We start from the raw sequence: 57,511 nt of genomic DNA, 5'->3' as shown, positions 1-57,511 counted from the left end.
TGAAGGTCGAAGTCAACACCCGATAATACTTGGTTGGCACCAAATGCTTTATATATGTCGTTCATTTGAATGTGCAAAACGATCACCTCTTTTAGAAGATTACACCTGCTTGCAGGATACAGTTGGCATACGGCGTGACTTCACCAGTTCGAATGACCACTTTTGCCTGCTTTGATAATTGTTTAAACGCTTCATGAGAAACGAATTTTTGTTCTGATTCAGGAAACGTCTCGTTCATAAACGTTAAAGTCTTTTCGTTTTTCTCTTTAATTTCGCTCGCAAGTATTACTTGTTCCACGACCATATCATTTGATACAGCGGAAACAACATCTGTAAAGCTCGGTACTCCGAGCGTGAGTGCGAGATCGATCCGCGGAACATCGCTTGGAATCGGAAGACCCGCATCCGCGATCACGATAAGATCGGTGTGGCCGAGGTCACTTAAAACTTTTGAGATATGACTGTTTAAGATGCCATGTCGTTTCATAGAGATGCCTCCACTTCTGTTCGATTCGGCATGCCGCCTTGAGCACCGAACTTCGTAACAGATAGGGAAGCGGCTCGATTGGCGAACTGCAAACTTTCATTGATGCTTTTTCCTTCAGCTAAAGCAACGGCTAGTGCTGCATTGAATGTATCTCCCGCACCGGTCGTATCTATCGCTTCTACTGTGTAGGAAGGAACGGTGATCTCTTTTTCACCATCAAAATAACGAGCGCCTGCTTTTCCTTCTGTAATAAACACTTTGTTCGAATACTGTTTCAGTGCTGACTCTGTTGACAGGTTATCGAAAAGAACGGCAGCTTCATGTTCGTTCGGTGTAATATAGCTTACCGAGTCGATCACTTTTTTAGAGAGTGGGCGAGCTGGAGCTGGGTTCAATAACAATGGAACATCTAGCTCCTGACAAAGCTCACTTACATATTCAACAGTTTCTTCAGGGATTTCTTGTTGAATGAGTACCATATTCGCTTGTTTGATGAGCAATTCTGATTTTTTTACATAATGGGGAGTCACATGATCATTCGCGCCTTTAACGACGACGATGCTGTTATCACCTTCAGCTAAAATGATATGAGCTGTACCACTCTCTGTATGTGTAACCGGTTCCACATTCGTTGCATCAACAGCGTTTTGTTTAAAGTTCTCTAGAATCGCTGCTCCATAATGGTCGTCGCCCACACATCCGATCATGTAAACCTCTGCACCAAGACGAGCAGCTGCGACCGCTTGGTTCGCTCCTTTTCCTCCAGGCACGGTTTTAAACGAACGTCCCAAAACAGTTTCTCCTGCTCCTGGCCGTTGATCAGATGTAACGACTAAATCCATCGACGAGCTTCCGATGACTACAATTTTAACCATTCGTATCAACCTTTCTTGTTGTGTTTCGATCTATAAATGTAACAGGCAGTTGAACTTGCTGTTGTTGAATTTTTTCTTGATTGATGATTTTTACAAGCAGCTGTGCCGCTTCTTTTCCCATCTCATAAGCCGGCTGGCGGATGGTAGAAAGGGAAGGGAACAACAAACTGCTCTGTGGTACGTCATCAAACCCGATGATCTGCAGTTCTTTCGGAATCGATTTTCCGAGACGAAGTGCTTCATGTAGGACGGCTGTTGCCACAATATCGTTGCTCGCTAACACACCATCTGTATCAGGATACGTTGCAAAAAGTTCTTTCGCCCATTTCTCTGCATCTTCAAAGGCAAAAGAAGTCGTCGACATCACATGAAAATCAATGTTTGATTGACTTAGCACTTCTAACGCGCCTTGAAAACGATCTTGAGCCGGTTGGATATGTGCGGGACCTTTTAAAATCGTGATCCGTTTGCTGCCCCTCTCCACTATCTCTTGGGCAGCTATTCTTCCGCCTTCTTTTCCATCCGCATAGACCGATGGATAATCACTTGATGTTCTGTCTAGAAATACTACGGGAATGGACAGGTTTTTATAGTTGTTCTTTGCTTTATTGTTCGTGGCTGAAATGATGCCGACTACATTGTTCTGAATAAAAGTGTTTAAATAATCCAGCTCTTTCTCGGCATTCTCATCACTGTTTCCAAAAAGAATACGATAACCGCCTTTTTGCATCTCATCTTCTACACCTCTTGCTAACTGTGGAAAAAATGGGTTGGTGATGTCTGGCAGCAACAAGCCGACCAGTTTTGATTTCTTTTTATAGAGGGAACGGGCGACTTCATTTGGGCTATACTTCAGTTCAGCAACGGCAGCCATCACTTTTTTGCGCGTATCTTCATGAACGTATCCATTTGCATTCAATACGCGAGATACCGTCGCAACCGATACACCTGATTTTTTTGCCACATCACGAATCGTAACCAAATCTTCGCCTCCTCTTAAACCGATATGTAACCGTTTACACATTTAAGTTAACAGAAATAGAAGCAGCTTGCAAGTTGGTAAATTTTTCTCTTGTCTAGTTAAATTCAAATAAATTACCTTCAAATTTTTTGTTTATTCCCCTTTAGCCAGTTGATTGGAGTGAAAGGTGCGAGACTCCTGTGGGACAGGTGGGCAGGTGAGACACTTATACGGAACGTACGAATGTGGCTCACCGCCTGCCCCACGGAAAGCGAGCATCTGTAACGGAAATCAACCACTTTCAAAAACACCAATGCAAAACGAATGTCGAATCAGACAGAACGAAATTTACTAGATTACTAGTATGAAAAAATCCCACCGTGTCCAAACTGTGGTTAGATACGACGGGGGAGGAAAAAACAATGAAAAAACGCAATCATTTCTTTATTCTAGTTCTTATCTCTTTAGCGGTGATGTTCTTGTTTTTTGAAACACAAACCAAGGTGGCGAACGCAACAATGAACGCCTCTGTTAAAATACCTGAAGAATCGATCAGACTTCGGATTCTAGCAAACAGCAATACGGATGCTGACCAAAAGCTGAAGCGTGAGATCCGTGACGAAGTAAACGCCCAGATTACAACTTGGGTGGGTGAGTTATCTTCCATTTCTAAAGCGCGTGAAATCATTCGTAAACAGCTGCCAACGATTGAAAGAATCGTTCAAGGTAAGCTGGATGAAGCAGGCCTTGAGAAGACGTTTTCTGTAGAGTTAAACAAAGTGGCTTTTCCTACTAAAATGTATGGCGATTTCATCTATCCGGCAGGACAATATGAAGCAGTGCTGATCACACTTGGCGAAGGTGAAGGGAAGAACTGGTGGTGTGTGCTCTTCCCGCCATTATGCTTTCTAGACTTTGAAAATGGCGATGCAGTAAAAGAAAACAAAGATGGTAAAGGTGATGTAGTAGATACAGCAGCTGATGCAGGAGCGGATCAAGCAGATGAAGCTGATGAAATCGAGACGAAATTCTTTGTGGTAGAACTGTTTGATAGCCTATTCAGCTTTGTTGGGTCCTTATTCTCGTAAAATGTGCATATTTTCCTCCCTATTTTCATAGATTATAGAAAATGAAGAAGGTAACCAAATGGTGGTTAGCCTTCTTTTTTTAAAAATTTTCGGATGAAATGGTGAAAAACAGCCGAACGAAGGCTGAAATTATATAGGAATAGGGGAGTTATTGATGACGATAATTTTAAGGCAGGCTATGCAGCATGAAGCCAAAGATCTGTTACAGCTCGTCGGAAAAGCTGGACTTCAGTCAGAAGGAATCAAAGACAGCATCGAAAATTATTTAGTCGTGGTAAACGACCAAGGTGAGACGATCGGTACAGTAGGTTTAGAGAGAATCGGAAACGATGGCTTGCTCCGGTCTTTCGTACTCAAGCAGAAATATTCTTCAGAGACGCTTCTTCTTAAACTCATTGATAAAATTTTGGTATACTCAAAAGATAAAGGAGTCAAAACCCTTTATTTACTTACGAAAGCTGTGCATATGTTCGAACAACTTTCTTTTAAAACAATTCCTAAAGATAAAGTGCCTCCACATATCGAGAGCGCTGATCATATAAAAAATAATGCAACATCAGGAGCAGAACTTTTAGCTTATGCATTGGATTAATCAGAGATTGTCAACAAGTTGTCCACAATTTATGACAAATTGTGTATAACTCTGTGGATATAAAAGTTTTGTAATCGACCTTTCTATAGAAGGTTGACCTGAGTAATAGAAAGGATTTATCACATGAACTCCTTCCAAACGGAACGCTGGCCTGTGGATAAAACAGAAAAAATGTTAGAAAATCATCCACATATTATTCAAGCTTCCTTGTGGATAAATAAGAATGAAGTAATAGCCATTCCGACTGAAACGGTTTATGGATTGGCGGGTAATGCGAGAAGTGATGATGCGATCAAACGCATTTTTGAAGCAAAGGGAAGACCGAGTGATAATCCTCTAATCGTTCATATTTCAGATCTCTCACAATTAGAGGGACTTGTTTCTTCTGTTTCAGATACCGCACAAAAATTGATGACCGCGTTCTGGCCAGGTCCATTGACGATTGTGCTGCCAAAAGGTGAAAACGTAAGTGGAAGAGTGACCGCTGGGTTACCCACAGTTGCTGTCAGGATGCCAGACCACGAGATCGCACTCGCTGTAATCGCAGCTTCAGATGTTCCGCTTGCAGCACCAAGCGCGAACCTTTCTGGAAAACCAAGCCCCACTTCAGCTCAGCATGTATATGAAGATCTGAAGGGCAGGATTCCGGGAATTGTAGATGGCGGTTCAACAGGTGTTGGGGTTGAATCTACTGTTGTGGAATGTACTGGTGACCTTGTCACGATTTTACGACCTGGCGGAATCACTTTAGAAGAGCTTGAAAAAGTAGTGGGTGCAGGGCGAGTCGTGGTTGATCCGGGATTGGAGAACGAGAAGCATGCACCTAAATCGCCAGGGATGAAATATACACACTATGCACCTGACGCACCTTTCGTTCTTGTGGATGGAAGCGTGGAATTTTTGCAGAGACTTGTGGATAAAGAACGAGAAGCAGGAAAACGGATTGGAATTCTGACGACAGAAGAGAGAGCTGGCGTTTATAAAGCGGATTGTGTGATTCCAGCAGGAAATCGTTCCAATCCTGAAACGGTGGCTCAGCATCTATACGAAGCGTTACGAGCATTTAACGAAGCGGGTGTCGATCAAATTTTCGGAGAGGTTTTTCCGAAAACAGGTGTTGGCGTTGCGATTATGAACAGACTTGAAAAATCGGCCGGCGGGAATATCATAAAAGAATAGAATTATGGCTCTGATTCAATGTTTGTTGATTGGATCAGGGCTTTTTATTTTTAAAGAGGGCTGAAATGGGCTGTTTGATCTAGTATGCATTGAAAATTTTGTTAATGGAAATCGTAAAGTTAAATAATTTCACGGTAATCTATTTTATTTTCACGGTAATTCATTTTATTTTCACGGATAGAGTCAATAATTTCACGAATAAAATTATTTAAACGATTTTCGACAAAGAGCGGCTACACTACAACAATGATCCACACCTCAAAAAAACAAACCTGCGTCTACTCAAGACACAGGTTTATTTTTATCGATCGGAAGCAGGATCGAGAAGGTCGTTCCTTCATCAATCTTGCTGTTGATCAAGATTTTACCGTGGTGGTTCTCTACGATCTTGTAACAGATCATGAGGCCGAGGCCGGTACCTTTTTCTTTTGTGGTATAAAACGGTTCACCAAGGGTTGGCAGGCGTTCTTCTGAAATCCCGCAGCCATGGTCGATGAAAGAAGCGATAACGTATCCGCCTTCTCTCTTTAAATTTATAATGACTGAACCACCTGTTGGCATTGCTTCGATCGCGTTTTTAAGCATGTTCACAAACACTTGCTTGATCTGATTGTCCACACACCAAATTTCTGGCAGATCTGGTTCACTTTCAAAATAGATCTGGACATTCGTTAATATCGCCTGTGTATCAAGAATCGATATTACGTGTCGCAACAATTGGCGAAGGTCGGTTTGTGTAAAATTCATCGCTTGCGGCTTAGCGAGCAGCATAAACTCTCCAACGATGCTGTTGATTCGATCGATCTCTGAGAGCATGATCTCGTAGTAGTCCTCATTCTCTGACGCCCTTGATTGTAAGAGCTGCAGAAAGCCGCGGATCGAGGTGAGCGGGTTCCGAATCTCATGCGCAACACCAGCGGCAAGCTGACCGAGAACAGACAGCTTGTCAGATTTTCTTAGCATCTCTTCTGTCTTTTTTCGTTCGGTCAAGTCACGTGCTACGACAACGAACGAGTCAGGCTGATCTGAATCGTTTGCGATAGGGGTAGCGTTCGCTTCAAGGGTCACCCAATGTCCGTGTGCGTGCTTGCATCGGACTTCAAACTTTACAGGCTTTTGAGTTTGAACCATCTCATTCATAGCGATTCTTACCTTTGGACGGTCGTCTGAATGGAAGAACGCTTGAATCTTTTTTCCATCATAAAGCGACGGATCAAACCCGAGAAGAAGCCGGTTGGAAGGAGATACGTATTTGACGTTTCCTTCTAGGTCAACGACACCAACTAGATCAGTTGTGTTCTCTGCAATGATCCGATACTTTTCTTCGCTTTCTTTTAACGCTTTTTCTTTTAGTTTTTTATCTGTGATATCTCTTGAGATCGCGGATAGTGCGACGACTTCACCGTTTTCGCCATAGATTGGACTTAAGGAAAGGCTTACATTTAGCCGCTTACCAGACTTCGTTAACCGGATAGTCTCGACACCTTTTACATATCCGCCATGTTTGACGATCGTCATCAGCCTATCGGATTCAGCTACCTTATCTTCTGGAACAACGGGCAAAATGTGTGAAGTCATATTGGCGAGCTCGTCTTCGGACCATCCGTATATGAATTCAAACGCCGGGTTCACTTTTACAGAGAAGTCTGTTAGGTGGACGACTGAGATCGCATCACTAGAATGATAGATAACAGATTCCAGCAGATCCTTTGTTTCCCGGAGTTCTTTTTCCGCTTCTCTTTTTGCGGTTACGTCTTTTGCGATTCCGAAAACACCGAGCACTTTATTGAGAACGATGATCGGAGTAAGGGTGAACATGATCTGGCGAGTTTCGCCGTTCTTCTGCTTGATCCGAGTCTCGTACATTTTGGAATTACCTTTTAATGCGTCCTTGAACTGATCAATTGCAACAGCTCTTCTGTCTGGCAGCATGAACGGATTGAACGTCATGTTCAAAAGTTCTGTCTCGCTATAACCGCTCAACGTTGCACACGCTTTATTGACAGTCGTAAATTTGCCTTCAAGATCGAGCGAAAACAAGGCATCGATGTTATGGTCCATCAATGACCGGAAGCGCTGTTCACTCTCGGCAAGCTGAGTTTCAACGGATACTCTTTCAGTGAGATCAACACAAAATCCATACACCTCAGAAACGGTCCCATCTTTATCATAAATGGGACCGATCGCAGCTAAAAAAGGAATGCCGTTCAGTTCAGATTCGTACGTAAGACTTTCTCCGTTCAGCGCTCTTTCGTACATTTCTTTTTTAAAGTCTGCAATTTCTTTAGGAAAGATGTCTTCTATTCTCTTTTGAAGCACGTTTTCCCGTTTAAGGCCAAACAAGTCAAACAGTTCACCTTCGCTCTCGGACATAATAAGGCTTTCATTATGCTTCATACATCGAAAAGTCATGCTTTTTTGGCGTGATAGACCAGTCGGAAATGGCGACGATCGCCACATGTCTTTTCCATTTTCCGTTATGGCCGATGCGTTATGGACCATGCTTGTTCCTCTCCTTTACGTACAGATTCACTTCCTTTTATATACGATAAAAATCACATTATCCCTTCCTAAAGCGGTAAAGAGTTCCATTTTTTCATCTTCTCAACAGCTTGTATGGTTTTTAGTCTTTTTAAAAGTAGACATGCATAGTCTGAAAGTATGATGGTTAAGGGAGTGGGAAGTATTTGGCAACCATGGGAGAATGGATGACACTGTTATTTATGTCAGTTGCGCTAGGTATGGACGCTTTTTCGATCGGCCTAGGAATGGGGATGTTATCGCTTCGCATAAGACAAATTATGAAAATAGGAATGACGATAGGAATCTTTCATATGCTCATGCCTCTTGCAGGAATGACGCTCGGCAAACAGATCTCTGTTCATTTTGGTGGTATAGCAGCTATCATCGGTGGAATTCTGCTTGTCATACTGGGTGTTACGATGATTAGGTCCTCTTTCTCAAATGACGATGAACCTTTCGTACAGCCGATCGGCATCGGGCTCTTCGTCTTTGCGCTCAGCGCTTCTTTAGATAGTTTTTCAGTGGGATTATCTTTAGGGATCTATGGAGCGAAAACCTGGCTAACGATTACGATGTTCGGACTCATGAGCATGGTCTTAACATGGGCTGGCTTGATCATGGGAAAAAAAGTACAGAAGTGGCTCGGTTCCTATGGTGAAGCGTTCGGCGGCTGTATCCTTCTTGCTTTTGGGGTGAAGATTCTTTTGCCGATTTAAATGCTATTTAACATTACTGTTATTCTTTAGGGTGTATCTCCCATTGGCAGGTTGATAGAAGTGGAAGGTGTGAGACTCCTGCGGGACGAGTGGGACAGGTGAGACCCTTAAAGGCGCAAAGCGGCAAGGGGCTCACCGCCCGCCCCGCGGAAAGCGAAGCACCTGGAACGGAGAGCAACTACTTACAAAACTACTTCGAATACGTAAAACAGGCATTTTTTTATTCACTGATCCGATGATATACTTACTAATAAGAGCGTTAACCTATATAAAAATAGGGAAAGATAGAATATGAGGTGAATTCACCATGAATGTTTTATTTATTTGTACAGGCAATACTTGTCGCAGTCCGATGGCTGAGGCCATTCTACGCAAAAAAGGAAAAGGTAAGTTCAACGTTAAATCAGCTGGTGTATTTGCTGGAAACGGTGCCGTGATGAGTTCGAATGCGACACAAGCTCTTTCGGAAAGAAGTATTAAAGAAAGTCATCAGTCACAAGGCGTGTCCGATTATTTGATCGAGTGGGCAGATCTTATCTTAACGATGACCGAGAGCCATAAACATGCGCTCGTCGGACGATGGCCAGATGCGGTGAATAAGACGTATACATTAAAAGAGTATGTTCTCGACGACGATGAGCAGAAGAAGATTGAAGAGATCTATGAGCTCTACACAGAGATCGAGATGCTGAAGCTTCAATATATGTCTAAGGATTCTGCGGATGAAGAAGTGAGACAAGCGTTTGAAAGGGAAGTAAGACCGCTCGTTGAAAGAAGGATGAAGTTAGAAAATGAAGTACCTTCCCTAGACATTACAGATCCTTTCGGTGGACCGCTTAATCTTTATCAAGAAACAAGAGATGAGATTGAAGTCCTTATTGAAAAATTAATGAAAAAAGACGATAGCAAGAAGTAGTAGGACATAATGAGGTAAGGCTGTTCTATATTGCCTAGCAGTGACATTGAACGGGTAATCGGAAGAGCATATAATGAAAAAAAGTATGAGAGAGCAGGTGCACACAACATGAAAGTAGCAATTGGATCAGATCACGCCGGAGTTGAATTAAGAAAAGAAATCATCAGCATGATTGAAGAGCTGGGTATGCAAGTGGAGGATGTCGGCTGTGAATGCGACACGTCTGTAGACTATCCAGACTATGCGATTCCTGTAGCAGAAAAAGTAGCCAACGGTGAAGCTGATCGCGGAATTCTAATCTGCGGTACGGGCATTGGAATGAGCATTGCAGCGAACAAAGTTAAAGGAATCCGCTGTGCGCTTGTTCATGATCTATTCAGCGCAAAAGCTACAAGACAGCATAATGACAGCAATGTACTTGCAATGGGTGAACGTGTCATCGGGCCGGGTCTCGCACTCGAAATCGCAAAAGTATGGCTGACGACAGAATATGAAGGCGGACGTCACGGTCGCCGTGTAGATAAAATCTCTCAATATGAAGGCCAATAGCACTAAAGCTATAAACCTATAAAATGAAGGGAAGACCATCTCATGAGCGATGAGCTCCAACAAATTCAAGACCAAGTCCTGAATGTTTTGCAAGATCTGCAAAAGCATGCACAATTGAGACCGTCACAATTATTAGTAGTAGGCGCAAGCACGAGCGAAGTAATTGGTGAACGAATTGGCACATCAGGCACGATGGATACTGCGGGTGCACTTTACCGAGGTATCGTAGCGTTTCAAGAAGAAACTGGCGTAGCACTTGCCGTGCAATGCTGTGAACACTTGAACCGTGCGCTTGTCATCGAGCGCGAAGAAGCTGAACGACGAGGCTATGAAGAAGTTCGGGTTGTTCCAGCACGATCAGCTGGAGGTGCGTTGGCAACACACGCCTATCACCATATGAATGAACCCGTGATCGTTGAATATATAAAAGCCGACGCAGGCATCGACATCGGTGACACCTTTATCGGTATGCACTTGAGACATGTTGCTGTACCTGTTCGCAGTGAAGTGAAAAAGGTCGGCGCCGCACACGTGACGTTGGCGAAGACACGTCCGAAGTTAATCGGCGGCGAACGCGCGGTGTATCCGAGTAAAGAAGACATACGTTGTTTTTAATTAGTGGAAAGCCCTCTTGGTGAGGGCTTTTTCTGTTGTGAGTGTGCCTTGCAACCATGACGGGTTGTCGTAACGTGTCGAGGATTGTAGACTCGTGGATAAATTGCCAAAACTTTTGGATTCAGAGGTAAAACTCGTGGATAAAACACCCAAACTTGTGGATTCCAAGCTGAAACTCGTGAATTCAGCCCCATTTTGTGTAGGATTACGGTTAACAAGCCTCCGTTCGGCTGCTTCTAAGCCTCGCATAGCTTCCTACTCAATGTTCAATCTCGTAATGAATCCACTCTGAATTGATGTTTTTTCCGCCCATCTTCTTATAAAGAGCTTGAGCAGACGTGTTATCAATCGCCGTTTGCCAAGTCATGTAGGCATAGCCTTCCTTTTTCGTGTATTCTAGCACATGCAGAAACATCTTCTCTCCTAAACCAGCTCCACGGAAATCCGCATCTACAAAAAGATCGTTCAATATGGCGATTTTCTGCAGCCGGGTCGTACTGAGCGAGAAGTAAAGGGTTGCGAATCCTGCTAATCTGCCATCTTCTGTCTCAGCAACAAACTGCGTTCCTGCTTCATCTGAAGATAGCAGATGCTTGATATGATCATCGAGCTTTGATCCCTCTGGAGTTTTCCCTTTGTAAAAATCAACAATGTAACGATGCATCAATTCCTTCAGCTGACCTAGATCCTCTAAAACGACAGGACGAATTCTAAAACTAGTCACCGGTATCCATCTCCTCTAATCTGGTTTCCTTAACAAAAGGATACTTCATTTTACATCTATATTAAGTGATTCTTTCTGGTCTGAATAGTATGATAAAAAAGGCGATGTAGAATCATGTGTTGTTAAGGAAGGGCATACTAGAGCTGCTTCCTTTTTTTATGTGAAAGGAGAAAGTGATTTTGAGGAATTATGCGATCGGAATAGATATTGGTACAACGAGTACGAAAGTTGTTCTTTTTGATGAAAAAGGAGCGGCTGTTGCTCATCATTCAAAAAATTACCCGTTGCTGTCGGAAGCGCCAGGAGCGGCCGAACAAAAGCCGGATGAAATTTTTGAAGCAGTAAATGAATCGTTAAGAGAAACGGTGCGAAAAAGTGGAGATCTAGCAGATAGAATCAGTTTCATTTCTTTTAGCACAGCTATGCACTCATTGATTGCAGTGGACTCAGAAGGAACACCACTCACGAACAGCATCACTTGGGCAGATATCCGAAGTGAACCATATGTGGCACCTTTTAAATCAGATTTCAGTGAAACTGCGCTTGAACTGTATAAACGGACCGGTGTCCCTTTGCATCCGATGACACCACTTTTTAAATTGCAGTGGTTAAAAAACGAACATCCCGATATTTTTCAAAGGGCAGAAAAGTTTGTTGGCATTAAAGATTACATACTGTTTCGCTGGTTTGGTGAGTGGCATACGGATCAAGCATCCGCGGCAGCAACAGGTCTTTGGAACATGCACACTAAAAAGTGGGATGAAGAAGCGCTGAAACTTGCAGATGTCACACCAGAAAAACTCCCGAGCCTGCAGCCGACCACCTATTATTGGGGAGAGCTGTCTGAGGTTTTGGCGAAGAAATCAGGGATGAATTCCTCTGTAAAAGTGGTGATTGGTGCAACGGACGGCCCGTTGTCTAACCTTGGTGTCGGCGCGATCTCACCTGGAGATATTGCAGTAACGATTGGTACGAGCGGTGCGATCCGAACCACTTCAGCGACACCGATACTTGATACAGATGGCCGCACGTTCTGTTACCCGCTTACTGAAAATCATTGGGTGTCAGGTGGACCGGTCAACAATGGAGGTATCTCGTTTCAATGGATTCATGATACTTTGCAAAAAGAGGACGATAGTGCGGCTTATGAAAAGCTGTCTAGAGATGCTGAACAGATTCAGCCTGGTGCAGAGGGCTTAATCTTTCTGCCTTATCTAACTGGAGAACGAGCACCATTGTGGGATGCGCAGGCAAAAGCATCGTTCATTGGTCTAACACTTCGCCATAATCACAATCATATGGTGCGCGCGGTGCTCGAAGGATGTATTCTTAACCTGTTTAGTGTTTACTCTCTTATCAAGAGCCATGTGGGGAACAGGGAAGTGAAGATTTTTGCAACTGGGGGCTTTACGAACTCGCTTCTTTGGAAACAGATCTTAGCAGATGTATTTCAGACGAATGTGAGTATTCCTGAACATACGGAAAGTTCGTGCTTAGGAGCGGTTTTGCTCGGCCGATACGCGATCGGTGAAACAGATACGCTAGAAGAAGCGCCTGTTGAGACGAAGCAGTACGAAGAAATCACGCCTAATCCTGATCACCAGGCAATCTACGAAGAGCTGTTTCACCTTTATCAGTCTCTATCTGACACGATGCAAACGCAATACAAGTCCATTCATGATTTTCAAAACAAGCATAAAAAAGAGAGCGGGAAATGATCCCGCTCTTTGTTTCTTATTCAATATATGTCGCGTTGATCAGCGGAAGGCCAGTCTTGGCATCCTTACCTGTCTTAACGTTACCGAATACTGTGACCTCAGAACCTTCTTTAAGACCGCTGCCCATCGTAAAGTTCATCACTTTAAATTTTGTTTCTCCAACTTGGAACTCAAAGCTTCCGCCCATTCCTTTTTCGTTATCTGTTAGGACTTGTCCAGTCGCCTTAATGATTTTTTCTTCATACGCTTTTGGATCTGCTTCAAGCGCTTTTGGATCTAACTGAACGGCTTTTTCTTCCATGTTCTTAATGATCTCAGCTTGTTGACCAGCCAGATCATCCGTTGTGCTTTGGTCTTCGTTATCACGTGTTTCTACTTTTTCCTTTGCTTCAGGCTTTGCCTTGTCTTCGCTGCAGCCAGCCAAAGCTAGTACAAGAATAAGGAGACTCGCTCCAAACCACTTTTTCATCATGTTGATAACACCCCTTATAAATAGCTCTCTCTCTATTATGTATCATCATACCATGTTCATCCCTATCAAATAAAATGAATTTTCACACTTGTGCATTTCCTCTTACAACTTAAAGCTTTAACGTGTAAGATAGAGGGGTATGTTACAATCATAATCATTTTTTCACATAAGGTAAGGGGGAAGCGAAATTGAACCATTTGAAAACAGCTGATCAAGAAGTCTACCAATCCATCATGGATGAATTGCACCGCCAGCGTACGAAAATCGAATTGATTGCTTCTGAAAACTTTGTAAGTCAAGCCGTTATGGAAGCACAAGGCTCTGTACTTACGAATAAATATGCAGAAGGCTACCCATCCAAACGCTATTATGGCGGATGTGAACACGTGGATGTAGTTGAAAATCTAGCAAGAGACCGCGCGAAGGAAATCTTCGGTGCTGAACATGCTAACGTTCAACCTCACTCAGGTGCACAAGCAAACATGGCTGTATACTTTACGATCCTCGAGCAAGGCGACACCGTTCTTGGTATGAACCTTTCTCATGGCGGCCACTTAACACACGGAAGTGCCGTTAACTTTTCTGGCATTCAATATAACTTTGTGGAATATGGCGTAGATGCAGAGAAGAATGTTATCGATTATGAAGATGTTCGTCAAAAAGCACTAGAGCACCGTCCGAAGCTGATCGTAGCTGGAGCGAGCGCGTATCCGCGTGCGATTGATTTTGCAAAGTTCCGCGAGATCGCTGATGAAGTTGAAGCTTACCTAATGGTGGATATGGCCCACATCGCAGGACTTGTTGCAGCAGGCATTCACCAAAATCCAGTTCCTTATGCAGATTTTGTAACAACGACTACACATAAAACACTTCGCGGCCCTCGTGGCGGTATGATTCTTTGTAAAGAAGAGTTCGCGAAAAAAATTGATAAATCAATCTTCCCTGGTATCCAAGGCGGTCCTTTGATGCACGTTATCGCAGCAAAAGCGGTATCCTTTGGGGAAGTATTAACAGATGAGTTCAAAAGCTACGCAGAGCAGATCGTGAAGAACGCAAAGCGATTGGCAGAGTCTTTGAAAAAAGAAGGCATTACTATTGTTTCTGATGGTACAGACAATCACTTGATTCTGATCAATGTGAGTGAGCTTGCGCTAACAGGAAAAGTGGCTGAAAAAGCATTAGATGATATTGGAATCACAGTAAACAAGAACACGATTCCGTTTGATAAAGAAAGTCCGTTCGTAACGAGCGGTATCCGTATCGGAACAGCTGCGGTCACATCACGTGGTTTTGTTGAAGAAGATATGGACGAGATCGCTTCGATCATGGCGTCTGTATTGAAAAACATCGAAGACGAATCGGTGTTGAAAGATGCTGAGACACGCGTTGAGAAGCTTGCAGGTAAATATAAATTGTACGAATAAGATAGCTATAAAAAAACCAGTTTCTTAAGCAGAAACTGGTTTTTTTTGTATAGAAGTTTTGTTTTTGTTTCGTTTAGTTGGTACAGGGATGATAAATTGATGCTTTGGTACTTGCTGTATGATTTTTACAAAGATGATAGTAGTTATTAAAACTGCAAAGAACATAATAGGCATAAATCTTGTTTGCCAAACTTCCTGTGGTAATGTTTTTGTAAACAATATTAAAGTAAATGGGTGTATCAAGTAGATGCCCATAGACAACTTTCCTATTACCTGTAATGAAACTTTCATCCAGTTTAATTTGACTAAATAAAAATATAATCCAATCGTTGCAAAACTTAAAATTGGTATGTTAATTAAATTTGTCTCTCTTCTAGATGAAACGCTCCCGACTATTTTGTACTCCAAATATGCTCCAACATAAACAATAACTACACCTAAAGCAAGAAGAGCGGAGTGTTTTTTTACCCAAGCGGAAATTGGCTTCCAATAATGAGCTAGAAATCCACCGAATACAAAATAAAAGATCCAATGCATCACGAACACTTTATCAATTAAAACTTTTTCAATGATTCCTGAAGCAAATGGGACATCTATCAGATTTGTAAAATAAAGACTTATTGCTGCAGATACAATTAATCCGATCCACCAACCAATACCACTTCTAATGAACTGTAGGATTGGGAATATAATGTAAAACTGAACAACGATCGCCATAAAATATAAGTGGTAGAATGATTCTCCCATTGTAAAGTTGTATAGAAGCACTTTTGGATCTGTTGGAAGGGTGCCTCCAAGAAAATATACAGTTACAAATTGATAGAACAAACTCCAAATAACAAAAGGCATAATAATTTTAGTCGTGCGAGAAGTTATAAAAGGTTTGAACGAGAATCCTTTTTTATTTACCCCGTTAAAAAGTAAAAAACCACTAATAACAGCAAACGTTGGCGTTCCAAATCGGCCTAACTGATTAAAGAAATAAGTAAACCAATTCCATACTCCATCAGCTTCATTAAAATAGGTAGCCGATACATGAACCAATAAAACACCAATACAAGCGAAAGCTCTCAAAAAGTGAATTTCATTGAAGTACTCTTTGTTGTTAAGCTTAGTATCCACTTTTTACATCCTCTCCATAAACATATCTCTTCTTTAAACGTTAAATGTTAAACATAAATTATTTCACAATAATAAACTTCGATACCTTTTAATTATTAACAAGGGTTAAAGGACTTGTAATAAATGGGAGAGGAAAAAAGAGGTATATTTCTTATTTTTTCGAATAATACATTTACGTACTAAAGTAATGAAAAGAGGGAGTGATGTGCATGGAGAACGTCATTATCGTTCAATCCTTAAACAAATCCTACGGAACGAAAAAAGCAGTTAACAATCTTTCTTTTTCTGTTAAAAAGGGTGAGATATTCGGCATCATCGGACCAAATGGAGCTGGTAAAACGACCACAATCGAGATCATGGAAGGTCTTCGGAAAAAGGATAGCGGCGAGGTCTCTATTTTAGGCATGAACCCAGAAAAAGATCGGAAAGTGTTGAACCACCGAATTGGTGTTCAGTTTCAGGCCACTTCTATCCAAAAGAAAATGAAAGTAAAAGAAGCACTGAAATTGTTTGCGGCGATCTACAATAAAAGTAATACGGGCGATGAGATGCTGAAACTGCTCGGTTTAGAGGAGAAGATGGATACATACTTTGATGACCTTTCCGGTGGACAAAAGCAGAGATTAACTTTAGCACTTGCCACTTTACATGAGCCCGAGATCATCTTTTTAGACGAGCCGAGCATGGGGCTCGATCCGCATGCAAGGCGAGAGATGTGGAACATTATCCGCTCGCTGCGAGATAATGGTACTACGATTGTTGTAACCACACATTACATGGAAGAAGCAGAAAAGCTATGTGACAGAGTCGCGATGATCTATAACGGAGAACTTCGTGCATTAGACGAACCGAGCCGATTGGTAGAAGATATCTCTGCTCACTTCATCAGCTTCCGAAGTCCCGATTTTCCTCTAGCTCAACTTCATCAAATGGCCGGTGTAATAAAGGTGGAACATGATGAGGAGCTAGATGCGTTCAAGCTTTATACTGAGGATCTTCAATCTTGTTCTTATCTCCTATTTAAGATTGCACAAGAAGAAAATTACCATATCTCCGATTACAAATTCGAACGAGGTACGCTCGATGACTTGTTTGTTCATTACCTACAAGGAGGGGAATCCGCATGACAGCTCTATGGCAACTAACATTACTTGAAACGAAGATGTTTTTTCGAGATAAGCTGCAGGTTTTCTGGACATTTCTGTTCCCCGTACTTATGATTTGGTTGTTCGGTTCGATGTTTGAGAACCAAGCTCCTGAAGGGTTTTCCTTTGCGAGTCTCTACATTCCCTCATGGATTGGGGTAAATATCGTGACGACCGCTTTTTTCACACTAGGAACGGTCCTTACCGGATATCGGGAAACGGGAGTTCTTCGCCGATATCAATCGACACCGCTCGCTCCGTGGAAGATTCTCTTTGCCCACACGATTCAAGGTACGGTGATCTTTTGCTTCTCAGCGGTCGTTCTTGTGGTGTTCGGAACGCTCATGTTTGACCTTCATGCCCCTGTCTATTTAGGAAGTACGCTAGTCGCGCTGTTGCTTAGCATCCTTGCCTTCTTTCCGTTCGCACTCTTTCTAACATCCCTAGCAAAAAACGTAGGAACAGCGGCAGCAATCAGCTCACTTTTTCTAAACCTTATGCTATTTTTATCAGGAGCCACATTCCCGTTAGAGATGATGCCTGACGTGCTGCAATATATCGCTAAGATCTTACCTCTTTATTATGTGATCGAACTGCTGCGTGCTACATGGAACACATCACCTTTATGGGAGAACTGGACGCCTGTTCTCGTACTAAGTTGTATCGCGCTCGTTTCGATCATGTTGTCGTCTGTGTTCTTTAAATGGAGCGGAAAAGCGGAATAGTAGTGTTTGAATTTATGAAAAAGTATTGGATGACACTTAGGAGATGCCAATACTTTCTATCCAAAAAACATCCATACTTGTGGGTGTTTTTTTTTTGCGGAAAGCTAATTGGACAATATTTAAACCGAACTGGACAGTAAAATGTAAATAGTGGACAGTAAAAAGTGAAAAGCAGACAGTATGATTGTCGAACTGAACAGAAAATTCTTCTCTGGGTTCCACCATGCCAGGATGCACGTCGAAAGTTTTAAGGATTTCACCACTTAAATCAGGGAATAGTAGTAGAAGAATTTATATGTAAAAATTGGGTGCAGAAAACAATCAATTCTGTGCTGATTTTCCTTGAAGTGAAGGTTTTTTTTCTGTACAATGCTAGAGATGCTTTTTGAACGAAAATAAATGTTACATAAGGAGAGGTGCTTAAAACATGAGTGAGGTATATGTCCTTGATCATCCGTTAATTCAGCATAAATTAACATACATCCGTGACGAACGTACGGGTACGAAAGAATTTCGTGAGCTTGTTGATGAAGTAGCGGGGCTTATGGCTTTTGAAATTACACGTGATCTTCCATTGCAAGAGGTAACGGTGAAAACGCCGGTTGCTGAAGCAACTATGAAAACGATCGCTGGGAAAAAACTAGGGCTAGTACCGATCCTTCGTGCAGGGCTTGGAATGGTAGACGGAATCCTTAAACTTATTCCAGCAGCAAAAGTTGGACATGTTGGGCTGTACCGTGATCCTGAAACATTAACACCGATCGAATACTATGTGAAGCTTCCTTCAGATGTAGAAGAGCGTGATTTTATCGTGATCGATCCGATGCTTGCTACAGGTGGGTCTGCAGCGGCAGCGATTGAATCGATCAAAAAACGCGGCGCAAAAAACATTAAGCTTATGTGTTTAGTAGCAGCTCCAGAAGGTATTAAAGTGATTCAAGACGAGCACCCAGACGTTGATATTTTCTTAGCGGCACTTGATGAAAAATTAAACGACCATGGCTATATCGTTCCAGGTCTAGGCGACGCTGGAGACCGTTTATTCGGAACTAAATAAGATGAAAAAGATAAAGCTGACTCTTGCAGAGGTGACATTGCCTAAGCAGGGTCAGTTTTTTTTGAAGGAAGTGTTTATCGGTGATAGAGAGCGGTTTTCAGGTGGTAGAATTACTGTTACAGGTGGAAACGGGCTAACTTCAGGTGGTCAGAGATCGTGTACAGGTGGAAACTCGATGTTTATCGGTGAACGTGTAAGGAATATAAAAACACGTACCGTAAAAGCAGCAAAAAAGCTGACAAATTCACGTCGTCAGCCTTAACGCGCTTATAAATTAATGTTCATAACTCTTCCTGTTCCACTAAACTCAACTAAAATCAATTCAACTCTTCAAACTTCATATCCACTAGCTTTTCATCCGTATGCATCACGCCGACTTTCACTATTCGTTTCTTCCCGTCTTCGTTGGCCGTAAAATCGAAGAAATCAGAGATGGTACCGTCTTGGCTCACGCGGCGTGTGTCGTATTGATAGTCACTCACATCACTGTTCGGATACTTCTTTTTTGTCTCAGCTAGTGCCATCTTTCCCCATTTGCTATAATCGACTGTTGTGCGATCAGTAGGGGTCTGGTCGTTATACTGAACATTCAGCGGCTTCATACGTTTGTCTTCCACATTATTTCTCATATCTGTAGATTCTTCTGTAGGCTTTTTGTCATTGTTCATGCAGCCGCCAGCTACCAAAATAGTGGTCAACGCAAAGAAAAGAAATAATTTTTGTTTCATGTCGAACAAGCTCCTTCCATATATTTAATGTAAGTATTTATCAAATAGGGTGATTTATTCAGGAATATGGAAAGTGCAGGCAGAAGTAGTAAACAAAGTGAATAATAAACCATTGAAACAAGCCACAAAATTTCCACAATTTATTTAATAAACCGTCCCGTAAGTCGTTGACATAGAAATGGCACTATTGTATTCTTACAAAGGGAATATGGTAAGGTTTACATTCTTGTGTTTACAAGGGTTTTTTAAGAAAATGATTACCAGATTTCCAGAAGGAAGGAGTCCATACGATATGAGCAACGGGAAACGCCCTTATAAAGCGATGGCTTTAATGTCTGGCATTCTTTCTCAGCTTGTTGGATGTATCTTAGTTGGACTTTTTGGAGGGAAATGGCTGGACGAGAAAGTCGGCAATGAATTTCCAATCTTCCTTATCATCGGGTTGTTTCTAGGTCTTGGAACAGGTGTTTACGGGATGATCCGCTTAATATCGAAGTTTTCAGGGGACGGGCAATGATGAATGAGTACAAATCGGTGTTTTTCAAATACATAAAGTACACATTATATCTTCTCTCTCTTTTTTTCGTCGGTTATGCTGTCACTCCTTACAAAGCTATCTTTTTAGGACTAGCTCTTGGAACTGTGTTTAGTCTCTATAATCTTTGGAGCATGTATTCAAAGATCGACCGCATGGGACAAGCAGTGATTCAGCAGAAAAGAGTGAAAACACTCGGTTCACTTTCAAGGCTCCTCTTTGCAGGGTTAGCGGTGCTCATCGCAATGAAATACCCGGAACATTTTCATTTATTAAGTGTGGTAGTGGGATTGATGTCAGTCTACATTATCATGTTAATAGATTCACTAACTCAAGTTACACGTACTCCAAAGGAAAAGAGGTGAACATAGGTGGAACATGGTGCAGTTACAGCTGATTTTCTAGGTTTGACGTTTAATCTGTCAAACGTACTAATGATCACAGTTTCATCCGTTATTGTTTTCCTTATTGCGGTACTCGCTACTCGAACCCTGTCAATGCGACCAGGAGGAATGCAAAACTTCCTTGAATGGGTAGTCGATTTCGTAAAAGGAATCATCAACAGCACAATGGATTGGCATACGGGCGGACGCTTTTTAGCTTTAGGACTTACATTAATCATGTATATTTTCGTTGCCAACATGCTGGGATTACCTTTTGCAGTAGTAGTCGACCATAATCTATGGTGGAAATCCCCTACTGCAGACCCAACTATTACTTTGACTCTAGCAGTTATGGTAGTGGCGCTATCACACTATTACGGTGTGAGAATGAAAGGGGTCAAGGAATATGGAGCTGAATTCTTCAAGCCGATGAAGTTCTTGTTCCCACTAAAGATTATTGAAGAGTTTGCGAACACTTTAACGCTTGGTCTTCGTCTTTACGGTAACATCTTCGCAGGTGAGATGCTTTTAGGTCTATTGGTAGGTTTGACTAAGATGGGTATTTTTGCTGGCGCACTTGGAATCTTCCCACTAATCGTGTGGCAAGGCTTCTCAGTATTCGTTGGTGCCATCCAAGCATTTATCTTCACGATGCTAACAATGGTTTACTTGGCACATAAAGTAAGTCACGATCACTAATCTTTAGGAAATATCAAGCTTCTATAATAAGAAGCCCATTTTCATAAAAACTTTAAGGGAATTCAGAAGGGAGAAATTTTATCATGAATCTTATTGCAGCTGCAATCGCGGTAGGTCTAGCGGCACTTGGTGCTGGTATTGGTAACGGTTTAATCGTAGGACGTACAGTTGAGGGGATCGCTCGTCAACCAGAACTACGTGGTACTCTTCAAACAACAATGTTCATCGGGGTTGCATTAGTTGAGGCACTTCCAATCATCGGTGTAGTTATCGCGTTCATCGCACTTGGCGCTGAGTAATCATAACAACCACTGTTTATTACGATTTCTATAATGGCGAAGCAAGTTTCCGTAAAGGAACTACCCTTCGCCATTCCTTATGTATGATTGATTGAAGGGAGGAAATGGTGTGCAAAACTTAATTCTAGGTGCTGCTGCTGGTGGAGGCCTGAACACAGGTGATATTCTTTACCAATTAGCTGCATTTTTAATCCTACTAGTATTATTGCGTAAATTCGCATGGGGCCCGTTAATGGGAATCATGAAGGAGCGCCAATCACATATCAACAGCGAAATTGATGCGGCTGAAAAATCCCGTCAAGAAGCTAAGAGCTATCTTGAGTCTCAAGTTGCTGAGTTAAAGAAAGCGAAAGAAGAAGCAAAGTCTATTATCGACAATGCTAAAAAGCAAGGCGAAGCACAAGGTGAAGCAATCATTAAAGCATCTCGTGATGAAGCTGAGCGTGTAAAAGAAGCTGCATTAGCTGAGATCGCTTCTGAAAAAGAAAAAGCAGTTGCTACACTTCGTCAAGAAGTTGCTGCTCTATCCGTTAAGATCGCTTCTAAAGTTATTGCAAAAGAACTTGATGAGAGCTCTCAGGAGAAGCTTATTAACGAATACCTTCAAGAGGTAGGCGAGTCTCGATGAGCAAAGATCAAGCAATCGTAGCAAAACGTTATGCATTAGCACTATTTGAAGTAGTTGGTGTTACGAAACTTGAAGATACAGTTTCAGAATTGCGTCTTGTGAAGAGCGTACTGGAGCTCAACAAAGAGCTTCAAAAAGTTCTATCACATCCAAAAGTATCAAAAGATCAAAAGAAAGCTTTGATCAAAGAGAGCGTTGGAGCTGAACTTTCTACTGCTGTAATGAACACGATCTATCTGATGGTAGACCGTAACCGTTACACATACATCACAGAGATGGCAGCACAGTTCATTGAATTAGCAAATGAAGCACAAGGCATTGCCGACGCAAATGTATATTCTGTACGTCCTTTATCAGAATCAGAGATACAGAAGTTGGAGCAAACGTTTGCTGCCCGAGTCGGCAAAAAAGCGTTGCGCATTAATAATATTGTAGATTCTTCTCTTGTTGGAGGAATCAAGATCCGCATTGGCAACCGTATTTTTGACGGAAGCATCAGCGGAAAGTTGAATCGAATGGAACGTCAATTAGCTTCTAACGGAAGCTGAGAGGATAGGGGTGAAATTCATGAGCATTAAAGCTGAAGAAATCAGTGCTTTAATTAAAAAACAGATTGAAAACTATCAATCTGAGATCGAAGTTAATGATGTGGGTACAGTTATCCAGGTCGGTGACGGTATTGCCCGTGCCCATGGATTAGATAACGTAATGGCTGGTGAACTAGTTGAATTTTCTAACGGTGTGATGGGTATGGCTCAAAACCTTGAAGAAAACAACGTAGGTATCATCATTCTTGGGCCATACCAAGAAATTCGTGAAGGTGACGAAGTAAAACGTACAGGACGCATCATGGAAGTTCCTGTAGGGGAAGAGCTTCTTGGCCGTGTAGTTAACCCTCTTGGACAGCCTATCGATGGCAAAGGTCCAATTGCTACTACAAAAACACGTCCTATCGAGCAAAAAGCTCCAGGCGTAATGGCTCGTAAATCAGTGCATGAGCCGCTTCAAACAGGTATTAAAGCGATTGACGCACTTGTGCCAATCGGACGCGGACAACGTGAGCTTATCATCGGTGACCGTCAAACAGGTAAAACAGCTGTAGCGATCGACACGATTCTTAACCAAAAAGATCAAGATATGATCTGTATCTATGTAGCGATCGGTCAAAAAGAATCAACAGTTGCGGGCGTTGTTGAAACACTTCGTACACACGGAGCGCTTGATTACACAATCGTTGTATCAGCATCTGCTTCTCAACCTGCACCAATGTTGTTCCTAGCTCCTTATGCTGGGGTATCTATGGCTGAAGAATTCATGTGGGCTGGCAAGCACGTATTGATCATCTATGATGATCTTTCTAAGCAAGCTGCTGCATACCGTGAGCTTTCCTTGCTACTTCGTCGTCCTCCAGGCCGCGAAGCTTATCCAGGGGACGTATTCTACCTTCACTCTCGCTTGTTAGAGCGTGCAGCGAAGTTGAATGACGATCTAGGTGGCGGATCGATCACAGCGCTTCCGTTCATTGAAACGCAAGCATCTGACGTATCTGCTTATATTCCAACAAACGTTATCTCTATCACAGACGGACAGATCTTCTTACAATCTGACTTGTTCTTCTCCGGGGTTCGTCCGGCGATCAACGCAGGTATCTCCGTTTCTCGTGTAGGGGGAGCAGCTCAGATTAAAGCGATGAGCAAAGTATCTGGTACACTTCGTCTAGATCTTGCTTCATATCGTGAACTAGAAGCATTCGCTCAGTTCGGATCTGACCTTGATAAAGCGACTCAAGCAAAACTAAACCGTGGTGCACGTACAGTTGAAGTACTTAAGCAAGGACTTCACAAGCCACTAAAAGTTGAGCACCAAGTTGCCATCCTTTATGCATTGACTCGTGGTTACATCGATGATGTAGCTGTTGAAGATGTAACCCGCTTTGAAGAAGCGCTTTACGCTCACATGGAAGCAAACTCTAAAGACGTTCTTGATGCAATCAAAACGACTGGTAAACTTCCTGAAGGTGACAGCCTAGACGAAGCGATCAAAGCATTCAAAAAGACATTCGCGTAAGAAGTTTTATAGATAAAAGACCCAAAAGCAGTGGTGCGGAAACGTTTCGCACCCTGCAACCAGCTTACTAAAAAGGTTTGTTTAAAATGAGGATTAACAGGGCGGAGGAGTTCGAGGCGACGCAGTTTCGAGGATCGGAGTTTAGTTAGCTAAATGAGAACCGGAGAAACAAGTCAACGAAGAAATCCGACAGGAATGTTAACCGGAATTTTAAACCTCCGCTATAAAGGTGGTGGAAATGAATGGCATTGAAAGATATAAAAGCTAGAATAGATTCTACTAAGAAGACGATGCAGATCACAAAAGCGATGGAGATGGTTTCAGCTGCAAAGCTAAACCGCGCTGAGCAAAATGCGAAATCTTTCGGCCCTTACGTGGACAAGATCCAAGAAGTGGTGGGAAGCATCGCATCTGGAAGCAACGCGAAACACTCTATGCTTTTAACACGACCAGTGAAGAAGACGGGTTACTTCGTCGTTACAGCTGACCGTGGATTAGCAGGAGCTTATAACTCGAATATTTTGCGCCACGTTTACCGTACGATTCAAGAGCGTCACAAATCAGCAGATGAGTATGCATTGATCGTGATCGGTAAAGTCGGGGTGAACTTTTTCAAGAGCCGTAAGATGTCTATCTTGGACAGCATCACAGGCGTGGCAGACCAGCCATCCTTTGCTGAAATCAAGGCGATCGCATCAAAGGCAGTCGGTCTTTATGCGGACGGAACATTTGATGAGCTTTACATGTATTACAACCATTTTGTAAGTGCCATTCAGAGCGATCTGACGGAGAAGAAGCTTCTTCCGTTAACAGATATCGCTGCAACAAAATCAAAATCTTCCTATGAGTATGAACCATCAGAGGACGAGATCCTTGAAGTGCTTCTTCCTCAATATGCGGAAAGCTTGATTTATGGTGCTTTACTTGATGCGAAAGCAGCCGAGCATGCTTCTCGTATGACTGCGATGAGAAATGCAACGGATAACGCTAATGAACTGATCGGCCAATTGAACCTCTCGTACAACCGTGAGCGTCAAGCAGCCATCACTCAGGAAATTACGGAAATCGTCGGCGGTGTAGCAGCTCTAGAATAGACTTTTTTTTACAAAAGTGATTTTAGCAGCTAATGTGCAAAGTAAGATAGGAGGGAAACCGATGAATAAAGGCTATATTACTCAAATTCTTGGACCGGTCGTTGACGTTAAGTTCGAAGGCCAGCTTCCAGAATTGCTTAACGCTTTAACTGTTAGCGCTGAGGGTGTTGACTTAACACTAGAAGTAGCACTTCACCTTGGTGATAACATGGTTCGTACAATCGCAATGGATTCAACGGATGGTCTTGTTCGTGGGATGGAAATCGCTGACTCAGGTAAGCCGATCTCTGTACCAGTAGGTGAAGCAACACTTGGACGCGTATTTAACGTAACAGGTGATCACATTGACCTTGGTGAGGCAGTACCGGCAGATGTTCGCCGTGATCCGATCCACCGTTCAGCACCTTCTTTTGATGAATTAACTACAAAAACTGAGATTCTTGAAACAGGAATCAAGGTAGTTGACCTTATCGCTCCATACGTAAAAGGTGGAAAAATCGGTCTTTTCGGTGGTGCGGGTGTAGGTAAAACAGTTCTTATCCAGGAGCTTATCAACAACATCGCACAAGAACACGGTGGTATCTCCGTATTCGCAGGTGTTGGTGAGCGTACTCGTGAAGGAAATGACCTTTTCCACGAGATGAGCGACTCTGGTGTTATCAAGAAAACGGCAATGGTATTCGGACAAATGAACGAGCCGCCTGGAGCACGTGCACGTATCGCTCTTTCTGGTTTGACAATGGCTGAATTCTTCCGTGACGAACAAGGACAAGATGTTCTTTTCTTCGTAGATAACATCTTCCGTTTCACGCAAGCAGGTTCTGAAGTATCTGCCCTTCTTGGCCGTATGCCATCAGCGGTAGGTTATCAGCCAACTCTTGCAACGGAGATGGGTCAATTACAAGAGCGTATCACATCAACGAAAAAAGGTTCTGTAACATCTATCCAAGCGATCTATGTACCTGCCGATGACTATACGGATCCGGCTCCAGCTACAGCGTTCGCCCACTTAGATGCAACAACAAACCTTGAGCGTAAACTTACAGCTATGGGTATCTATCCAGCGGTAGATCCACTAGCTTCAACTTCACGTGCACTTTCTCCTGAGATCGTTGGAGAAGAGCATTACGAAGTAGCTCGTAAAGTACAGGCGACTTTACAGCGTTATAAAGAGCTTCAAGATATTATCGCAATCCTTGGTATGGACGAGCTTTCTGAAGACGACAAGCTAGTTGTACACCGTGCGCGTCGTATCCAGTTCTTCTTATCTCAAAACTTCCACGTTGCAGAACAATTTACAGGGCAAAAAGGTTCATACGTTCCTGTTAAAGAAACAGTTCGTGGATTCAAAGAAATCCTTGAAGGAAAATACGATGATCTTCCGGAATCAGCGTTCCATCTCGTAGGCTCTATTGAGGATGCTATTGAAAAAGCAAAAACTTTGGCCTAATGCCTGAAAGGGGTAAGATTGGATGAAAACCATTCAAGTCAGCGTAGTAACCCCTGATGGTCCTGTGTTTGAAGGAAATGCGAAAATGGTCAGCGCGAAAGCAAAAAGTGGGGAGCTTGGAATTCTTCCAGGCCATATCCCTCTTGTAGCTCCTTTAACGATCAGCGCCGTGCGTGTTCACGACGTTGATGGGAAAACACAATATGTGGCCGTTAGCGGTGGATTTATTGAAGTGCGACCTGAAAAAGTCACGATCCTAGCAGAAGCTGCTGAGATCGCTGGCGACATCGAAGTAGATCGTGCACGCGCAGCAAAAGAGCGTGCCGAACAACGTCTTGCAAGCAACAAACAAGACAGCCTAGATGCAGCTCGTGCGGAGTTTGCGCTTAAACGCGCAATGAACCGTATCGACATAGCAACAAAGCGTTAATTCTAAAGCCTTTCAGCTCTTTTTATAGAGAGTTGGAGGGCTTTTTTTGTGTTTCTGTGGGGTATGTGAGGGGTAAAGTGAGTGCGAGCGATGTCGAGGATTGTAAACTCGTGGATAAAGTGGCAAAACTTTTGGATTGAGGACTGAAATTCGTGGATAAACAGGCAAAACTTCTGGATAAAAAGCCCAAACTTTTGGATAGCATTAATTTAATACCCCGTGCGGTATCTGAATTGGTCAGTTTCGGGAACCGAAACTGTACCTTTATTCTTTTTCAGAACTCAAAAACCCCTCTGACTTCTCCAAAAACAAAGTCAAAGGGGCTTTATTCGAATACATCACGTTCAGTTTGAGAAGGTTGAACACTAATAGGATTCGTTTTTATTTAGTTTCTTCCAAAAATCGGCGGAGCACATGAGACCCTACGTAACCACAGTTGGTCGCCATTTTCATCGGACATCGCGTTCGTTTCTGTGACCTCTTCCATTTGAACCACTTCATCACCAAAAGGGTTTTGAAAGTCGCCAACAGGAGAAATCACAGGTTTTTTTCTCTTTTTAATCATGCTTTTCACCTCCTCAAGCAAAGGAAGTGCTTAAAATATAGCTTCACTTAAAAGCTATACACTATTAAATGCTCGTCCGTCTGTAGTTGTATGTGTTATTATCACTTAATATGAAAAAAAGGCGGTTTGCCGGGGTTTGCAATAAAATGTGGAAACTGGTGAATGATAAGAACGTAAGGGGTGTGCAAGATGAGCTTCCATGGACAAAAAGTTTTGCCGGCAGCGAGAAAGATGAAGGATTTTGAAAAGCTCTTAAACAGTAAATACACATATATCGTATGTTTGGATACGCATATCAGTCAGCTGAAATTTATGATCGCTATGGCCAACGAAAGAAAAAAGAAGGTATTGGTTCATCTTGATCTGATCAATGGATTGAAAGCAAACGAGTATGCAGTCGACTTTTTAGCACAGGAAATGAAGCCAGCGGGAATCATTTCTACGCGTTCTAACTGCATCATTCGTGCAAAAAAGAAGAAAATGATCGCTGTTCAGCGCTTGTTTTTATTAGATTCTTTAGCTCTTGAAACGAGTTATAAAGTGATCGAACGTGCACAACCAGACTATTTAGAGGTTTTGCCAGGCATCATGCCGGAAATAATAAGAGAAGTGAGTGAGCAAGCGGGTATACCGGTAATTGCTGGTGGATTGATTCGTACAAAAGTGAATGTGATGGAAGCACTTGAAGCAGGTGCGGAGGCTGTTACGACTTCAAACCCTGAATTGTGGATCTAATGTTCATGTGAAATAACGTTTGACAACGTTTTCATCCTTGTTATAATAGAGACAAGTTCATAAACGTGACGGAGAACATGGAGATCCACAAGGGTTACTTATAGCGAAAACTATAGGTATCTTTTGATGGGTCTTTTTTTGATGAAATCCGTACACACACTTGCACTTGTTAGCGATTGCACAAAAGGAGGAAAATATACATGTCAACATTTATGGCAGAACTGATAGGAACAATAATTCTAATCATATTTGGCGGGGGCGTTGTTGCAAACGTTTCCTTGAATAAATCAAAAGCCCAAGGAGGCGGATGGATCGTTGTCGCACTTGCTTGGGGGCTAGCCGTTGCAATGGCGGTATATGCAGTTGGAAGCTTTAGTGGTGCACATCTTAACCCGGCAGTTACGCTTGGTCTCGCTTCAATCGGTGAATTTGCATGGGCAGATGTACCAGCGTATATACTTGCACAGATGATCGGCGGTATTTTAGGAGGAATGGTCGTTTACTTCCACTTCCTTCAACACTGGAAAGCAACAGATGATCCAGCGGTAAAATTAGGAGTTTTCTCAACGGACCCTGCAATTCCACATACGTTTTCGAATCTTTTATCAGAATTCATTGGAACTGCGGTTTTACTAGTAGGATTATTGTCAATCGGAGCGAATAAATTTTCAGACGGGTTAAATCCACTGATCGTCGGATTTTTAATCGTAGCCATCGGGTTGTCACTTGGTGGACCAACCGGATATGCAATCAACCCGGCACGTGACCTCGGTCCAAGAATCGCGCATTTCATCTTACCGATTCCAGGCAAAGGCGGATCCAACTGGACATACTCATGGATTCCAGTGGTAGGGCCAGTGCTCGGCGGAGTTTTCGGAGCATTGTTCTATCAAGCTGTTTTCACAGGAAAAGTGACAACGTTATTCTGGATTTGGACAGTTGTATCACTAGCAATCTTCGCTATAACGTTCTTCTTAGGAAGTAAAGGAACACATGCACTGCCTCATGGAGATGAAATAGAAAACTAAAACAATAACAAACCAATTTGGGAGGGTTTACGTATGGAAAAGAAATATATCATTGCACTCGATCAAGGAACGACAAGCTCACGAGCGATCCTTTTTAACAAAGCTGGAGAAGTCGTTGAGATCTCACAAAAGGAATTCAAGCAGCACTTCCCGAAGCCAGGCTGGGTAGAACATGATGCACAAGAAATCTGGGGAACGATTTTAGCTGTTGTGGCTGAAGTATTATCAAAAACAGATACTGATCCAGGCGAGATCGCTTCGATCGGAATCACGAACCAGCGTGAAACAACGGTTGTTTGGGACAAGAACACGGGAAAACCGGTTCACAATGCGGTCGTTTGGCAGTCTCGTCAGACCGCTGAAATCTGTGATGAGCTGAAATCTCAAGGCTTAAACGATAAGTTCCGTGATAAAACAGGATTGTTGATCGACGCTTACTTCTCAGGAACAAAAGTAAAATGGATCCTTGATAACGTTGATGGTGCTCGTGAAAAAGCAGAAAACGGTGACCTGTTATTCGGAACCATTGATACATGGCTAGTTTGGAAGCTAACAGGCGGAAGAGCGCATGTAACGGACTATTCAAACGCTTCCCGTACACTTATGTACAATATTTACGATCTGAAATGGGATGACGAGCTTCTTGAGATCTTGGGCGTACCGAAATCTATGCTGCCAGAAGTAAAATCATCTTCAGAAGTATACGGTGAAACGATCGACTATCACTTCTTCGGTAAAAATATTCCGATCGCAGGTATCGCGGGTGATCAGCAAGCGGCACTTTTCGGACAAGCTTGTTTTGAAAAAGGAATGGCGAAGAACACGTATGGTACAGGCTGTTTCATGCTTATGAACACTGGAGAAAAAGCAGTTAAGTCAGAGCATGGCCTATTAACGACCATCGCTTGGGGTGTGGACGGGAAAGTCGAGTACGCACTTGAAGGAAGTATCTTTGTTGCAGGATCAGCGATTCAATGGCTGCGCGACGGACTTCGTATGTTAAAAGATGCAGCTGACAGTGAAGATTATGCAGAGCGCGTTGCATCAACAGATGGCGTGTATGTTGTGCCAGCATTCGTAGGACTCGGAACACCTTACTGGGATTCAGAAGCACGCGGTGCGATCTTCGGACTGACACGTGGTACAGAAAAAGAACACTTTATTCGTGCGACACTAGAGTCACTCGCTTATCAAACAGCGGATGTATTAACAGCGATGGAAGCAGACTCAGGTATCGAGTTGAAGAAACTTCGTGTAGATGGCGGAGCGGTTAAGAACAATTTCTTGATGCAGTTCCAAAGTGATATCTTAAACGTTCCTGTTGAGCGTCCAGAGATTAACGAAACGACTGCGCTTGGTGCTGCATATCTAGCAGGTCTTGCTGTAGGTTTCTGGGGCGACCGTCAAGAAATCGCAGATAAGTGGAAAGTGGACAAAGACTTCGACGTAAACATGAAAGAAGAAGAGCGCAAAGAGCTTTATGATGGCTGGAAAAAGGCTGTTGAAGCAACGATCGCATACAAACCTAAAGCATAACCCTTTTAAAATCTTGAAAACTGCGTTATACTAAACCCAAGTTGATATTGAACCGGTTGGAGATCAGGAGAGACCACAAAACCTCGTACAAACGTTGCGGGGTTCTTGTGGTCTTTTTTGCGTGCATATGCGCCAATACACAGAAATATTGAAAAATGTGTGTTGGGTTCGCTGATTCCGGGAAAACTACCCGTATTATATATGTCCAACGGTTCTGTACAGAAGGAGTGAAGAGAAAATGACAGCATCATTTTCAACATATAAAAGAGAAGAAATCATTACAGGTATGAAACAAGAGAAGCTTGATCTTCTTGTAATCGGAGGAGGCGTAACGGGAGCGGGTATTCTACTAGATGCACAGACTCGCGGGATGAAGGTCGGTCTTGTAGAGATGCAGGACTTTGCTGCTGGAACATCCAGCCGTTCTACAAAACTTGTTCACGGCGGACTTCGTTATTTAAAACAGTTCGAAGTGAAACTCGTTGCAGAGGTTGGTAAAGAACGTGCGATCGTGTACGAGAACGCTCCACACGTAACGACACCAGAATGGATGCTGCTTCCGTTTTATAAAGGCGGTACATTCGGTAAGTTCTCCACATCCATCGGGTTAAAAGTGTACGATTTCTTAGCAGGAGTAAAACGAAAAGAACGCAGAAAGATGTTTTCTGCAGAAGAAACATTACGCCGTGAACCACTTTTGAAAAAAGATAACTTGCTTGGCGGCGGATATTACGTAGAATATAAAACAGATGACGCGCGTCTGACGCTTGAGATCATGAAAGAAGCGGTCTCACGCGGAGCATCAGCTGTTAACTACGCGAAAGTTACAAGCTTTATCTATAATGGAAAAAAAGCGGTCGGTGTAAAAGTAGAAGACCAGCTGACTGGTGAAGTGCATGAGATCTATGCGAAAAAAATCGTGAATGCGACAGGTCCATGGGTAGATGAGCTTCGCGAAGAAGATCGTTCAAAAACAGGAAAAGAGATCCACCACACAAAAGGAATCCACCTTGTCATTGATGGCTCGAAGTTCCCACTGAAGCAAGCGGTCTATTATGACACAGAAGATGGCCGTATGGTGTTCGCGATTCCTCGTGCGGGTAAAACATATATTGGTACGACAGATACAGATTATAAGGGAGACCTTGCGAACCCTGGCATGACAGAAGAAGATCTTCAATATGTATTGAACACGATCCATTTCATGTTCCCAGACGTGAAGATTACGCGCGACGATGTTGAATCTTCATGGTCAGGACTACGCCCGTTGATTCATGAACCGAAAAAAGGACCTTCAGAAATTTCTCGTAAAGATGAAGTGTTCCACTCTCCATCAGGTTTACTAACAATCGCGGGTGGTAAGCTGACAGGTTACCGTAAAATGGCTGAAAAAGTCGTAGATATCGTTCGTGATCAGCTAGGTGAAGAAGAGGGGGCAAAATTCCCTGGATGCCGTACGCAGCACCTGGAATTATCAGGCGGTAAGATGGGCGGAAGCCAAAACTTCGCAGATTTCCTTCGTACAAAAGTGCAAGAAGGGTTAGCATTAGGTCTGGATGAAGCGAAAGCTCGCGAACTCGTTCAACGCTATGGTACAAACATCGATATCGTTTATGGCTATATGAAAGAACGCGGTGAAGAAGCGAAGAGCTACAACTTGCCAGTAAGTTTGTACGCATCACTACTTTACGCATTAGAGTATGAGATGACATCAACACCATCTGACTTCTTGATCCGCCGTACGTCTGCTCTATACTTTGACATCGATACGGTATATGAGTGGAAAGAAAATGTGATCAACTGCATGGCAGATAAATTGGGCTGGGATGCAGAACAAAAACGCGAGCATGCAGAAGATTTCGAAGACCAATTGCGATTGTCAGTTGAGGCGATCTAATAGAAAGTTTATATGTACAGCAGAGAGGCATTCCGCTTTAGTTAGAGCGGGGTGTCTTTTTGGTGTCTCTTGGAGCGGGTGGGGGGTATATGAGTGATAATAGAAGTCGAAATATGTAGACTCGCCGATATATGTTAAAAACTCGCCGGATTATAGTGAAATCTCGCGGGAATAATTCAAATTCTCGCTGTATTATTAGCCATATTTCTTGAACTGAATGTAATAATACCTAGTGGGGTATGTGCACAAAACAGTTTCGTCTACCGAAACTGCACCTATTTTAGGCAAAACAAAAGGATGGTCCCACTACACAATGGGACCATCCTCAATTTTGAATAAATGTTGAACGTGATAAGTAATCTGAAGGGTATTTTTGAAGCAAATATTGCAAAAAAAGATCAATTTCATACGGTATTTCATCATAGTACTCTTCATCTGACTCTCTCAACGTGTTCAGCAGCGAAAAGAAGTGCTCTTTGTCCAATTCTTCAGCTGATTTTTTAAAATAACCCCAAACATGTTCTAACGTGTTGCATAAAGCACGTCGCTCATAAGGTTTTTCCTTCAGCACACCAATCAACAACCTAACTTTTTTATAATCAGAGTCAGATTGAGCGTCTCTAATCAAACCTTGAACCTCTTTGTAAAAGTTGTACCCCTTAGCCATCACGGTGTATTTTTCACTAGCCCACAGCTGTTCGGTCTCTTTTTTCAAAGTAGATCACATCCTTTAATAACGACATTCTATTAAAGATAGATATAGAGAGCAAGTGCGATGATCGAAACGAGGATCACCACTGCATAGATGAGAGTGAGGCGCACGAGGTTCTGACGAGTTGAACTTCCGTATTTTTCGTCCTGTGTTTTAGAAATCATGATCGTACCGACTAATCCAGCGATCGAGATTACGACGATCAAGAAGTAAGCAATCCACCATATATCCATTACGAATCTCCCCTTTATATCTATCATACTGCTAACAGTCTATCGTCACATCCAAAAAATTTACAGGATTATGAACATTTCTATAGAAAAATAAGGGAGTGACCTTAATATAGTAGAAGTACCATATGTGAAGAAGCACATCGACACAAAATATGGAATTTGCTATAATTAAAGCGGTTACAGAATTTATAAAATTCTGAAGATTAGGAGGTAGTCAGAATGGATTTTTATCATCTGTATCAAAACAATTACCTCATTGTGGCTGTATTTTTATTTTTAGGGGTCCTTCTACCGGTAGTCGCACTGACTGCAGGCCGTTTGTTGCGCCCTTATAAACCATCAGCAGAAAAATACACCACCTACGAAAGCGGAATCGAACCTTTTCATCAAAGTTGGGTTCAATACAATGTCCGCTATTATTTGTTTGCGCTCATGTTTGTTATTTTTGATGTTGAAACCGTATTTTTATACCCCTGGGCCGTGGCCTATGAAGAGTTAGGCGTGTTCGCTCTGATCGAGATGGGGATTTTTGTTGTTCTTTTAACGTTAGGTCTTGTATACGCTTGGAAAAAGAAGGTGCTGAAATGGACATAAAGTGGGAGCTTACGGCTGAGGAACGCGCCGAACTAGACCGCAACGTATTCATGGTAACACTTGAACAAGTGAAAGCCTGGGCCAGAAGTAATTCACTATGGCCGTTAACCTTTGGACTCGCCTGCTGTGCGATTGAAATGATGGGTACAGGATCGTCGCATTACGACTTAGACCGTTTTGGAAGCATATTTCGTACATCACCTCGTCAATCTGACGTAATGATCGTTTCAGGAACTGTAACGAAAAAAATGGCGCCCGTATTAAAACGATTATACGAACAGATGCCAGAACCTAAATGGGTCATCGCGATGGGATCATGCGCCACAGCCGGAGGTCCTTACATTAAATCGTATGCCGTCGTAAAAGGCGTAGATCAAATCGTACCCGTGGATGTATACATACCAGGATGTCCACCTAACCCTGCTGCACTCATTTATGGCATCAACAAGCTTCAAGAAAAAATCCGTTATGAAGCGAAGACAGGCAAGAAGGTGATGAGCGAATGACAGATAAGCAAAATGATTCCAATGAAGGATTATCGATAGAAGAACAAAAAAAGAAAGCCGCCGCAGAAGCGAAGGCAAAAGCGCTTGAGCTCGCAAAACAGCGTCAGGCTGAAAAAGAGAAGGCTGCAGATGTGTCGGAGCCGATCGCTGAAGAACGAGAGCTAACAAAAGAAGAGCTGAAAAAGAAAGCCGCAGCAGAAGCGAAGGCAAAAGCGCTTGAACTCGCAAAACAGCGCCAGGCTGAAAAAGCGAAAGCTGCAGAAGGATCGGAGCCGACCGCCACTGAACCAGAGCTAACAAAAGAAGAGCTGAAAAAGAAAGCGGCCGCAGAGGCGAAAGCAAAAGCACTCGAGCTCGCAAAACAGCGCCAAGCTGAAAAATCAGAAACGACAAAAGCTCCACAAAGTGATGAGCCAGCAGATGATCTTGCAAAACAAAAAGCACTAGCCGCGGCAAAAGCGAAAGCAGCCGCAGCAGCAAAGGCGAAGGCAGCAGCTGCTGCTAAAGCAAAACTCGCAAGAGTGGGTGGAGGCGACACATCCACCGAACCCGCTTCAGACGATGAAAAAGCGAAAGCTGCTGCAAAAGCAAAGGCCGTCGCAGCAGCAAAAGCAAAAGCTGCCGCTGCTGCTAAAGCAAAAGCCTCTCGTGAAGCAGGGACAGATTCTACAACTGAGTCAGCAGGTGACGACGAAAAAGCGAAAGCGATCGCCGCTGCAAAGGCGAAAGCAGCTGCAGCCGCAAAAGCACGAGCAGCCGCCAACGCTAAAGGTGCAGGAACAGAACCTGTTGCTGAAGAAAAACCATCACCAAACCAACCTATCCTCGATACCTACAGAAAAGTCATCAAAGAACATCTAGGAGAAGATGTACTCGAAGATTCCTATATTAACAGACTGTCAAAAGACGTCCCTACCTTAGTTGCAAAACCTGAATCTTATTATAAAATCGCGGAGTTTTTAAAATATAACGATCAACTTCGCTTTGATTATTTATCTGAAATGCACGGCACCGATTTTGAAACGCATTTTGAAGTTTATAACCACCTGTATTCGTACAATCATCGCCAGTCCGTTGCATTAAAAGTAAAAATAGACAGAACGATCGCTACTACCCATTCCATTACCCCGTTATGGGAGGGAGCAAACTGGCCAGAGCGTGAAACGTATGATCTTTTAGGCATCCATTTTGAAGGTCATCCGAACTTAACGCGAATCATGCTGCCGGACGATTGGGTAGGATATCCGCTAAGAAAAGATTACGAACCACATGACGTGGAGGTGTAGAGACATTGATCAGAACAGAAGAGATGCTCCTCAACGTTGGGCCTCAGCATCCTAGCACACACGGCGTTTTTCGAATCGTACTCAAAATTGATGGAGAGACGATCATTGAAGCCACGCCAGTGATCGGTTATCTTCACCGAGGCACAGAGAAATTAGCAGAAAACCTTCAGTACACGCAGATTATTCCATACACAGACCGCATGGATTATTTAGCGGCCATGACGAACAATTATGTGATCTGCCATGCGGTTGAAACGATGATGAGTCTAGAGATACCCGAACGCGCGGAATATTTGCGCGTCATCGTGATGGAGCTCGGCCGCATCGCAAGCCATCTCGTTTGGTTCGGTACATATTTATTAGATATCGGGGCGATGAGTCCATTTCTATACGCGTTCCGTGAACGAGAAGCCATCATCAATATGTTGAATGAGATCTGTGGCGCACGCCTGACGTTCAACTATATGCGAGTTGGCGGTGTGAAGTGGGACGCACCAGAAGGCTGGATCGAAAAAGTCCGTGACTTTGTTCCATACATGAGAGAAGAGCTTGCTGGCTATCACGACCTTGTGACAGGCAACGAGATCTTCTTGAACCGTGTAAAAGGAATCGGCTACTACACGAAAGAAGAAGCGCTGAACTTTTCATTAAGCGGTGCAAACTTACGATGCACGGGTACGAATTGGGATCTTAGAAAAGATGAGCCTTATTCGATCTATGACCGTTTTGATTTTCATGTTCCGGTCTTTCATACAGGCGATGCATGGGCGCGTTATCAGTGCCGCATGCAAGAGATCGAAGAATCACTCAAGATTGTAGAACAAGCGGTGGAACAGTTTCCAGAAGAAGGTCCGGTCATGGCAAAAGTGCCAAGAATCATCAAGCCGCCAAAAGGTGAAGCTTTCGTTCGCATTGAGTCGCCTCGCGGAGAGATCGGCTGCTACATCGCGTCAGAAGGAAAAAAAGAACCGTATCGCTTAAAGTTTCGCAGACCTTCTTTTTACAACCTTCAGATTCTGCCAAAACTTTTAGTCGGTGAAAACATCTCCAACTTGATTACCATCTTAGGCGGGATTGATATCGTTCTCGGGGAGGTCGATGGCTGATGGAGGAGCTTTTATACGCACAGCCCGGCTGGACGCATGTTGCGATTTTCTTTGCGCTCGGCGCGGCATTACTCGTTACGGTTCTCGGGTTCGTAACCTATGCGATTCTAGCCGAACGAAAAGTGCTCGGGTTCATGCAGATGCGTACAGGACCGAACCGGGTTGGAGGAAGATTCGGTCTACTCCAAACGGTGGCTGATGTTTTTAAACTTTTAATAAAAGAAGACACCATACCGAAACTAGCTGATCGTCCATTGTTCATCTTGGCACCGGTCATCGCATTTGCTCCAGCCTTCATGGTGCTCGCGACGATTCCGTTCTCAGAGAACATGCAGTTCGCAGACCTCGGTGTCGGCCTTCTGTATTACGTAGCCGTTTCAGGAATCTCAACGATCGGCATCTTAATGGGTGGCTGGGCATCAAACAATAAGTACTCGTTACTCGGCGGCATGCGTGCTGCAGCACAGATGATTTCATACGAAATTCCTCTTGTTATCTCTGTGATCGGAGTGATTCTGTTCGCGGGCAGTCTGAACTTAAATGATATCGTAAGAGGCCAAGAAAACATTGCTTACATCTTCTTAACGCCGATCGGATTTTTTGTATTCTTGATCTCCTCAATCGCTGAGTTGAACCGTACACCGTTCGATTTGCCTGAGGCAGAGTCAGAGCTTGTGGCCGGTTATCACGTCGAATACTCAGGGTTTCGATGGGCATTCTTCATGCTTACGGAATATGTGTATCTGTTTGCGATGGCTTCCTTAACAACCGTTCTTTTCTTAGGAGGCTGGAACCCGATTCCGTTCTTAGATTTTATCCCAGGGATGTTGTGGTTCGGTGTCAAATTCAGCATCGTCGTGTTTTTCATGATCTGGATTCGCGGCACACTTCCACGACTCCGCGCCGATCAACTAATGAGCTTCGCATGGAAGGTCCTACTGCCGCTAGCATTGCTAAACATTTTTGTCAGTGCAGCAGTTAAGGAACTGTTTTTATAAAAGACAAATCTGGTAGTAAATGTAGGAGTTGGTTTCCGTTACAGGTGTTCGCTTTCCGCGGGGCAGGCGGTGAGCCACATTCGAATGTTTCACATTTAAGTGTCTCACTTGCCCACCTGTCCCGCAGGAGTCTCACACCTTTCACTACAACCAACAGTTCATAGAAGAAAGAAATGATTGAACAGCAACAAGCTTCTAGAAATTCTAGAATAAAGAATTTTATAGAATGACCTTAGCCATCGGTTTGAATATCTATTGAATTATTAAAGTTTTGCAAATCACTTCCTCGAATAGTTGATTGGAGCGCAAGGTGCGAGACTCCTGGGGGATCAGCGGGACAGGTGAGACTCTTAACAGTGCAAGGCACTAAGAGGCTCACCGCACGCCCCCCGGAAAGCGAGCATCCTGGAGCGGAAATCAACACTTTCATAAACGACAAAGCAAAGCTAAAACAATGCTCTATCAATCGAAAGACCAACGCATAAGGAGCGTGATCTCAGGATGAAAGGTCTTGTAAAAGGTTTAAGCTATACCGTCAAAAACCTAACTAAGCAAAACGTCACAACAAGCTATCCGGACGTGCCGATCCAGATGCCTGACCGTTTCCGCGGCATCCAAAAGTTTTATCCCGAAAAATGCATCGTCTGTAATCAATGCGCGCAGATCTGCCCGACCGACTGCATCCAGTTAACGGGTAAGCCCCACCCAGATCCTGCGAAAAAAGGGAAGATCATCGACACGTACGATATTAATTTTGAAATCTGCATACTATGCGACCTCTGTACCGAAGTCTGTCCGACCGAAGCGATCGTGATGACGAATCAGTTCGAGCTTGCTGAATACAGCCGTGATGAACTTTTCAAAAACCTCGAGTGGCTCGATGAGAACGATGAGAATGTCAGAAAGGAGAACAAAGCATGACCGGTGAAATGATCGCTTTTTTCTTTCTCGCTTTAACAGCCATTGCCGGCGGCGTTCTTCTTATCAACCTATCAAATGTCGTACACATGGTTGTTGCTCTTATTTTTACGTTCATTGCCATTGCCGGAATCTACATCACATTATCAGCAGAGTTCGTAGCTGTCGTACAGGTACTGATCTATTCAGGCGCTATCACGATCATCATGTTATTCGGGATCATGCTCACACGTCATCAGGAAAAAGAGAAACGTGCACCACGGTTGAAAGTCATCTTAACGGGACTTGCGATCGGACTCTTCTTTCTGATCATGTACGGCAAGATCAAAGACCTTGATTTTGGTCAGCAGAACGCAGAGCTTCACATCGATAATACGAAAAAGATCGGAATCGAACTGTATTCGCATTATGTGATTCCGTTCGAGTTAACTTCTGTCTTGCTGCTTGTTGCCTTGATCGGTTCTATCATTCTGGCAAAGCGGGACGACGATGAAAAGGAGGCAAAAAAATGAGCTCTGTGCCTTTAGCAGCTTACTTGACGCTTGCCTTGATCCTGTTTTGCATCGGTTTGTTTGGAGCATTAACAAAACGTAATGCGGTCATCGTACTGATTTCTATCGAATTGATGCTGAATGCTGTAAATATTAACCTCGTGGCATTTGCCAAATATTCTATAAATCCTGGTTTAACAGGTCAGATCTTCTCGCTGTTTACGATCACGGTTGCTGCGGCAGAAGCGGCAGTCGGACTTGCGATTCTCATAGCACTGTACCGCAACAGACAGACGGTTAACGTGGATGAGATGGATACGATGAAGCGATAAGGAAGGAGATGGACGATTATGTTGCAGAATAGTTGGCTTATACCGTTGTTCCCGCTTTTATCCTTCGTTTTATTGCTGATTTTTAGAAAATCAAAAGGTGAGGGCACTGCATGGATCGGTGTGCTTCTAACCGGTTTATCGCTCATTTTATCTCTCGGGGTTTGGATCGCAGTGTGGCAAGGAGACGGAATTAAGGTTGAAGGCACTTGGTTTGAGATTGGTGAGCGGGCGATCACGATAGGATATGAAGTCAATCCGCTTAATGCTCTTATGCTTGTGATCGTTTCACTCGTCAGTTTTCTTGTACACCTTTACTCAAAAGGATACATGCATGGCGATGAACGGTTTCCTGTGTTCTTTGCTTATTTAGGATTGTTTTCCTTTGCGATGCTCGGACTCGTTCTTTCTCCGAATCTATTACAGCTCTATATGTTTTGGGAGCTTGTTGGACTTGGTTCGTTCTTGCTGATCGGATTCTACTATTTTAAATCAGAAGCAAAAGCCGCTGCGAAAAAGGCTTTTGTGATGACGCGAATTGGAGACGTTGGTCTTTTTATCGGAATGGTTTTGCTATTTTGGCAGGTTGGTAGTTTTGAATATGACGAAATATTTGCTTCTGTCCGAAATGGTGATATATCCTCTGGCATGCTGACTCTTACAGCACTATGTATCTTTGTAGGAGCGATCGGAAAATCGGGACAGCTGCCTCTTCATACGTGGCTTCCGGACGCGATGGAAGGTCCGACACCAGTATCAGCCCTTATCCATGCCGCAACGATGGTCGCGGCAGGGGTGTACTTGGTCGCTGCGATGTATCCGCTCTTCCAAGCTTCAGAAACGGCACTAACAGTCGTTGCGGTAGTAGGTGGAGTAACGGCGATCTTTGCCGCTTCGATCGGACTTATGCAAAAAGACATCAAACGCGTCTTGGCCTATTCAACGGTCAGTCAGCTAGGGTACATGATGCTCGCACTTGGTGCATCCGGTTATGTGGCAGGCATCTTTCACCTGACGACGCACGCATTCTTTAAAGCGTTATTGTTCTTAGCTGCAGGAAGCGTGATTCATGCTGTACATACTCAAAACATCGATGAGATGGGCGGACTTTGGAAAAAGCTTCGGCTGACAGGACCTCTCTTTTTAATCGGCGCTCTAGCCATCTCGGGAGTTCCGCTTCTATCTGGTTTCTTTTCAAAAGACGAAATTTTAGCCAGTACGTATGCAGATGGCCGTTACGGCTTGTTCTGGCTGGCAGTCGTTGCAGCCTTTATGACGGCGTTTTATATGTTCCGTCTATTTTTCCTTGTGTTTACAGGGAAACCACGCGGCGATCAAAGTGGTGTACATGAATCACCAAGTGTCATGACGCTGCCGATGATTGTTCTAGGTGTTTTGGCAATCGTTGCGGGCTACTTGAACACAGCTTGGTTCGGCACGTTTCTAACGGATTTCTTGGCAGGGGGACCTGTTGAACTAGCGCATGGAGATCATCACGGTCCAAGCTGGATTCCGATTGTTGCGACAGCCGCATCTTTTTTAGGAATCGGTCTAGCTTATCTGATCTACAAAAAAGGAACACTTTCCCGTGATTGGATCACCCGCTCGTTACCAGGGCTCAGCAACGTGATCTACAACAAGTGGTACGTTGATGAAGGATATGACGCGACTTTCGTAAAAGGAACGAAGGGTTTGAGCAAACTTGGCGTCCTATTTGATAAATATATCGTGGACGGACTTGTAGCAGCAGTTGTGAGTGGCGTTCAAGGGTTAAGTAAGGTAGGCTCTCGTATTCAAAACGGGCAGGTTCAAACGTATGGGACGTTCGCCATTTTTGGCATCGTGATTCTATTGCTGATCGTCGCATTAACAGGGGGGTACTTCACATGAATACATGGCTTCTATCGATTTTAATTCTTTCCCCATTGTTAGGCGTGTTGGTTCTCCTATTTACTCCGTCTCAAGATGAGAAGTCGATTAAATGGATCGGGATATTAGGTACATTATTTCCGCTAGGTACCGCACTCGTTACATTGTCTGCTTTCAATAAATCGGGCGAAGGTCTTCAGCTTGCAGAAAAGTTTCAGTGGGTGTCTTATGAAGTCTTTCAATCGAATGGTGATGTGAGCTATCCAATCTTTTATGAAGTCGGTGTTAACGGTTTATCGATGGTGCTCATCTTATTAACAACGGTAGTGAGTGTCCTGGCTGCCATTGCATCCTTTTCGATCAAAAAAGATTGGAAAAGTTACTTCATTTTGTTCTTCTTACTTGAGATGGGCATGATTGGCGTATTCGCCGCACAAAATTTATTTTTGTTCTTTATTTTCTTTGAGATCACGCTCATTCCGATGTTCTTCCTCATCGGACGCTGGGGTTATCTTGAAAAAGAAAAAGCAGCGTACAGTTTTCTAATCTATAACGGGGTCGGTTCAGCCATTCTTCTGATCGCGTTCGTGGCGATGTTCATGAAGACAGGAACGATGAATTTTGAGCAGCTGGCTTATACATTCTCGCTTCCGCAATCTGAACTGAATGATATGCACATCACGAAGAATTTTAAGATGGGAATGCTGATCGCGCTTCTTCTCGCATTTGCCGTAAAGCTGCCGGTCGCACCGCTTCACTCTTGGATGGTGAGAGTCCACGTTCAGGCGCCACCACCGATCGTTATGCTCCACTCAGGGATTCTTTTGAAAATTGGTGCATACGGTTTAATCGTTTTTGGAGCAGGGCTGTTTCCAGATCAGTTTGAGTCACTCGCTTTTATCATCGGATTGTTCGGTGTGATCAACTTACTTTACGGAGCGTTCTTAGCCCTTACACAACGTGATATGAAACGCGTCTTAGCGTATTCATCTGTTTCGCATATGGGAATCGTTCTGATCGGGCTCGCCGCATTAAACGAAGCGGGTATGACGGGTGCAGTGTTCCAAGTCGTTTCACATGGATTGATCTCTGCGCTGTTGTTCTTCTTAGTGGGTGTTCTTTACGAACGCGCCGGTTCATCTCTTTTAAAAGACTTTGGTGGAGTCGCCAAAAGGATGCCGATTTTTGCAGGTGTTTTGCTCGCAGGGGGACTCGCATCATTGGGACTACCAGGAATGTCTGGTTTTATCAGCGAGTTCATGGCGTTTTTAGGATTGTTTGAGACCATGCCTGTGTTAGCAGCTGTAGGAACTCTAGGGCTGATCTTAACAGCGGTCTACGTGCTGCGTGCGGTCTTGGCGATTACGTTTGGTACTGAAAAAGAACTAACGAACGCACATGATCTTTCATCAACAGAACGAATTCCGGCGTTTATCTTGCTTGCAGCGATTTTGTTTATCGGCCTCTATCCTGCATGGTTAAGTGATATGCTCCGTCCGACATTAGATAGCATTCTGCTAGGATTAGGGGGCTAAATCATGGATCTAGATACTTTATTATCGTTTAGATGGAGCGTCATGCTTCCTGAATTTATTATCTTAGGTGTTGCGACCCTTTTATCTGTCATCGACCTTTTTATGAAAAAAGAATCGAGCCGAAAGCCTCTAGCCTGGCTTGCTGGAGCAGGTATTCTAGCTGCCCTCATCTCCATTTTTACACAGCTCGATATTGAAGTAACATCTATTCTGTATGATACGTACAGACTTGATTCCTTTTCAAAAGCGTTCAAGATTCTGCTTTTGTTAGGAACGCTATTAGTGATTGTTCTTTCTTCCAATTACAAAAAAGAAGATCTGGAGGAAAACCGGGGAGAATTTTATTACTTGCTCCTCGCAGCTTTATTAGGGGCAATGATGATGGCGTCGAGCGCTGACTTGATCACATTGTTTGTGGGCCTTGAACTTCTTTCACTTTCTTCCTATGTAATGGCAGGACTCGAGAGACGCAATAAACGAAGCAATGAATCAGCGTTTAAGTATATCGTGTCTGGCGGGATTGCGACCGCTATCACCCTTTTTGGAATGAGTTACATTTTTGGACTTACCGGAGAGACGAACCTGTTCAAGATCGCAGAGAACATGGGGAACCTTGAACTGTTAGAGCACAGCTTTCTCATCGTCTTCGCTTTCATCATCACGTTTGCAGGACTAACGTTCAAGATTGCGGCCGCTCCACTTCACATGTGGGCACCAGATGTATATGAAGGTGCACCTGTTCCAGTTACAGCTTTCTTGAGTGTCGTGTCCAAAACAGCAGGCTTTGTGATCTTGCTGCGGGTGATAATTATCTGCTTTATCGCCGCTCCAGGAATCGATAGCGATCCGATTCTGCTGCAAGTTCAGCCGTATGTAATGGTATTGGCTGCGGCAACCATGATCATCGGTAACGTCACAGCACTTCGACAACGAGATATAAAAAGAATGTTTGCGTATTCGTCTATCGCACAAGCGGGTTACATTTTAGTGCCGTTCGTGTCAAATTCGTCATTAATATTCGAACTGATCTGGTTTTATCTGCTGGCGTACTTATTTATGAATATTGGCGCGTTTACCGTCATTCAGCTGTTAAGTAGTCAAGAAGGTTCAAATGATATCGGCGTATTCCGCGGATTGTTCCGTCGCTCACCGTGGCTCGCTGTTCCGATGACGTTCTTTATTCTCTCTCTTGCCGGGATTCCCATCACAGCAGGATTTATCGGTAAGTTTGGAATCTTTATGGGAGCGCTTGGACTTGAGCAACCCCAATATTGGCTGGCGGCTGTAATGATGGCAACCACGCTGATATCGTACGTGTACTACTTTAACATCATTGCGATCATGTTTTTCCGTGACAGTGAAGGAACGAAGGTTTCAATCCCAGGGGGAATGGCCGCCGTACTCGCTTTCTGTGCAGCATCGGTTTTAATTCTAGGAGTTATGCCAGATCTCGCATTGGATTTCTTTTACGGAAACTTTGATGTGAATGAATTCTTCATGCAGATCGAAACCGAAGTTCATACGCATGATCATTGATTGCTGAACTCAAATAATAGTCCATCAACCTTCTCCTTAGTTGGAGGTTGGTGGGCTTTTTTTAATTTACTTAAAAAGAAGTTCTCCTAGAAAGTATAAGAGCTAGGGGTTAAAAGTCATTTCTAATAGATTGTTTGCTTTAAATTTTTTATTGCTGCTTTGACTGTTGATTGTAGTGTAAGATGCGAGACTCCTGCGGGACAGGTGGGCAGGTGAGACACTTAAGAGTGAAACGAACGAATGTGGCTCACCGCCTGCCCCGCGGAAAGCGAGCATCTGAAACGGAAATCAACAACTTTCTTAAACAGTAACCCCCACCCGAAAAAAATCCCGAAAAATAAGCCGAAACTACCGTAACTTCTTACGTTTTGTTTCGTCTAATCATAGTGAAACGACTATCTTTATGAACTTACATTTACTAGTCGTTACAACTTTTTGAACTTATCGAAAGAAAGGGCTTTCAAAACACTTTACTAGGGAAAAAGTATCTATCTAAATTTTTGGGAAAGACGTATGCTTAAGATGTCGAAATATGTAATGAGGAGGTCAGACTTTTAAATGATTCCAATCGGACAACAAGCTTTGTTACATATCATCGTACATCTATTGTTTCTCGTGATCTCTTGGTGGGCATTGCAGGCCGTTCATTTTGATAAATGGATCAAAAAAGGTAAGGTCATGCAAGCTAGAGTGTTATACATTCTTCTAGTAATCAGCTTAGCAAGCATAACGAGCGATTTTTTTCTAAAGTATCTACAGTATTCCACGAATCTTAGTCAGCTATTTGGATGATTTCACAACTTTTATCAAAGTAATGGATTTGTCGGAAAATGACTACAAATTCCACGGATATCCTCTGTTTCATTGGCAACAATGAGAAATAGAGAGGATGTGCTGGGGAATGAAAAAATGGACGATGACGATTACAGCGATTTTGCTATTAGTTATGATTACTTCTGGATATGCAAAAACAGATGAAAAAACAAATGAAGTTACACATATAATAGACGTTCTAAAGAAGAGCGGAGCAAAGCCTGACAAATGGACTATGCATTTTCGCGGTCAAACAGGTTTTGCATCTAAAGGACTAGGGTATGTAAAACAAGCAGAAGAGCTTAAACGTGATTATCCTGAATTTTACTGGGCGGTAACCGAAGATGAAACCGGACATTATAAAATGATCGGATTACTTGAGCGTAATGATATCGGGGTTAGAGAGAAAATGACCGTCATTACATACCCCCAAAAAGAACAATCTTCATCGTATTTTATTTATGCGGTTGAAGGACTTGTAAATGCAAATCAAAATTGGAAAGAAATCCAGAACCTGATCGATAGCCGGGTTGAACAATCAATTGGAGGAAATCCCAAAATTTTCTCTTGTGTTACCGGTACATACGGTGATAAAATGGTGGTTGATTTGTATTCGCAAGCAAATGAATTGGTACGCGCCTTTTCTGGTGATCCTGTAGAGGAACTAAAAGAAGAGACGTTTGTGTCGCTTTCTGCATATACTGAGCAGTGGGAACAAGCGATTTATACCGGTCATCAACATAAAATGAATCTTCAGGTGGCTTTGCGATCTGAAGGATTGGGCAGCGGAACAACTGTCACAATTGGCACACCAATAATTACGTCTGAATATTAATATACAAATTGGACGCGGAGGGGAATATCGTTGGAAAAAATCATTGTCCGTGGTGGTAGGCGGTTAGAGGGCTCTGTTCGAGTTGAAGGAGCTAAGAATGCCGTACTTCCTGTCATCGCAGCATCCATTTTAGCAAGTAAGGGCAAAAGCACAATTAAAGACGTGCCGAGTCTAGCTGATGTGTTTACGATTAACGAAGTATTACGTTATTTAAATATTGATGTAGCATTTGAAAACGGTGAAATTTCTGTTGATGCTACAAGTGAGTTAAAAACAGAAGCACCATTTGAGTATGTCCGCAAAATGAGAGCATCATTCCTAGTAATGGGACCATTGCTTGCTCGTGTTGGATTGTCTCGTATCGCACTTCCAGGAGGATGCGCGATTGGATCTCGTCCGATCGATCAGCATCTAAAAGGATTTGAAGCGATGGGTGCCACTGTAAAGATCGGGAACGGATTTATAGAAGCAAAAATTGATGGCCGCTTGCAAGGTGCAAAGATTTATTTAGACTTCCCAAGTGTAGGAGCAACTGAGAACATCATGATGGCTGCAACACTTGCTGAAGGAACGACTATCATCGAAAACGCTGCAAAAGAACCTGAAATCGTATGTCTAGCTAACTACCTGAACGCGATGGGTGCTACAGTTATCGGTGCAGGAACAGGTACGATCCGCATTGTCGGAGCTGAAGAACTTGTTGGTGCTGAGCATACAGTAGTTCCAGACCGTATCGAAGCGGGTACGTATATGGTAGCAGCAGCTATTACACAAGGTGACGTTTTAGTTGAGAATGCAATCGCAGAACACCTACGTCCTTTAATCGCAAAAATGGAAGAGATGGGTGTACAGATTCAAGAAGAAGGAAACGGACTTCGTGTTCGCGGACCTCGTGAATTAAAACCTGTTGATATTAAAACAATGCCTCACCCAGGATTCCCGACTGACCTTCAGTCGCAAATGATGGCGCTGTTGCTTCGTGCAAACGGAACGAGCGTAATCACGGAAACTGTATTCGAAAACCGTTTCATGCACGTGGAAGAATTCCGCCGCATGAATGGTGATATTAAAATCGAAGGCCGTTCTTCTGTAATCAACGGACCTGTAAATCTGCAAGGTGCTGAGGTTGCTTCAACTGACCTTCGCGCAGGTGCTGCTTTGGTACTTGCTGGGCTTGTCGCTGAGGGTTACACGCGTGTAACTGAACTGAAGCACATCGACCGCGGATACGTTGATTTCACTGGGAAATTGGCTGCATTAGGTGCTGACATCGAGCGTGTAAACGAAGATGTGAAAACAACACCTGCCAAAGAGCAATCATTAAAAAGTAATTTAGCATAATATATGATAGGAGAAACCCTTTCTCATTTTTGAGGAAGGGTTTTTTCTGTTTTCTTATAAGATTTTTCTAGTTTGTAAAGTTCTATAGGAGCTATATTTCGAATTCACGGTACGCGTTTTTATATTTTGTTACACGTTCGCCGGTAAACTTGTGGTGAGCACCTAAAGAAATGTGAGTTCCACCTGAACGCAGCCTCTTACCACCGATGATTCATGTCTAACCACCTAAAAACGAGATTTTTCCACCGATAAACGAGATTTTAGAGACTCCCTCCGTTTAATTCATAAGGTATTCGGGAAATCTAAACCATATACTTATACTTTTTTATTTTAATGAAGGGATGTCGAACTCATGCTTTGGACCATTATCGGAATATTAGTCGTACTTTGGTTATTAGGTGTTATTTTTAAAGTAGCTGGCGGGATCATTCATATTTTACTCGTTATCGCTTTGATCGTTTTCGTTTTAAATTTTATTAAAGGCAGAAAATCGAAATAGCTGTAAAAGCTGGCTTCCGTAGCCGGCTTTTTTTAATGTCAAAAGTTCGTTTATTCACTCGAATCAACACAAAAAAACAGTACCTAATACCCGTTTTTTATTTAAAGTTTTTGCTTTTAGTACGATTTAATCAAAATTTTAAGAATAGTTTGAAAATAAATTAAATGGTGCTATTATAAATCCACTGGCTTTAAAATTCATGAAGCAAAGGGGATTGGGAAGGGATGAAAAAGCAATTATCTCTATGGGGTTTAGCACTTGGACTTGCAGTAAGTCCGTTAGCAGCAGGACAAGCATCGGCGGAGGCACCTGTTAATGTTTTATCAACAAAAAAGATGAACAGCTTAACGGGCACACCGTCGTTTGTATCTGGAAAACTGTCTGAGGCTTCTTCAAAATCGGCAAAGGATGTCGTATTCAATTACCTTCAAAAAGAATCGAAAACGTTTAAATTAGGAACTCAAAAAGCAGAGGAGTCGTTCAAGGTAAAGTCTGTTACAAAGGATGAGTTGGGCAGACAATTGGTGCGAATCCAGCAAACCTATAAAGGAGTTCCAATTTGGGGCTCAACACAAGTTGCGCATGTTAACGAAAAGGGAGAGCTCGTTGTATTTTCAGGAACCGTTACTCCTGATCTTCAAAGTAAACAAGGGTTAAGCTTCGCTAAAAAGATTACAGCAGCAAAAGCGGTAATAGTTGCTGTTAAAGATCTCGGTTTCACACCTGAATATGAAGCAGATCCAACATCTGAAATGGTTGTGTATACAAATGGAGATAAAGCCGCTTATGCGTACTTGGTGAACTTAAACTTCTTATCGCCTGAACCAGGTAACTATAATTATTTTGTAGATGCCGTAACAGGCAAGATCCTGAATTCTTATAACGACTTGGATGAAGCTCATGGTGATCATAAAGCACCGCCAACGGGTAGAGGATCGTTAGTAGGAACGAATGCGCTTGGAACAGGAACTGGTGTCCTTGGCGATACGAAATCACTGAACACATTATTATCGAACGGTACGTACTACCTGCAAGATAACACGCGAGGAAACGGCGTATTTACATACGATGCGAAGAACCGTCAAAAGCTTCCTGGCACACTTTGGGCGGATGCGGATAACAAGCTGAACGCGACTTATGACAGAGCGGCTGTAGATGCTCACTACTATGCAGGTGCGACGTACGATTATTATAAAGAAGTCTTCAACCGCAACTCGTATGACAATAAAGGAGCAGCATTAAAATCAACGGTTCACTATGGCCGTAATTACAACAACGCATTCTGGAACGGACAGCAGATGGTCTATGGTGACGGCGACGGTTCTACGTTCGTCTCATTGTCTGGCGGATTGGATGTTGTAGCGCATGAATTAACACATGCTGTAACGGATTTTTCATCTGATCTGATCTATCAAAACGAGTCTGGTGCGTTGAACGAAGCGATGTCCGATATTTTCGGAACATTAGTCGAGCATCATGAAAATAACAATCCGGACTATGAGATCGGAGAGGATATCTACACACCAGGAACACCGAATGACGCGCTTCGTTCGATGAGTGATCCGACGAAATATCAAGATCCTGATCATTACTCTGTTCGCTACACAGGAACGGGTGACAATGGCGGAGTGCATATCAACAGCGGTATCATCAACAAAGCGGCGTATTTGCTGGCAGTTGGTGGAACGCATTATGGTGTAACGGTTCCGGCGATCGGCAACCAAAAAGTAGGAGCGATCTATTACCGAGCAAACACGGTATATTTAACTGCTTCTTCAAACTTTAGCCAAGCAAGAGCGGCTCTCGTTCAATCAGCCTCTGACCTTTATGGAGCAACTTCTGCAGAAGTAGCAGCGGTTAAAAAATCGTATGATGCGGTTGGTGTGAACTAAATTTTAATGCGAAAACCCTGATCTCCGTGTGTGAGGTCAGGGTTTTTATTGTGTCTTCTTACAGCCCATTCACCGCCAATTTTCCGAGTGGTCCGTTTTCATCCAAGATGTTTTGAAAATCAAAAACAGAGATAGGAAACATAGGAAAGCCATATACATAGGCGGTGATCTCGTATAGCTGAAAATAGATCACGAGCGATTTATCAGCGATATAAAAATCTTGATCTGGCCGGATGCTTTTGAATGGTTCGAGCGGGTCAATCTGCCTCGATTTAAGCTGTTCTTTTATATGACGATTGATCACTTCTACATAGTTACTTCCGGGTTTAAACAGATCTTTCAACTGATACGTTTTCCCTGTCGACAGATCCCACGTCTCTGATTTGATATACGTCATTCCATGAGCGGCCATGGGTGTATAGGCAAAATTTAAGAAACCGATGCTCAAAATGTTCTTTTCGTTCGTTTTGACGGCAAACTCTCCATACATGCCTGGACGAGCCTCGGGATTCTGATAATTCGCGAGCTGCTCGTTGATCTGAACAATTCTTTGGTTAACTTGCTGCTGAATACGAGGGTTGATCTTCCCTTCGATCTGCGGGTAGTAAATCTTTATGTTACCAGGTGCAAAGTTAAGCGTACGAACCAAAACAGGCTGCTGAAAACTGTCCATATGGTTCACCCTTTCAAGCATTTCATCTCTCTATGTTATGCGTTGGGTGGCCTGTATCAGTCCCTGAAGCAAAACTTGTAAATGAAGCATGTAGCGAGCTCATTTCAATTGTAAAAATGCTAGTTTCATGTTCTAAATGCCCCTCTTTTTGTATAAGTTGTATGGTAGATAACAATCTAGGAGGGCATGGAAACGTGAATGTTAATATAAAGCCGCTGATTTGGATTCTAGCTATTTTTGTCGCTATCATCGTCCTTCTCCCGACGATACTCGTACTACCATTTTCGTCAGCACCTCCCCAGTGGAAAGAAGAGAAGGCTGCGCGTCCATCTGAGAGAGTGCTAGCTTTAGAAGTCCCGCATTCAGACATCGTCGTGCCTGTTTTCAGAAAATCGATGGATACGGTTCAGAACATCCCGTTAGAAGAGTATGTAGCGGGAGTGGTCGCTTCTGAAATGCCTGCGGACTTTGAGTTAGAAGCGCTGAAAGCACAAGCGTTAACAGCAAGAACGTTTATTGTAAAAGCTCTACTAAACCGCGGCAAAGATACTAGTCTGCCAGAAGGTGCGGTCGTGTCAGACACGGTGATGCATCAAGTGTACAAAGGAAACGAAGAGCTAGAGACGCTTTGGGGAGATGATTTCAACCAAAAGATAGAGAAGATCATCAAAGCGGTCTCTGAGACAAAAGGACAGATCCTAACGTATGAAGGAGATCCGATTCAAGCGAGTTTCTTTTCCACAAGCAATGGCTTTACTGTTAACTCCGAGGACTATTGGAGAAACGAATACCCTTATTTAAGAAGTGTAGAAAGTCCATGGGATAAAAAAGAGTCTCCTAAATACACAGAGACCATCCAGCTGCCTGTCAGCACGGTAGAGCAGAAGCTCGGCGTCTCACTAACAAAGGACGGTCAGATCGGAAAAGTGGTAGCCACAACGAGCGGAAATCGGATTGGAAAATGGGCCATCGGTAAAAAAGAGTTCACTGGAAAAGAAGTACGAGAGAAGCTAGAGCTGCGGTCGACGGATTTCCAGATGAAGAAAAAAGGAAAACAAGTTACCGTAACAACGCGAGGATATGGTCACGGAGTGGGATTGAGCCAATATGGCGCGAACGGGATGGCAAAGGAAGGTAAGACATACAAAGAGATCGTGAACCACTATTACAAAGGGATTGAGATTACGGATTATAAACCGATTGCTGATAAGGGTCTCGCGTACCAGCCTCAGTGAATTGTGTGGAAATTGTAGGGGGTCTGACCCGGGTCAGACCCCCTCTTTATCTTTATAAGGAAACCGCTAGATGTCATCAGGCATTCAGCGGTTTTTTTCAATTGTCGAAAGAAATCTTCAAAAAAGTTTTGCTCTAAAGTATATATTTTCAGAATTCTGTTCAAACTTGTTGCTGAGGTGATGAAAAATGAAAGAAGAAGAAAAACAAAACAAAAAAACAGTACCGATGAAAGGTAAGAGTGCTATGAAAAAACGTTGGGTTTATCCTGCAGTATATTTAAGCTTTGCAGCAGTCATTCTAACTTCTGTTCTATGGTATCAAAACGATGCGAAGAATACGGAGAATAATAATACTCCAGATAGCGCATTAGAGGACAATGGAGCAGCAGTGCCTGTATCCCTTACAAAAGAAGTTTTCCAAATGCCCGTTTCTGACCCTGAAGCCATTGAAGTGGTAAAAGATTTCTTTAGCCCAGAAGCTCCAGCTCAAGAACAAGAAGCAGCTCTTGTATTCTATAACAATATCTACTACCAAAACCGCGGTATCGATCTAGCGACTGCTGATAACAAAGCATTCGACGTAACGGCAGCATTAAGCGGCAGCGTTGTAAAAGTTTCTAAAGATCCTGCACTAGGGTTCGTTGTTGAAGTAAAACATGACAAAGGTGTTGTCACACACTACTCCTCTCTTGCTTCTGTATCTGTAAAGCAAGGTGACCAAGTGAAGCAAGGCGCAGTACTAGGACAAGCTGGTGAGAACGCATATGATACAGATGCGAAGATCCACGCACACTTCGAAGTTCGTAAAGACGGAGAAGCAGTCGACCCAGTGATGGCTTGGGATCAATCTGTTGCACAACTTGCAACCGCTGTTGATGACTCTCGTAAAGAGATGAAAAAAGCGGAAGAGAAAAAAGCAGCAGAAGAGCAGAAGAAAGCTGAAGAGAAGAAGCCTGCTGAAGAAAAGAAGCCAGCACCAAAGGCTGAAGACAAAGGGTCTAAAGACTCTAAGGACACAAAAGATTCTAAAGGTACAAAAGATACAAAAGATACGAAAGACACGAAGGATGGCAAAGATGGTAAGGATGCCAACCGTGAGCAAGAATCATCATCTCAATCAGCCGAAGATACGAATGCTCCTGCAGCAGACGACTCTGGTGCTAACGAATAATTGCAAAAGGGAAGCTGTCTCGGTTCAATCCGAGGCAGCTTTTTTCGTTTTTATCTAAGTTTCAGCTGTTTATCCGTGAAACATTTCTCTTTTCGGGTGGTCACGATTGCATCACCGGTGTAACGAGGCAGTTCTCAGGTGGTCACGAGCGTTTAACCGGTGAAAAAAGCAAGTTTACCGGTGAACGGTAATACATATAAAAACACGTACCGTAAAAAATATTTTCTTCATCCACATCCACTTAAATAACTTAATTTTCCAACTGTTTATGCAGGATTTTTCACAAATATGGACATTTCCCCTTGTCCCAGTTGAGATTTAGGCATATAACGAAAACTTGGTTAATAAGATGTTACAAAACCTACAATAATTCAATTGAGGGTGAGCGGTGAGAAATCGTACTATGGCTGCGGTGGAAAAAGGGGAATGGAAGCAATACTTATAAGCCGAAGATGACAACGAAACTTGTCACGTAGCTTGTTCATACAAGTCTCTATCGCATCTCTCACATCCATTTTAGGGAGGCGAGTGGTGTGCACGATTACATCAAAGAGCGAACCATCAAGATAGGACGGTATATCGTGGAGACAAGAAAAACAGTCCGCATGATCGCAAAAGAATTCGGGGTTTCCAAAAGCACGGTGCATAAAGACCTCACCGAGCGGCTGCCTGAAATTAATCCAGATCTTGCAAACAACGTAAAAGAGATCCTCGAATACCATAAGTCCATCCGCCACTTGAGAGGTGGAGAAGCGACTCGCGTAAAGTACAAAAAAGGCACAGAGGAAGTTGTTCAGTAAGTTTATGAGATGTAAGGATGTTAGATGCAACGATATTACATTATGTGCCGCATCGTTCCAATGGTAAATAATTAATTTTTGACAATATTTCACCTTGTTCGACAGACTTGTGATATAATGATAAATTGGATAGAACTTCGATTTTTTACTAAAAATGTCATTATATCGTATGGATGTTAACAGGGAGGATATAACATGTTTTCAAGGGACGTTGGAATTGACCTTGGTACCGCTAATGTACTGATTTATGTAAAAGGAAAAGGGATCGTACTCGATGAGCCATCTGTCGTTGCGATCGACACGAATACCGGAAAAGCACTCGCAGTAGGAGAAGAAGCCCGCCGCATGGTAGGCCGTACACCTGGAAACATTGTGGCGATCCGTCCGTTAAAAGACGGCGTTATCGCTGACTTTGAAGTAACTGAGCAGATGCTGAAACATTTTATTAATAAGATTAACGTAAAAGGCATGTTTGCCAAGCCTAGAATTTTAATCTGTACACCAACGAACATTACGTCCGTTGAACAAAAAGCGATCAGAGAAGCTGCGCAAAAGTGCGGAGCAAAACATATTTTCCTTGAAGAAGAGCCAAAAGTGGCTGCAATTGGGGCGGGGATGGATATCTTCCAGCCGAGCGGCAATATGGTTGTGGACATCGGTGGTGGCACAACTGACATTGCGGTCTTGAGTATGGGAGATATCGTTACGTCCTCTTCTATTAAGATGGCTGGGGACAAGTTCGATACAGAAATCCTTCAATATATTAAAAAAGAGTACAAGCTGTTGATCGGTGAACGTACGGCAGAAAACATTAAGTTGAACGTCGCTACCGTTTACGATCGTGATGAAGAACTTGAGATCCGTGGCCGTGACATGGTATCGGGACTTCCGCGTACGATTACAGTAGGTTCAAAAGAAATCCAACGCGCATTGATGGAGCCAGTAATGGTCATCGTTCAAGCGGCAAAGAGCGTGTTAGAAAAAACGCCGCCTGAATTATCCGCTGACATCATCGACCGTGGAATCATGCTAACAGGTGGTGGAGCACTTCTTCACGGAATCGACCAGCTGTTTGCAGATGAATTGAAAGTACCTGTATTGATCGCAGAAGAGCCGATGAGAGCAGTCGCGAACGGAACAGGCTTAATGCTTGAGCATTTGGATAAAATCGCAAAAAGAAAAGTGTTTTAATGAAGAAATGCCGCCCGAACGGGGTGGCATTTTGTTTTTGTGTGGAAGATGTGAAGGGTAGATGAGCAGGAGAACCAGCTTATAGGCCCTAAGTTGAACTTTATAGGCCCTAAAATGAAATTTATAAGCCCTGAAAAAACTTTTATAGTCCTTCAAAAAATTTTATAGTCCTTCAAATGGATTTATAGGCTTTTCGACAAACAAGCGGGTCGGGTCCGCTGCTCCAAGTCACTTTACTTCTCCTCACCACCTCTAGGACAAAATCCTCATCATAAAAAGGAATCTCACAATTTTTGCAGAAATCTATTAATAATTGTAAAAAACTGTCGATACAACGGAAGAGACATTTTGTGTCCAGATTACAAATACAGGAGGAATACTCCGTGTTAAGAGGATTTTATAATGCTGCAGCTGGGATGCTGGCACAGCAGCGCAAACAAGAAATTTTAACAAACAACATGGCGAATGCGAATACGCCTGGATATAAAGCAGACAATGCGAGTCTGCGCACGTTCCCAACGATGCTGCTTCAGCATATGGGAGAGACGGAAATGAACGGAAAAAAACTGCCGAACAACTACCCGATCGGACCAGGTGCACTATCAACAGGTGTTTACGTGCAGGAGACAACGCCTAATTTCCTGCAAGGTGACATGCGCGAAACCGGAATCAAAACGGATATGGCTCTTCTTCAGGGACAAGTTCCGCTTGACCCGGAAACAGGAAAGCCCGGAGGACTCTTTTTCCGATTGAACGTAAATGGAGAAGAACGCTACACGAGAAACGGTCATTTTTCAGTGGACGCTGAAGGTAGTCTTGTTACGCCTGAAGGCTATTATGTGCTTGGAACAGATGGAAATCCGATAACGGTGAGAAGCGATAATTTCACAGTGAACAAAGACGGTTCGGTCATTGATAACGGTACAGTAGCGGGGCAGATTGACGTTGCGTACATCACGAACCCTAACAATCTTGTAAAAGAAGGCACAGGGTTGTTCAGACTGGATGGAAACGGGAACGCGCCAAGTGCTCTTGGGAATCCAAACGTCACGTACAACGTGCAGCAAGGATTTGTAGAACGTTCGAACGTGAACACCGAACAGACGATGACAGAGATGCTGACGGCTTACCGTGCGTTTGAAGCTAACCAAAAAGTACTTCAAGCCTACGACCGAACGATGGAAAAAGCATCTAATGAAATTGGCCGAATCGGCTAGGGGGATCAAAACATGAACCAGTCTATGATTTCAGCAGCAGTAACGATGGGTCAGCTGCAGCACAAGCTCGATACCATCTCAAATAACATGGCGAACAGCACGACGAACGGCTATAAAAGACGCGAGGCGCAATTCTCTGATATTCTTTTTCAGCAGATCAATAGTGAAGCATTGAATCCGACAGAAGCGGGCCGTCTAACGCCGAACGGAATTCGACTTGGCAGCGGAGCGCGTGTTTCTTCAACTGCACTCAGTTTAGAGGCGGGCACGCTGCAGCAGACTGGACGACTTCTTGATGTAGCACTCACGGAGCCAAGCTATTATTTTCAGGTATCCGCAGTAGATAACAACGGAAACGAAACGCAGCAGTTCACAAGGGACGGCGCGTTCTATTTATCACCGTCTGCTAACAACCCTAATGAGATGGAACTTGTTACATCAGAGGGCAATAAAGTAATGGGTGTAGACGGACCGATTACGATTCCAGCTGATCATAGCAAAATTACCATTGGACAAAACGGCCAAGTTTCGGTAACGTTAAATAATGGAGCGATTGTTGAATCAGGACAGCTAGCGATTGTGAACATGGTTCGGCCGCAGTTGATGGTATCTGTTGGACAGAACTTGCAAGCGCCACAGGACATTCCGTTGAATCAATTGATAGAGGAAGTAAATGCTGGAGCAGGTAACTTCGTTCAGCAAGGTGCACTCGAATCCTCGAATGTAAACATCTCCACGGAGATGACGGAAATGATTCAAACACAACGTT

62 protein-coding genes (2 of these 62 cut by a window edge) are annotated in these 57,511 nt (G+C 43.2%); 49 read left to right on the top strand and 13 right to left on the bottom strand.

What is annotated here, in order from left to right:
- The 4 genes in view from H9648_RS13585 to H9648_RS13570 are tightly spaced (at most 14 nt apart) and all read right to left on the bottom strand, a layout consistent with a single transcriptional unit that may run on beyond the window.
- Positions 1 to 77, bottom strand: the start of a protein-coding gene (locus H9648_RS13585; RefSeq protein ID WP_191754330.1) for a sugar ABC transporter ATP-binding protein. Its footprint begins 1,405 nt before the window's first position; 77 of the gene's 1,482 nt are visible here — the first part of the coding sequence; its start codon is at positions 75 to 77; its stop codon lies off the left edge, out of view.
- A 14-nt stretch (positions 78 to 91) separates the two neighbouring features.
- Positions 92 to 487, bottom strand: coding sequence for a D-ribose pyranase (rbsD, locus tag H9648_RS13580; RefSeq protein WP_191754329.1), 396 nt, complete (start codon positions 485 to 487; stop codon positions 92 to 94).
- On the bottom strand, positions 484 to 1,362 hold the full coding sequence (gene rbsK / locus H9648_RS13575; protein WP_191754328.1) for a ribokinase: 879 nt from the start codon (positions 1,360 to 1,362) through the stop codon (positions 484 to 486). Before rbsK ends, rbsD begins: the two co-directional genes overlap by 4 nt.
- Complete coding sequence (locus H9648_RS13570) at positions 1,355 to 2,344, bottom strand: LacI family DNA-binding transcriptional regulator (protein WP_191754327.1); 990 nt, start codon at positions 2,342 to 2,344, stop codon at positions 1,355 to 1,357. Before H9648_RS13570 ends, rbsK begins: the two co-directional genes overlap by 8 nt.
- Before the next feature lie 401 nt (positions 2,345 to 2,745).
- On the opposite strand from H9648_RS13570, the gene spoIIR reads away from it, so the two are divergent.
- From spoIIR to H9648_RS13555, 3 genes are all read left to right on the top strand, one after another.
- Positions 2,746 to 3,411, top strand: a complete 666-nt coding sequence (spoIIR, locus tag H9648_RS13565; protein WP_191754326.1) for a stage II sporulation protein R — start codon at positions 2,746 to 2,748, stop codon at positions 3,409 to 3,411.
- Between the two features lie 154 nt (positions 3,412 to 3,565).
- Positions 3,566 to 4,003, top strand: coding sequence for a GNAT family N-acetyltransferase (locus H9648_RS13560; RefSeq protein ID WP_191754325.1), 438 nt, complete (start codon positions 3,566 to 3,568; stop codon positions 4,001 to 4,003).
- 123 nt (positions 4,004 to 4,126) lie between these two features.
- Positions 4,127 to 5,182: an L-threonylcarbamoyladenylate synthase gene (locus tag H9648_RS13555; protein ID WP_191754324.1), complete on the top strand. Its 1,056-nt coding sequence runs from the start codon at positions 4,127 to 4,129 to the stop codon at positions 5,180 to 5,182.
- Positions 5,183 to 5,464: 282 nt separating this feature from the next.
- On the opposite strand, the gene H9648_RS13550 is transcribed toward H9648_RS13555, so the two are convergent.
- The gene (locus H9648_RS13550) at positions 5,465 to 7,684 is read right to left on the bottom strand and encodes a PAS domain S-box protein (protein WP_191754323.1); all 2,220 of its coding nucleotides are present in this window, start codon (positions 7,682 to 7,684) and stop codon (positions 5,465 to 5,467) included.
- 194 nt (positions 7,685 to 7,878) lie between these two features.
- On the opposite strand from H9648_RS13550, the gene H9648_RS13545 reads away from it, so the two are divergent.
- From H9648_RS13545 to H9648_RS13530, 4 genes are all read left to right on the top strand, one after another.
- Positions 7,879 to 8,421: a manganese efflux pump MntP gene (locus H9648_RS13545; RefSeq protein WP_191754371.1), complete on the top strand. Its 543-nt coding sequence runs from the start codon at positions 7,879 to 7,881 to the stop codon at positions 8,419 to 8,421.
- A 307-nt stretch (positions 8,422 to 8,728) separates the two neighbouring features.
- Positions 8,729 to 9,337, top strand: coding sequence for a low molecular weight protein arginine phosphatase (locus H9648_RS13540; RefSeq protein WP_191754322.1), 609 nt, complete (start codon positions 8,729 to 8,731; stop codon positions 9,335 to 9,337).
- Positions 9,338 to 9,445: 108 nt separating this feature from the next.
- Positions 9,446 to 9,886, top strand: coding sequence for a ribose 5-phosphate isomerase B (rpiB, locus tag H9648_RS13535; RefSeq protein ID WP_066398975.1), 441 nt, complete (start codon positions 9,446 to 9,448; stop codon positions 9,884 to 9,886).
- Between the two features lie 42 nt (positions 9,887 to 9,928).
- The gene (locus H9648_RS13530) at positions 9,929 to 10,501 is read left to right on the top strand and encodes a TIGR01440 family protein (RefSeq protein ID WP_191754321.1); all 573 of its coding nucleotides are present in this window, start codon (positions 9,929 to 9,931) and stop codon (positions 10,499 to 10,501) included.
- Between the two features lie 259 nt (positions 10,502 to 10,760).
- Here the strand turns inward: H9648_RS13530 and H9648_RS13525 are convergent, their stop codons facing one another.
- Entirely contained in the window at positions 10,761 to 11,225 is a 465-nt protein-coding gene (locus H9648_RS13525) for a GNAT family N-acetyltransferase (RefSeq protein ID WP_191754320.1), read from the bottom strand.
- A 179-nt stretch (positions 11,226 to 11,404) separates the two neighbouring features.
- Between H9648_RS13525 and H9648_RS13520 the strand changes: the two genes are divergently transcribed.
- Positions 11,405 to 12,943: a gluconokinase gene (locus H9648_RS13520; protein ID WP_225218890.1), complete on the top strand. Its 1,539-nt coding sequence runs from the start codon at positions 11,405 to 11,407 to the stop codon at positions 12,941 to 12,943.
- Positions 12,944 to 12,959: 16 nt separating this feature from the next.
- On the opposite strand, the gene H9648_RS13515 is transcribed toward H9648_RS13520, so the two are convergent.
- On the bottom strand, positions 12,960 to 13,415 hold the full coding sequence (locus tag H9648_RS13515; protein WP_191754319.1) for a hypothetical protein: 456 nt from the start codon (positions 13,413 to 13,415) through the stop codon (positions 12,960 to 12,962).
- 188 nt (positions 13,416 to 13,603) lie between these two features.
- Between H9648_RS13515 and H9648_RS13510 the strand changes: the two genes are divergently transcribed.
- Entirely contained in the window at positions 13,604 to 14,839 is a 1,236-nt protein-coding gene (locus tag H9648_RS13510) for a serine hydroxymethyltransferase (RefSeq protein WP_191754318.1), read from the top strand.
- Between the two features lie 24 nt (positions 14,840 to 14,863).
- On the opposite strand, the gene H9648_RS13505 is transcribed toward H9648_RS13510, so the two are convergent.
- The gene (locus H9648_RS13505) at positions 14,864 to 15,961 is read right to left on the bottom strand and encodes an acyltransferase (protein ID WP_191754317.1); all 1,098 of its coding nucleotides are present in this window, start codon (positions 15,959 to 15,961) and stop codon (positions 14,864 to 14,866) included.
- Positions 15,962 to 16,170: 209 nt separating this feature from the next.
- Here H9648_RS13505 and H9648_RS13500 point away from each other — a divergent pair, with 209 nt between their 5' ends.
- The 4 genes from H9648_RS13500 to H9648_RS13485 all read left to right on the top strand — a co-directional run bounded on the left by H9648_RS13500 (position 16,171) and on the right by H9648_RS13485 (position 19,150).
- The gene (locus H9648_RS13500; protein WP_191754316.1) at positions 16,171 to 17,088 is read left to right on the top strand and encodes an ABC transporter ATP-binding protein; all 918 of its coding nucleotides are present in this window, start codon (positions 16,171 to 16,173) and stop codon (positions 17,086 to 17,088) included.
- Positions 17,085 to 17,831 (top strand): ABC transporter permease, encoded by a 747-nt coding sequence (locus H9648_RS13495; RefSeq protein WP_191754315.1) that lies wholly within the window; start codon positions 17,085 to 17,087, stop codon positions 17,829 to 17,831. Before H9648_RS13500 ends, H9648_RS13495 begins: the two co-directional genes overlap by 4 nt.
- A gap of 427 nt (positions 17,832 to 18,258) precedes the next feature.
- Positions 18,259 to 18,888 (top strand): uracil phosphoribosyltransferase, encoded by a 630-nt coding sequence (gene upp, locus H9648_RS13490; protein WP_137791119.1) that lies wholly within the window; start codon positions 18,259 to 18,261, stop codon positions 18,886 to 18,888.
- Position 18,889: 1 nt separating this feature from the next.
- Entirely contained in the window at positions 18,890 to 19,150 is a 261-nt protein-coding gene (locus H9648_RS13485; protein WP_191754314.1) for a hypothetical protein, read from the top strand.
- A 55-nt stretch (positions 19,151 to 19,205) separates the two neighbouring features.
- Here H9648_RS13485 and H9648_RS13480 read toward each other — a convergent pair whose 3' ends face one another.
- Positions 19,206 to 19,616 carry a DUF3889 domain-containing protein gene (locus tag H9648_RS13480; RefSeq protein WP_191754313.1) on the bottom strand — a complete coding sequence of 137 codons (411 nt, stop codon included), beginning with the start codon at positions 19,614 to 19,616 and terminating at the stop codon, positions 19,206 to 19,208.
- Positions 19,617 to 19,908: 292 nt separating this feature from the next.
- Here H9648_RS13480 and H9648_RS13475 point away from each other — a divergent pair, with 292 nt between their 5' ends.
- The 10 genes from H9648_RS13475 (at position 19,909) to H9648_RS13430 (ending at position 27,201) form a co-directional block, all read left to right on the top strand.
- Positions 19,909 to 20,133, top strand: coding sequence for an AtpZ/AtpI family protein (locus tag H9648_RS13475; protein ID WP_066244770.1), 225 nt, complete (start codon positions 19,909 to 19,911; stop codon positions 20,131 to 20,133).
- Positions 20,130 to 20,516 (top strand): ATP synthase subunit I, encoded by a 387-nt coding sequence (locus tag H9648_RS13470; RefSeq protein WP_191754312.1) that lies wholly within the window; start codon positions 20,130 to 20,132, stop codon positions 20,514 to 20,516. The genes H9648_RS13475 and H9648_RS13470 overlap by 4 nt, the downstream gene beginning before the upstream one ends.
- 6 nt (positions 20,517 to 20,522) lie before the next feature.
- Complete coding sequence (gene atpB, locus H9648_RS13465; RefSeq protein WP_191754311.1) at positions 20,523 to 21,233, top strand: F0F1 ATP synthase subunit A; 711 nt, start codon at positions 20,523 to 20,525, stop codon at positions 21,231 to 21,233.
- Between the two features lie 83 nt (positions 21,234 to 21,316).
- Positions 21,317 to 21,532, top strand: coding sequence for a F0F1 ATP synthase subunit C (gene atpE / locus H9648_RS13460; RefSeq protein WP_130293109.1), 216 nt, complete (start codon positions 21,317 to 21,319; stop codon positions 21,530 to 21,532).
- A gap of 109 nt (positions 21,533 to 21,641) precedes the next feature.
- Positions 21,642 to 22,160, top strand: coding sequence for a F0F1 ATP synthase subunit B (gene atpF, locus H9648_RS13455; RefSeq protein WP_137791115.1), 519 nt, complete (start codon positions 21,642 to 21,644; stop codon positions 22,158 to 22,160).
- Entirely contained in the window at positions 22,157 to 22,708 is a 552-nt protein-coding gene (locus H9648_RS13450; RefSeq protein WP_191754310.1) for a F0F1 ATP synthase subunit delta, read from the top strand. The genes atpF and H9648_RS13450 overlap by 4 nt, the downstream gene beginning before the upstream one ends.
- Positions 22,709 to 22,727: 19 nt before the next feature.
- The gene (gene atpA, locus H9648_RS13445; protein WP_191754309.1) at positions 22,728 to 24,227 is read left to right on the top strand and encodes a F0F1 ATP synthase subunit alpha; all 1,500 of its coding nucleotides are present in this window, start codon (positions 22,728 to 22,730) and stop codon (positions 24,225 to 24,227) included.
- Between the two features lie 242 nt (positions 24,228 to 24,469).
- Positions 24,470 to 25,321, top strand: coding sequence for an ATP synthase F1 subunit gamma (gene atpG / locus H9648_RS13440; RefSeq protein ID WP_066398937.1), 852 nt, complete (start codon positions 24,470 to 24,472; stop codon positions 25,319 to 25,321).
- 61 nt (positions 25,322 to 25,382) lie between these two features.
- A complete protein-coding gene (atpD, locus tag H9648_RS13435; protein ID WP_191754308.1) occupies positions 25,383 to 26,771 on the top strand; it encodes a F0F1 ATP synthase subunit beta in 1,389 nt (462 codons plus the stop codon).
- A gap of 22 nt (positions 26,772 to 26,793) precedes the next feature.
- Entirely contained in the window at positions 26,794 to 27,201 is a 408-nt protein-coding gene (locus tag H9648_RS13430; protein ID WP_191754307.1) for a F0F1 ATP synthase subunit epsilon, read from the top strand.
- A gap of 385 nt (positions 27,202 to 27,586) precedes the next feature.
- Here the strand turns inward: H9648_RS13430 and H9648_RS13425 are convergent, their stop codons facing one another.
- Entirely contained in the window at positions 27,587 to 27,766 is a 180-nt protein-coding gene (locus tag H9648_RS13425) for a hypothetical protein (RefSeq protein ID WP_191754306.1), read from the bottom strand.
- Between the two features lie 189 nt (positions 27,767 to 27,955).
- Between H9648_RS13425 and H9648_RS13420 the strand changes: the two genes are divergently transcribed.
- From H9648_RS13420 to H9648_RS13405, 4 genes are all read left to right on the top strand, one after another.
- Entirely contained in the window at positions 27,956 to 28,501 is a 546-nt protein-coding gene (locus H9648_RS13420; protein WP_191754305.1) for a glycerol-3-phosphate responsive antiterminator, read from the top strand.
- A gap of 200 nt (positions 28,502 to 28,701) precedes the next feature.
- Positions 28,702 to 29,529 carry an MIP/aquaporin family protein gene (locus H9648_RS13415; protein ID WP_191754304.1) on the top strand — a complete coding sequence of 276 codons (828 nt, stop codon included), beginning with the start codon at positions 28,702 to 28,704 and terminating at the stop codon, positions 29,527 to 29,529.
- 33 nt (positions 29,530 to 29,562) lie between these two features.
- On the top strand, positions 29,563 to 31,065 hold the full coding sequence (glpK, locus tag H9648_RS13410; protein WP_191754303.1) for a glycerol kinase GlpK: 1,503 nt from the start codon (positions 29,563 to 29,565) through the stop codon (positions 31,063 to 31,065).
- Between the two features lie 238 nt (positions 31,066 to 31,303).
- Positions 31,304 to 32,962: a glycerol-3-phosphate dehydrogenase/oxidase gene (locus tag H9648_RS13405; protein ID WP_191754302.1), complete on the top strand. Its 1,659-nt coding sequence runs from the start codon at positions 31,304 to 31,306 to the stop codon at positions 32,960 to 32,962.
- Between the two features lie 325 nt (positions 32,963 to 33,287).
- Here the strand turns inward: H9648_RS13405 and H9648_RS13400 are convergent, their stop codons facing one another.
- Positions 33,288 to 33,677: a DUF1722 domain-containing protein gene (locus H9648_RS13400; RefSeq protein WP_191754301.1), complete on the bottom strand. Its 390-nt coding sequence runs from the start codon at positions 33,675 to 33,677 to the stop codon at positions 33,288 to 33,290.
- Positions 33,678 to 33,709: 32 nt separating this feature from the next.
- Complete coding sequence (locus tag H9648_RS13395; RefSeq protein ID WP_066398908.1) at positions 33,710 to 33,907, bottom strand: hypothetical protein; 198 nt, start codon at positions 33,905 to 33,907, stop codon at positions 33,710 to 33,712.
- 219 nt (positions 33,908 to 34,126) lie between these two features.
- On the opposite strand from H9648_RS13395, the gene H9648_RS13390 reads away from it, so the two are divergent.
- The 16 genes from H9648_RS13390 (at position 34,127) to H9648_RS13315 (ending at position 50,455) form a co-directional block, all read left to right on the top strand.
- On the top strand, positions 34,127 to 34,501 hold the full coding sequence (locus tag H9648_RS13390; RefSeq protein ID WP_066398906.1) for an NADH-quinone oxidoreductase subunit A: 375 nt from the start codon (positions 34,127 to 34,129) through the stop codon (positions 34,499 to 34,501).
- Positions 34,492 to 35,007, top strand: a complete 516-nt coding sequence (locus H9648_RS13385; protein WP_137791106.1) for a NuoB/complex I 20 kDa subunit family protein — start codon at positions 34,492 to 34,494, stop codon at positions 35,005 to 35,007. The genes H9648_RS13390 and H9648_RS13385 overlap by 10 nt, the downstream gene beginning before the upstream one ends.
- The gene (locus tag H9648_RS13380; protein WP_191754300.1) at positions 35,004 to 36,293 is read left to right on the top strand and encodes an NADH-quinone oxidoreductase subunit C; all 1,290 of its coding nucleotides are present in this window, start codon (positions 35,004 to 35,006) and stop codon (positions 36,291 to 36,293) included. Before H9648_RS13385 ends, H9648_RS13380 begins: the two co-directional genes overlap by 4 nt.
- Positions 36,294 to 36,298: 5 nt before the next feature.
- Entirely contained in the window at positions 36,299 to 37,399 is a 1,101-nt protein-coding gene (locus H9648_RS13375) for an NADH-quinone oxidoreductase subunit D (RefSeq protein WP_191754299.1), read from the top strand.
- Entirely contained in the window at positions 37,396 to 38,397 is a 1,002-nt protein-coding gene (gene nuoH, locus H9648_RS13370; protein WP_191754369.1) for an NADH-quinone oxidoreductase subunit NuoH, read from the top strand. Before H9648_RS13375 ends, nuoH begins: the two co-directional genes overlap by 4 nt.
- Before the next feature lie 501 nt (positions 38,398 to 38,898).
- Positions 38,899 to 39,318 carry an NADH-quinone oxidoreductase subunit NuoI gene (gene nuoI, locus H9648_RS13365; protein WP_066244809.1) on the top strand — a complete coding sequence of 140 codons (420 nt, stop codon included), beginning with the start codon at positions 38,899 to 38,901 and terminating at the stop codon, positions 39,316 to 39,318.
- Positions 39,315 to 39,827, top strand: coding sequence for an NADH-quinone oxidoreductase subunit J (locus H9648_RS13360; RefSeq protein ID WP_066398893.1), 513 nt, complete (start codon positions 39,315 to 39,317; stop codon positions 39,825 to 39,827). The genes nuoI and H9648_RS13360 overlap by 4 nt, the downstream gene beginning before the upstream one ends.
- Positions 39,824 to 40,138 carry an NADH-quinone oxidoreductase subunit NuoK gene (gene nuoK, locus H9648_RS13355; RefSeq protein WP_066398890.1) on the top strand — a complete coding sequence of 105 codons (315 nt, stop codon included), beginning with the start codon at positions 39,824 to 39,826 and terminating at the stop codon, positions 40,136 to 40,138. Before H9648_RS13360 ends, nuoK begins: the two co-directional genes overlap by 4 nt.
- A gap of 18 nt (positions 40,139 to 40,156) precedes the next feature.
- Positions 40,157 to 42,025, top strand: a complete 1,869-nt coding sequence (nuoL, locus tag H9648_RS13350; RefSeq protein ID WP_191754298.1) for an NADH-quinone oxidoreductase subunit L — start codon at positions 40,157 to 40,159, stop codon at positions 42,023 to 42,025.
- On the top strand, positions 42,022 to 43,539 hold the full coding sequence (locus H9648_RS13345) for a complex I subunit 4 family protein (protein WP_191754297.1): 1,518 nt from the start codon (positions 42,022 to 42,024) through the stop codon (positions 43,537 to 43,539). Before nuoL ends, H9648_RS13345 begins: the two co-directional genes overlap by 4 nt.
- A gap of 3 nt (positions 43,540 to 43,542) precedes the next feature.
- Positions 43,543 to 45,075 (top strand): NADH-quinone oxidoreductase subunit NuoN, encoded by a 1,533-nt coding sequence (gene nuoN, locus H9648_RS13340; protein ID WP_191754296.1) that lies wholly within the window; start codon positions 43,543 to 43,545, stop codon positions 45,073 to 45,075.
- Positions 45,076 to 45,633: 558 nt separating this feature from the next.
- Positions 45,634 to 45,867, top strand: coding sequence for a DUF1146 family protein (locus H9648_RS13335; protein ID WP_191754295.1), 234 nt, complete (start codon positions 45,634 to 45,636; stop codon positions 45,865 to 45,867).
- A 109-nt stretch (positions 45,868 to 45,976) separates the two neighbouring features.
- On the top strand, positions 45,977 to 46,723 hold the full coding sequence (locus tag H9648_RS13330; protein WP_191754294.1) for a YwmB family TATA-box binding protein: 747 nt from the start codon (positions 45,977 to 45,979) through the stop codon (positions 46,721 to 46,723).
- A gap of 30 nt (positions 46,724 to 46,753) precedes the next feature.
- Positions 46,754 to 48,064, top strand: coding sequence for a UDP-N-acetylglucosamine 1-carboxyvinyltransferase (gene murA / locus H9648_RS13325; RefSeq protein ID WP_191754293.1), 1,311 nt, complete (start codon positions 46,754 to 46,756; stop codon positions 48,062 to 48,064).
- 352 nt (positions 48,065 to 48,416) lie between these two features.
- A complete protein-coding gene (locus tag H9648_RS13320; RefSeq protein WP_137791095.1) occupies positions 48,417 to 48,563 on the top strand; it encodes a lmo0937 family membrane protein in 147 nt (48 codons plus the stop codon).
- 224 nt (positions 48,564 to 48,787) lie between these two features.
- Positions 48,788 to 50,455, top strand: coding sequence for a M4 family metallopeptidase (locus H9648_RS13315; RefSeq protein WP_191754292.1), 1,668 nt, complete (start codon positions 48,788 to 48,790; stop codon positions 50,453 to 50,455).
- Positions 50,456 to 50,513: 58 nt separating this feature from the next.
- Here H9648_RS13315 and H9648_RS13310 read toward each other — a convergent pair whose 3' ends face one another.
- Positions 50,514 to 51,128 (bottom strand): DUF3298 and DUF4163 domain-containing protein, encoded by a 615-nt coding sequence (locus H9648_RS13310; RefSeq protein ID WP_191754291.1) that lies wholly within the window; start codon positions 51,126 to 51,128, stop codon positions 50,514 to 50,516.
- A 194-nt stretch (positions 51,129 to 51,322) separates the two neighbouring features.
- Between H9648_RS13310 and spoIID the strand changes: the two genes are divergently transcribed.
- The 6 genes from spoIID to H9648_RS13280 all read left to right on the top strand — a co-directional run.
- Positions 51,323 to 52,363 carry a stage II sporulation protein D gene (spoIID, locus tag H9648_RS13305; RefSeq protein WP_318243531.1) on the top strand — a complete coding sequence of 347 codons (1,041 nt, stop codon included), beginning with the start codon at positions 51,323 to 51,325 and terminating at the stop codon, positions 52,361 to 52,363.
- A 187-nt stretch (positions 52,364 to 52,550) separates the two neighbouring features.
- Positions 52,551 to 53,534, top strand: coding sequence for a stage II sporulation protein SpoIIQ (gene spoIIQ / locus H9648_RS13300; protein ID WP_191754289.1), 984 nt, complete (start codon positions 52,551 to 52,553; stop codon positions 53,532 to 53,534).
- 533 nt (positions 53,535 to 54,067) lie between these two features.
- Positions 54,068 to 54,334, top strand: a complete 267-nt coding sequence (gene spoIIID, locus H9648_RS13295; RefSeq protein ID WP_007203593.1) for a sporulation transcriptional regulator SpoIIID — start codon at positions 54,068 to 54,070, stop codon at positions 54,332 to 54,334.
- 195 nt (positions 54,335 to 54,529) lie between these two features.
- On the top strand, positions 54,530 to 55,525 hold the full coding sequence (mreB, locus tag H9648_RS13290) for a rod shape-determining protein (RefSeq protein WP_191754288.1): 996 nt from the start codon (positions 54,530 to 54,532) through the stop codon (positions 55,523 to 55,525).
- 383 nt (positions 55,526 to 55,908) lie between these two features.
- Complete coding sequence (locus H9648_RS13285) at positions 55,909 to 56,742, top strand: flagellar hook-basal body protein (RefSeq protein WP_191754287.1); 834 nt, start codon at positions 55,909 to 55,911, stop codon at positions 56,740 to 56,742.
- A 12-nt stretch (positions 56,743 to 56,754) separates the two neighbouring features.
- Positions 56,755 to 57,511 carry the 5' portion of a flagellar hook-basal body protein gene (locus H9648_RS13280; RefSeq protein WP_191754286.1) on the top strand. The gene runs 71 nt beyond the window's last position, so only the first 757 of its 828 coding nucleotides appear in the window; its start codon is at positions 56,755 to 56,757; the stop codon falls past the right edge of the window.

Source organism: Fictibacillus norfolkensis, from assembly GCF_014836645.1.
In the GTDB taxonomy this organism is placed as follows: domain Bacteria; phylum Bacillota; class Bacilli; order Bacillales; family Fictibacillaceae; genus Fictibacillus; species Fictibacillus norfolkensis.
This window is presented reverse-complemented; position numbering and strand designations above follow the sequence as displayed.

Excerpts from the sequence above, each read along its gene's own strand:
- rbsD (WP_191754329.1), bottom strand. The coding sequence starts at position 487 with ATGAAACGACATGGCATCTTAAACAGTCATATCTCAAAAGTTTTAAGT.
- rbsK (WP_191754328.1), bottom strand. The coding sequence starts at position 1,362 with ATGGTTAAAATTGTAGTCATCGGAAGCTCGTCGATGGATTTAGTCGTT.
- spoIIR (WP_191754326.1), top strand. The coding sequence starts at position 2,746 with ATGAAAAAACGCAATCATTTCTTTATTCTAGTTCTTATCTCTTTAGCG.
- H9648_RS13560 (WP_191754325.1), top strand. The coding sequence starts at position 3,566 with ATGACGATAATTTTAAGGCAGGCTATGCAGCATGAAGCCAAAGATCTG.
- H9648_RS13555 (WP_191754324.1), top strand. The coding sequence starts at position 4,127 with ATGAACTCCTTCCAAACGGAACGCTGGCCTGTGGATAAAACAGAAAAA.
- H9648_RS13550 (WP_191754323.1), bottom strand. The coding sequence starts at position 7,684 with ATGGTCCATAACGCATCGGCCATAACGGAAAATGGAAAAGACATGTGG.
- H9648_RS13545 (WP_191754371.1), top strand. The coding sequence starts at position 7,879 with ATGGGAGAATGGATGACACTGTTATTTATGTCAGTTGCGCTAGGTATG.
- H9648_RS13540 (WP_191754322.1), top strand. The coding sequence starts at position 8,729 with ATGAATGTTTTATTTATTTGTACAGGCAATACTTGTCGCAGTCCGATG.
- rpiB (WP_066398975.1), top strand. The coding sequence starts at position 9,446 with ATGAAAGTAGCAATTGGATCAGATCACGCCGGAGTTGAATTAAGAAAA.
- H9648_RS13530 (WP_191754321.1), top strand. The coding sequence starts at position 9,929 with ATGAGCGATGAGCTCCAACAAATTCAAGACCAAGTCCTGAATGTTTTG.
- H9648_RS13515 (WP_191754319.1), bottom strand. The coding sequence starts at position 13,415 with ATGATGAAAAAGTGGTTTGGAGCGAGTCTCCTTATTCTTGTACTAGCT.
- H9648_RS13500 (WP_191754316.1), top strand. The coding sequence starts at position 16,171 with ATGGAGAACGTCATTATCGTTCAATCCTTAAACAAATCCTACGGAACG.
- H9648_RS13495 (WP_191754315.1), top strand. The coding sequence starts at position 17,085 with ATGACAGCTCTATGGCAACTAACATTACTTGAAACGAAGATGTTTTTT.
- upp (WP_137791119.1), top strand. The coding sequence starts at position 18,259 with ATGAGTGAGGTATATGTCCTTGATCATCCGTTAATTCAGCATAAATTA.
- H9648_RS13485 (WP_191754314.1), top strand. The coding sequence starts at position 18,890 with ATGAAAAAGATAAAGCTGACTCTTGCAGAGGTGACATTGCCTAAGCAG.
- H9648_RS13480 (WP_191754313.1), bottom strand. The coding sequence starts at position 19,616 with ATGAAACAAAAATTATTTCTTTTCTTTGCGTTGACCACTATTTTGGTA.
- H9648_RS13475 (WP_066244770.1), top strand. The coding sequence starts at position 19,909 with ATGAGCAACGGGAAACGCCCTTATAAAGCGATGGCTTTAATGTCTGGC.
- H9648_RS13470 (WP_191754312.1), top strand. The coding sequence starts at position 20,130 with ATGATGAATGAGTACAAATCGGTGTTTTTCAAATACATAAAGTACACA.
- atpE (WP_130293109.1), top strand. The coding sequence starts at position 21,317 with ATGAATCTTATTGCAGCTGCAATCGCGGTAGGTCTAGCGGCACTTGGT.
- H9648_RS13450 (WP_191754310.1), top strand. The coding sequence starts at position 22,157 with ATGAGCAAAGATCAAGCAATCGTAGCAAAACGTTATGCATTAGCACTA.
- atpA (WP_191754309.1), top strand. The coding sequence starts at position 22,728 with ATGAGCATTAAAGCTGAAGAAATCAGTGCTTTAATTAAAAAACAGATT.
- atpG (WP_066398937.1), top strand. The coding sequence starts at position 24,470 with ATGGCATTGAAAGATATAAAAGCTAGAATAGATTCTACTAAGAAGACG.
- atpD (WP_191754308.1), top strand. The coding sequence starts at position 25,383 with ATGAATAAAGGCTATATTACTCAAATTCTTGGACCGGTCGTTGACGTT.
- H9648_RS13430 (WP_191754307.1), top strand. The coding sequence starts at position 26,794 with ATGAAAACCATTCAAGTCAGCGTAGTAACCCCTGATGGTCCTGTGTTT.
- H9648_RS13425 (WP_191754306.1), bottom strand. The coding sequence starts at position 27,766 with ATGATTAAAAAGAGAAAAAAACCTGTGATTTCTCCTGTTGGCGACTTT.
- H9648_RS13420 (WP_191754305.1), top strand. The coding sequence starts at position 27,956 with ATGAGCTTCCATGGACAAAAAGTTTTGCCGGCAGCGAGAAAGATGAAG.
- H9648_RS13415 (WP_191754304.1), top strand. The coding sequence starts at position 28,702 with ATGTCAACATTTATGGCAGAACTGATAGGAACAATAATTCTAATCATA.
- glpK (WP_191754303.1), top strand. The coding sequence starts at position 29,563 with ATGGAAAAGAAATATATCATTGCACTCGATCAAGGAACGACAAGCTCA.
- H9648_RS13405 (WP_191754302.1), top strand. The coding sequence starts at position 31,304 with ATGACAGCATCATTTTCAACATATAAAAGAGAAGAAATCATTACAGGT.
- H9648_RS13395 (WP_066398908.1), bottom strand. The coding sequence starts at position 33,907 with ATGGATATATGGTGGATTGCTTACTTCTTGATCGTCGTAATCTCGATC.
- H9648_RS13390 (WP_066398906.1), top strand. The coding sequence starts at position 34,127 with ATGGATTTTTATCATCTGTATCAAAACAATTACCTCATTGTGGCTGTA.
- H9648_RS13385 (WP_137791106.1), top strand. The coding sequence starts at position 34,492 with ATGGACATAAAGTGGGAGCTTACGGCTGAGGAACGCGCCGAACTAGAC.
- H9648_RS13380 (WP_191754300.1), top strand. The coding sequence starts at position 35,004 with ATGACAGATAAGCAAAATGATTCCAATGAAGGATTATCGATAGAAGAA.
- nuoI (WP_066244809.1), top strand. The coding sequence starts at position 38,899 with ATGAAAGGTCTTGTAAAAGGTTTAAGCTATACCGTCAAAAACCTAACT.
- H9648_RS13360 (WP_066398893.1), top strand. The coding sequence starts at position 39,315 with ATGACCGGTGAAATGATCGCTTTTTTCTTTCTCGCTTTAACAGCCATT.
- nuoK (WP_066398890.1), top strand. The coding sequence starts at position 39,824 with ATGAGCTCTGTGCCTTTAGCAGCTTACTTGACGCTTGCCTTGATCCTG.
- nuoL (WP_191754298.1), top strand. The coding sequence starts at position 40,157 with ATGTTGCAGAATAGTTGGCTTATACCGTTGTTCCCGCTTTTATCCTTC.
- H9648_RS13345 (WP_191754297.1), top strand. The coding sequence starts at position 42,022 with ATGAATACATGGCTTCTATCGATTTTAATTCTTTCCCCATTGTTAGGC.
- nuoN (WP_191754296.1), top strand. The coding sequence starts at position 43,543 with ATGGATCTAGATACTTTATTATCGTTTAGATGGAGCGTCATGCTTCCT.
- H9648_RS13335 (WP_191754295.1), top strand. The coding sequence starts at position 45,634 with ATGATTCCAATCGGACAACAAGCTTTGTTACATATCATCGTACATCTA.
- H9648_RS13330 (WP_191754294.1), top strand. The coding sequence starts at position 45,977 with ATGAAAAAATGGACGATGACGATTACAGCGATTTTGCTATTAGTTATG.
- H9648_RS13320 (WP_137791095.1), top strand. The coding sequence starts at position 48,417 with ATGCTTTGGACCATTATCGGAATATTAGTCGTACTTTGGTTATTAGGT.
- H9648_RS13315 (WP_191754292.1), top strand. The coding sequence starts at position 48,788 with ATGAAAAAGCAATTATCTCTATGGGGTTTAGCACTTGGACTTGCAGTA.
- H9648_RS13310 (WP_191754291.1), bottom strand. The coding sequence starts at position 51,128 with ATGGACAGTTTTCAGCAGCCTGTTTTGGTTCGTACGCTTAACTTTGCA.
- spoIIQ (WP_191754289.1), top strand. The coding sequence starts at position 52,551 with ATGAAAGAAGAAGAAAAACAAAACAAAAAAACAGTACCGATGAAAGGT.
- mreB (WP_191754288.1), top strand. The coding sequence starts at position 54,530 with ATGTTTTCAAGGGACGTTGGAATTGACCTTGGTACCGCTAATGTACTG.